Raw genomic sequence first — 47,453 nt, forward strand, 5'->3', positions numbered from 1 at the left:
AGCCTCCTCATGCGCGGCAACGCCCTTCTTCTTCTGCGACTTACACGCCCTTGGGCGTGACACTGGCTGCGCGCTAGTCGCGGCCACCCGCTCAAGGGTCCGATCGACACAGACGCAACCACCCGCAGAAGAAATTTAAAAACCATGACCATGCTCCGCGACCCATCGGTCAAGTACCGATCCTTTCCGCAGGTGCCGCTCGCGAACCGCGAATGGCCATCCCGCGTCACCACCAAGGCGCCGATCTGGCTCTCGACCGACATGCGCGACGGCAACCAGGCGCTCATCGACCCGATGGATGCCGAGAAAAAGGCGCGCTTCTTCGACCTGCTCTGCCGCATCGGCCTGAAAGAGATCGAGGTCGGCTTCCCCAGCGCCGGCGCGACCGAATTCGACTTCATCTCGGGATTAGTAAAGTCCGGCCGCATCCCCGACGACGTCACCCCGCAGGTGCTGACCCAGTCGCGCGCCGACCTGATCCGCACCAGCTTCGACAGCCTCGCGGGTGCGAAAACCGCGATCGTCCACGTCTACAACGCGGTCAGCCCGGCGTGGCGGCGCATCGTCTTCGGCATGGAAATGCCCGAGATCAAACAGATCGCGATCGACGGCGCGAAGCAGCTGCGCGACAATGCCTCGCGCCTGCCCGGCACCGACTGGCGCTTCGAATATAGCCCCGAAACCTTCTCGACCGCCGAAATCGATTTCTCGATCGAGGTTTGCGCCGCAGTGATGGACGTCCTCCAGCCGACGGCCGAAAACCCGATCATCCTCAACCTCCCCGCGACGGTCGAGGCGGCGACCCCGAACATCTACGCCGACCAGATCGAATATTTTGCGAAGAATCTGCCGAACCGCGAGGCGGCGATCATCAGCCTGCACACCCACAACGACCGCGGCACCGGGGTCGCGGCGGCCGAACTCGGCCTGCTCGCCGGCGCCGACCGCGTCGAGGGCTGCCTGTTCGGCAATGGCGAGCGCACCGGCAACACCTGCCTCGTCACCATCGCGCTCAACATGTACACGCAGGGCGTCGACCCCGAACTCGACTTCTCGAACATCGACGAGGTCATCCAGACGGTCGAATATTGCAACCAGCTCCCCGTCCACCCGCGCCACCCCTATGGCGGCGAACTCGTCTACACGGCGTTTTCGGGCAGCCATCAGGACGCGATCAAGAAGGGCTTCGCCGCGCGCGAACGCCAGAATGACGAGACATGGGAAGTCCCCTACCTCCCCATCGACCCCGCCGACCTCGGCCGCAGCTATGAAGCGGTGATCCGCGTCAACAGCCAGTCGGGCAAGGGCGGCGTCGCCTGGGTGCTCGAACAGGATAAGGGGCTGAAACTCCCCAAGAAAATGCAGGCGAGCTTCAGCCATGTCGTCCAGGCGCTCGCCGACGAAACCAGCCGCGAACTCGGCGCCGAGGACATCTGGGGCGCCTTCGAACGCACCTACCTCGCCACCGAGGGCAAGCGCTTCCAGCTCGTCGACTGGTCCGAAAGCCATTCGGGCACCGACCGCATCTTCGCCGGCAAGCTCACCATCGACGGCGCCACCCGCAGCGTCAGCGGTCGCGGCAACGGCCTGATGAGCAGCGTCATCGCCGCGCTTGCGGAGTCAGGAGGCCCGATCATGGACATCGTCGACTATAGCGAGCACGCGATCGGCCAGGGCAGCAATGTGCAGGCCGCCGCATACGTGGAGTGCCGCACCGCGGACGGGAAGAGCCTGTTCGGGTGCGGGCTGGACACCGACGTCGCGACGGCGAGCGTGCGGGCGATCCTGAGCGCCGCTAACGGCGCTTGAGCCGCATGTTCACCCATCGCCTTGCGCAGCCATCGGACCTCGCCGCGCTGCGCGAGGTGATGGCACTGGCGATCGCCGAGCTGCAAAAGGGCTTCCTCGACAACGCGCAGATCGCCGCGAGCCATATGGTGATGGGCCTCGATACCCAGCTGATCGCCGACGGCACCTATTTTATTGTCGAAAGCGACGGTGGCATCGCCGGCTGCGGCGGCTGGTCGCGGCGCGCGACGCTCTACGGCGGCGACCACAGCAAGGACCTGCGCGACCCCGCGCTGCTCGATCCCGCCACCGATGCCGCGCGTATCCGCGCGATGTACACCCACCCCGCCCACGCGCGCAAAGGCGTCGGGCGGATGGTCATGGCGCTTTGCGAAGCCGCTGCGCGCGATGCGGGCTTCGCGCGCGCCGAACTGATGGCGACGCTATCGGGCGAACCGCTCTACCGCGCATGCGGCTATGCCCCGATCGAGCGGATCGAGGCGCTGGGGCCGAACGAGGTGATCGTCCCGCTTATCCGCATGGGCAAACCGCTGGCCGAGCCGCAACCCTAGTCCACCACCCAATAGTCGCTCGCCCCGCCGGGTTCATGACCGCGGCGGCAAATCACTTCGCCGTCCTTCGACAGCTCGGCCCACGCACCGATCGGCTCGCGCTCCATCATCGCCAGCGCCGCGCCGACGTCCTCGGCCTCGAACGCGACCCGCTTTTCCATCCCGAACCAGGCATCCTGGTATCGCAATATATAGGTGGCCATCGGGCGCGCGCCGCCCGGCGGATCGGCGTCTATGGGACGCGGCAGGCAGTCGCATTCGCCGCTGTCCCGGCCGTTCGGATTTTCGTGGGGGAGTTTCACTTGGGGGATGCCTTCGTTGGGGGAAGCGAAGGGGCAGTGCCGATGGCCTGTTCAGCCGTGACCGCCGCCGGGGCGAAAGGGATTGGTCTGCGATGCGTCTCCTTGCCGCGCTCTGGCCCGCGCGGGCGTACGGACGGCGCCGCGAACGGCGGCGCGGAATGTCCGAAAATATATGTATATCATTGCCATACACCCCGCCTGTGCCGCCGTGCCGTTCGACCGGCGACCATTTCGAATCGACAAACGACTTGACGTTTGCATCGCGCAATGGGGGTGCCGAAGCGTGCGATCCGCCGCCGGGGAGCCCCTCCCCGGCACCGCCTTACAATATCCTCGCCGCATCCCCATATGACAGTCATCGCGGCACGCGTTTCAGTAGGCCGCCGCGGCTGAGAGACATGCGCGCTCCCGCTTACGAGAGAGGAGCCGCGTCCCCATGAATCCTGATCCTCATGCCGATCCCCATCCCGAACCCGCACCGCTCGCCCCCGCCAAGGCGCGATCCAACAGCTTCTTTCGCCAGCGGCGCACCCCGCTCGCGCATGACGACGCACGGCGTCAGGGCGACATCAGCCAGCTCGCTTTCCTGACGATGGGCGGGCGCGATCCCGCCATCGCGTTCCTCAACACCGAGAATCCCGCGCTCGGCGGCCGCCCGCTCGCCATCGCCACCGCAAGCGCCGAAGGCTTTGAACAGGTCGCCACCGCGATCCGCGCCTGGGCGCGCGACCCGGGCTTCGAATGAGCCGCGCGATGAACCTGACGCTGCCCGAAAGCGAGGTGAAGGACATCTGTCTTTCGCAAGGGGTCAGCATCAGCGCGATCGAGCCGCTTCAGTCGGGCGGCACCCGCCTCGTCTGCACGACCGGCGCCGGCGCCGAAGAAATGCGCCTCCGGTTTCGCGGTCACCTGATCGACGGCGCGGTCACGCGCCACCGCTTCTATCGCCCACCGGGATCGCAAGGCGGATATTAGCCGCCACAGGATCTGGGCGGCAGGAGCAAGGAAACGAGACCGCGGAAGATCGCCGCGGGCGGTATCCCCGCTGGCCTAGGCGACCTCGGCCAGCGCTTGCGAAGTTGAGAAACGCTGGCGATATTCGCCCGGCGACAGGCCGATGATGCGGTGGAACAGCTTGCGGAACGCCGCGGCATCCTCATACCCGACGCTCCACGCGATCTGGTCGACGGTGCGCTTGGTGAATTCGAGCAGTTCGCGCGCCTTGCCGACGCGCAGATGCTGGACATATTCGACAGGGGTCATGCCGGTCGCCGCCTTGAAACGGCGCTGGAAGGTGCGCTCCTCCATCCCCGCCTCGCCCGCCATCTCGGGCACCGCGACCGGCCCCGCGCCGCGCGCCTGCAGCCAGTGCTGGACCCGCAATATCGCCTCGTCGCCGTGCGTCAGCCTGGGCGCGAAGCTCGCATAATTCTTCTGCTCGCGCCCGCTCGGATCGATCAGCAGGAAGCGCGCGGTTTCCATCATCACCGTCGGCCCGAGCAACCGTTCGACGATGCGGAGGCCAAGGTCGGTCCATGCCATCAGTCCGCCGGCGGTAATGATGTCGCCGTCGTCGATCACCATCCGGTCGGCCTCGAGCCGCACGTCGGGGAAGCGGGTGCGGAACTCCTCGGCAAAATACCAGTGCGTCGTCGCCGGCCGTCCGGCGAGCAGGCCGGTGGCGGCGAGCGCGAACGCGCCGCCGCAGTTCGACGCCAGCACCGTGCCCTGCGCATGGCGATCGAGCAGCCAGCGTGCATAGGGCGCAACTTCTTCGGCTTCGAGCAGCTTGTGCAGGCTACCCGGCGCGATCAAGACCGCGGGCGAATTGTCGGCGGGCTCGCCCGGATGGCTATCGAAGCAACGCGCGAAACCGCCGCCAGCCTGCAACCGCCAGTGGCTCACCCGGATCGGCGCGCGGCCATGGTCGACCGCGAAGCGCCCGGCGATGTGGAACAGGTCAGTGATGCCGTGAACCATGCCGGTCTGGCAATCGGGATAAAGCATCATCCCGACCTCGACCAGCGCGGGCGGGGCGTCCGGCACCTTCAACTTGGGCATATCGCTTCCTTTGTCGGATTTGGCCCGCATAATGTCGCGTCCGCCAATCCCGCGCAAGGCCGGAACGGCCTATTTCCAATCCATCGGGACGGACACCCCGCCCTTCGAAAATGAAAGGAAGCACGACATGACCACGGTCACCACCAAGGACGGTACGAACATCTTCTTCAAGGACTGGGGTCCGAAGGATGGACAGCCGATCGTCTTCTCGCACGGCTGGCCGCTCAGCGCCGACGCCTGGGACGCCCAGATGGTCTTCTTCGCCAATCAGGGCTTCCGCACCATCGCCCACGACCGCCGCAGCCATGGGCGTTCGGACCAGGTCTGGGAAAACAACAATATGGACCAGTACGCCGACGATCTCGCCGAACTGATCGAACAGCTCGACCTGAAAGACGTCATCCTGGTCGGCCACTCGACCGGCGGCGGCGAAGTCACCCGCTATATCGGCCGCCACGGCACGGCCCGGGTCGCGAAGGTCGCACTGATCGGCGCGGTCCCCCCGCTGATGCTCAAGACCGAAGCCAATCCGGGCGGCCTGCCGATCGACGTCTTCGACGGCATCCGCAAGGGCACCTTCGACAACCGCCCGCAGTTCTTCAAGGACCTCACGCTGCCCTTCTACGGCTACAACCGCGACGGCGCGGTGGTGTCCGAAGCGGTGCGCGACGACTTCGTGCGGCAGGGGATGAACGGCGGCCTCAAGGGCCTGCTCGACAGCATCCGTGCCTTTTCGGAAAGCGACTTCAACGAAGACCTGAAGAAGTTCGACAAGCCCACCCTCGTCCTCCACGGCGACGACGACCAGATCGTGCCGATCGGCGCCGCGGCGCTCTCGACCGTGAAGATCGTCAAGCAGGCGGTGCTCAAGGTCTATGAAGGCGGCAGCCACGGCCTCACCGTTACCGAACAGGACCGGTTCAACGCCGATCTTCTCGATTTCATCAACAGCTGATAAGGAAGAGGCGCGGGCCCCAAGAATTCTTGGGACAGCCGCGCCTCCTCACCTAATAAGGAGACGTGCCATGATCCTCGGTTTGACCATCCCGCAATTCACCGTCCTCCATGTCGCGATCAGCTTCGTCGGCATCGGCGCCGGTCTCGTCGCGCTCCCCGCCTTCGCCCGCGGCCGCATCCTGCCCCGCACGAACGGCGTCTTCCTCTGGACGACCTTGCTCACCAGCCTGACGGGCTTCCTCTTCCCCATCGTGGCTTTCACCCCGGCGCTCGGCACGGGGATCGTCTCGACGCTGGTGCTCGCGGTCGCCTTCTGGGCCTGGTACGCCCGCAAGCTCGCCGGCCGCGCCGCACCGATCTATGCCGTGACCGCAACGATGGCGCTCTGGCTCAACCTGTTCGTGCTGGTGGTGCAGTCCTTTCTGAAAGTGCCCGCGCTCAACGCGCTCGCCCCAAATGGCACCGAGCCGCCCTTTGCGGCGGCGCAGGGCGCGCTGCTGATCGTCATGATCGGTCTCGGCTATCTCGCCTTCAAGGCCAGCCGCCGCCCGATCACGGCCTGACCCTCATCCCGAAACACGACTCCAAGGGCGGCCGACGGCCGCCCTTGCCGCGTCAGGCCCATAGCGCGTTGAGCGCAATCACGATCCCCACCTCGGTAAAATTGCCGACCCCGTGCGCGACGATCGGCGCCAGCAGGCTGCGCGACCGTTCCATCAGCCAGACATAGAGGAGCCCCCAGGCAAAGGCGTAAACCTGCTGCGCCATCGCCTGATAAAAGGGATCGACGGTGAAGGATTGCCAGTGCGCGAGCCCGAACAGCAGCGCGACAATATAGGCCGCAACCGGCAGGTCGAGCGACCCGATCCGCAAGCGCCCCGGTACAAGCACCACCAGCATGCCGACGAGCAGCCCGCGAAAGATTGTCTCCTCCGCCAGGCCCGTGGTGATCATGCCCAGAAGGTAACCCGCCGAATCGAGCGGCGACTGCGAATAGCTCATGTCGGGCGCCGTCTGCGCCGCCAGCGCGGGCCAATAATCGGCGAAAAGCATCACAAGCCCCATGCCGACCCCGAGCAACAGCGCGACGCCCGCATAGCTGCGCCCCGGCGGCCAGCGCAGATGCGCATCGGCGGCAGGGAGCAGCCGCCGCATGACCAACACCGCGATCAGGCCAAGCAGCGCCTGAAAGGCGATCGCAAGAAGCAAAAAGACCGAAACATGGTCGACCCACAGCGACTCTCCGGCGCGATAAAGCGCGCGCGCCGGAATCCGGCCGAGTTCGAGCAGCCCTTCCATCAACAACGCGGCAAGCACGATCGGCCACAGGCGGAAACGAAAGTCGGAAAGCGCCACAAAGGGGCGCGGCGAAGCGGGAGAGAGGCTTGTCATGCCCACCGCCTAACCCGGCGGCGCGCTGCACTTCTTGAAGAAATGTGATGCGCGGCGGAAGACGGCTAACGACCGGAAGCGGCCCTTCCTTTCATCGTCATCCCGGACTTGATCCGGGATCCACGACGACGGCGCAGCGATGGATCCCGGATCAAGTCCGGGATGACGAAGCGGAGTAGTTTGCCGTCTGCTTCCCACCCCAAAGCCGACATTCAATCAACCGGCCGCCACCCGCCACTGCCGCGGCGGCAGCCCGGTCAACCGTGTCACCGCGCGCGTCATATGCGCCTGATCGGCGTAACCCGCCTCCACCGCGATTCCGGCAAGACTGTCGCCGCTCGCAACGATCATCCGCCACGCCCGCTTGGCCTGGCAATCGGCGCGATAGGCCACTGGCGACACACCGTAAATCTTCTCGAAACAGCGCGAGACATGTTCGCGCGACCGCTCTCGTGCCGCCGCCCATTCGCCGATCTGCGGCGGCTCTGCTTCGCGCAGCGCCATCGCGAGCTGGTCGGCGGGCTCCCCCTCGCCTTCCTCGTCCCGCGGCTCCAATTCCTCGAGCAACGCCCGCACCGCATCGATCGGGTTGCGTTCGGCGAGCCGCACCAGGTGATCGGGGTCGGCGACCCGCCCGCGAGCCGCCCATTCGCGCCCATCGAACGGCAACGGCAGGTCGAGCACCACCGTCCGCGTCGCCGAAATGCGGTCGCGGTGCGCCGAAAAAGGTCCGTGGAGCAGCACTTCGCCTGCCCGCGCGGCGATCCGCCCCGAATCGCCCGCTTCCTCATAGGCGCCGGCCAGCACCACCGTCGCATAAGGTTCGCGATGATGGTGGCGCGCGATGTCGGCCGAGGCGGGCAACAGGCTGGGCTGAAGCAACTGCATGGCCCACCTTGTCTTGCCCGGCCGCGGATCGCAACCGCCGCCGGACCAACCCTCGTCACACGTCGATGGACAGCCTAGGGGCGCCCCGATTAGAAATGCGCCATGACCGCCGCGCGGGCCATCCGCGCAAAGATGTTGAGGAGCGACCGCCATGGAAACACCCCCATTTGCCCTCCGCGCGATCGATCATGTCGTGCTTCGCGTCGTCGATCTCGACCGCATGGTCGCCTTCTATCAAGACGTTCTCGGCTGCGCCGACGAGCGCGCGCAACCCGAAATCGGACTCTATCAATTGCGCGCGGGCCGCTCGCTGATCGATCTCGTCACCATCGACGGCAAGCTTGGCGCGATGGGCGGCGCGGCGCCGGGACCCGAGGGCCGCAATGTCGACCATTTCGCGATTGCGATCGACCCGTTCGATGACCCCGCCATCCGTACCCACCTGGCCCGTCACGGCGTCGCGATCGAGCAAGCCGGCCCGCGCTATGGCGCACAAGGCGAAGGACCGTCGATCTATATCAGCGACCCGGAAGGCAATGTCGTCGAACTCAAAGGCCCCGCGTTCGACTGAACATCTTGCACCGCCTTCCGTTTACGTTAAGGTCAGTTGCAAACAGCAACCGGAGAATGATTCATGGCCCTTCCCCCGATTTTCGACCGCCTGCGCCTGCCTGTGATCGGATCGCCACTGTTCATCGTTTCGGGTCCCGAACTGGTCATCGCGCAGTGCAAGGCGGGGGTGGTCGGCAGTTTCCCGGCGCTCAACGCGCGGCCGCAATCGCTGCTCGACGAATGGCTCCACCAGATCACCGAAGAACTGGCGGCGTGGGACCGCGCCAATCCCGACCGGCTGTCGGCGCCTTACGCCGTCAATCAGATCGTCCATAAGTCGAACGACCGGCTCGAGGCGGACATCGCGACCTGCGCCAAATGGAAGGTGCCGATTACGATCACGTCGCTCGGCGCGCGCGAGGAATTGAACCAGGCGGTGCACAGCTGGGGCGGCATCACGCTCCACGACATCATCGACGACCGCTTCGCGCGCAAGGCGATCGAAAAGGGCGCCGACGGCCTGATTCCCGTCGCGGCGGGTGCGGGCGGCCACGCCGGCCGCCAGTCGCCCTTTGCGCTGGTGCAGGAAATCCGCGAATGGTTCGACGGCCCCGTCGCGCTGTCGGGTGCCATCGGCCACGGCCGCTCGGTCCTCGCCGCGCAGGCATGCGGCGCCGACCTCGCCTATATCGGCAGCGCCTTCATCGCGACCGCCGAAGCCAATGCCGAGGACAGCTACAAGAACGGCATCGTCGAGGGCCGCGCGGGCGACATCGTCTATTCGAACCTCTTCACCGGGGTGCACGGCAACTACCTGCGCCAATCGATCGTCGCCGCGGGCATGGACCCTGAAAACCTGCCCGAAGGCGATCTCAAGACGATGAACTTCGGCTCGGGCGGCAACACCAAGGTCAAGGCGTGGAAGGATATCTGGGGATCGGGCCAGGGCATCGGCCCGGTCACCGCAGTGCGCCCCGTCGCCGAATATGTCGCCGAACTCGAAGCCCAATATCTGGCGGCGCGGCGAGAGCTTGAGGCAAAGGTCAGGCTGTAACGCCGACAATTATGGCGATTGCAAGCCGGGACGCCGATGTCGGCTTTGGGGTGGGAAGCAGACGCTGAGTTAGTCAGGCTGCGATGTAGTTCGCCGCTTCCAAAGCGCATATGCAACCGAAACGGGAAATGCGACGGCGACGTATAGGATCGGCAGAACGAGGCCAAACACCATGATGGCAAGAAAATCCATCCGCCCCGAGTCTCCATGTATGTTCTCGTCATAGTCGTAAGGTATCGGCGTCGGAGTGGCCATGACGTAGCACGCAAGGCTGAGAAAAATTAAGGGGGCGAGACCTAGACGGAGAAGCCACCAGCGCGTTGAAAAACGCGCCCTGAATGCTTTGCTTAGCAACAAGCTGGACAGGATGATTAGCACAGGTGGGATTGCGATGAGCAGGACCATGACAGCTTCATATGCTGCATTACTTCGGCGAACAATCAATGTCCGCAACCGGTCGCTTGCTGCCATTTCGTCCCGAATTGCGCCGAACGGCAAAACGGGGTGGCAAGCGGTCGCTGCTCCATCCGTGCGCCTAACCTCCGTTGCAGGCTCCTGTTGGCTGCCATTCATGTGCATGACCAAGGGACTGACCCGACGGATGAACGATAACAGCAAGCGCGCGCCTGCCGCCTACAGCCGCGTAGAGAACCATCGGCGTTTTCGCCGGGACTAACACCTGTTCCCCGCCCCGGGTTCGATTAATGCCATCAGGTGTCTCGACGCATTGCTGCCCGTCCAGAATTAGCAGGGCCTCGGGTCCGTCGTGCATGTGAACCCGGGTTTGCATTCCGGATACCAACCACGTCTGCAGAAAGGTCGCGGTGTGAGGAACGGGGGAAGCAAGCTGCATTGGTCCCAGACTTGCAACATGGCGTCCGCCCTTCGGCGCCCATTGCCCCGGCGTCACCGCCATCAAGTAAATCCGGCCATAAGCGGCAATCACTTCGGCGTTCTTCCCCTTGGCCTGCGCTGCCAATTCGGAGGATGCAAACTCGTATATGTGCCAATAGACCTGTCGGTCTCCTGGTGCCGTCACGGGCTGGCTTCCCAAGATCCAGCACCCAATCTGGTCCCTGTGTTTGTCCACGGGGAGACAACGGACATCCTTCGCCGCCATAGAGGTCTCGACGGCCCAGGCTGGTTCGGCGCAGCCGCCAGTAGCCAATGCTATCATGAAGGGGCTCAGAAGCAGTGTAGAGCTATTGCGTGCCATATCTTCTCCAGTGCCGATGGAAATGTGGCTCGCTGCGCTCCTTAGCATAGTCCGGGACAGGACGCACCGTTCGGGAATGATCGCAATGGGACGACTGCTGCCACGGTCATCTTCCGGTCGTTAGCTGTCATTCTATTCCCCAGCCCCATCAACCGTCGCGGCCAAACTCGACAAGCACCGTCGACCGTGCACTTCCGCCGGCCGTCCGGGGCGACAGGTCCATCCATTCGCCCGCCCCCAGCCCACGCATCGTGCGCGCGTGGCGGATCGGACCGTTGAGCATCATGTCGAGCGCGAGCCGCGACAGGCGCCGGACCATTTCGGCAACGGTCCAGCCGTTCGGGATCCGTGCTTCCAGTTCCTGCCCCGCGAGCAGCGCCAGCCCGCGCGTCCCCATGCGCGCGCCACCCTCGATTTCATGGCGCCGGAATGCGACCAGATGCAGCACCGGCGGCATGCCACTGACGAGCATTTCGGCGATCGAAGCACGAAATTGCGGCGCGTCCGACCATAGCCGCGCCGGCGACCAGAAAATATGGCTGGCATCGAACAGGTCGATCAGCAGCACCATCATCTTGAAAAATTCGCGCATTCGCGTTGGTTGTCCGGCCGACGTGCCGGGTGCATCGCCTCGCTCGGGAATGAAGACCCAGCATTGGCCGCTTTTGCGCCAGTCACGTGGCAGGCTGGCGGCAAGCAAGCTGGTCGACGGGTGATCGGGGTCCGCCATGTCGAGTGCGGCGCCGGCGGCGCGCCCCGCCAACACCGTCACCGCCCCGAATGTCAGGCGAAAGCGTGGGGTAGCGATCCGTGCCGCGATGTCGGGATCGACCTCGCCCACACGCTCGGGCCGCAACCCCATGTGCCGCAGCGACGTTTCCAGCGCCTCGTCTGAATCGCCGTGCATCGCGGCCCCGACGATCAGGGCAAAGGGCTCCGGTGGCACCGGCAGGATCAGAGCGTCGCTATTGCCGGCATCCATAGGGCTGGTCGACCTTTGAGGGTTCGCCCTTGCATTGCAAGACTTGCTACAATGTTCAAACGCTTATTCGAAGATGTCGGGAAGTTAACCTGTCCCTAGATCGCAACCTGGCTACCCAGTTCGACGACGCGATTGGTGGGCAGGCGGAAATATTCCATCGCGCTTTCCGAATTTCGCAGCATCCACGCAAACAGTTTTTCGCGCCAGATCGGCATGCCCGGCTTGCTCGCCGCGATCAGCGTCTGGCGCGACAGGAAAAAGCTGGTTTCCAGCATCTTGAACTCGCCGCCGCAGCTCGTCACGCGCTTCAGCGCGTCGGGCACGTCGATCGGCTGCATGAAGCCATAATTCAGGATCAGCCGGTGGAATCCCTGCCCCAGATCTTCGAGCGCGCAGTGATTTTCCTCGCGCACGAACGGCACGTCGGCGACCTTGATCGTCAGCAGGATGATGCGCTGGTGCAGCACCTTGTTGTGCTTGAGGTTATGCAGCAGCGCGTGCGGCACGCCGTCCGAACTCGACGTCATGAACACCGCGGTCCCCGGCACGCGCGTCGCGCTGTTCGCCGCCGATTTGACGAAGACCGGGATCGGCATCGCGCCGTCGGCCATTTCCTGCTGCATCAGCTTGCGCCCGCGCGACCAGGTGGTGAGCATCGTGAAGATGACCAGGCCGATCGCGAGCGGCACCCAGCCGCCGTCGGGCACCTTGATCAGATTGGCGCCGAAATAGGCGATGTCGACGATGAAGAAGACTGCAAGCACCGGCAGTGCCTTCCACGCCGGCCATTTCCACAGCGTGAAGAGCACGACCGAGAGCAGGCAGGTGTCGATGAACATCGCCCCCGTCACCGCGATGCCATAGGCCGCGGCAAGGTTGCTCGACGATCCGAAGAAAAGCACGAGGATGATGACCATGATCATCAGGAACCAGTTGACCACGGGGATATAGATCTGCCCCGCCGCCGACGCGCTGGTATGCTCGACGCGCAGGCGCGGGATGAAGCCCAGCTGGATCGCCTGCTGGGTCAGCGAGAAGGCGCCCGAAATCACCGCCTGGCTGGCGATGATCGTCGCGAGGATCGCGAGGATGACGACCGGGACTTGCCACGCGTCGGGCATCATCTGGAAAAAGGGATCGGCGATCAGGTCGGCACGCGGGCCCATTTCGGCCTCGAGGACCATCGCCCCCTGCCCCATATAGTTGAGCATCAGCGCGGGAAGCACGAAAGCGAGCCAGCTGATCCCGATCGGCCCGCGCCCGAAATGCCCCATATCGGCATAAAGTGCCTCGGCCCCCGTCACCGCGAGCACCACCGCGCCGAGCGCGATAAAGGCGGTGAAGCCGTCCACATAGAAAAAGCGCAGCGCGTTCACCGGATTCAGCGTCTCCACGATGATCCCCGGATGATCGACGATATGGATGAGACCCAGGATCGCGAGCATCACGAAATAGGCAAGCATGATCGGCCCGAACAGCGCCCCGACCTTCGCCGTGCCGTGCGCCTGGATCGCGAACAGCCCGATCAGGATCGCGAGCGCGATCGGCACGATATAGGGTTCGAACCCCTTGTTGACGTAGCTCAGCCCCTCGGTCGCCGAGAGCACCGACATCGCCGGGGTGATCATGCTGTCGCCATAGAAGAGCGCGGTCGCGAACACCCCGAGCAGGATGATCGGCCACGTCCAGCGCTTCTCGCCCGACGAACGGCTGATCAGCGCGAGCAAGGCAAGACTACCCCCCTCGCCCTTGTTGTCGGCCTTCATGATCGTCAGCACATATTTGAAGGTGACGACGAGCATCATCGACCAGAAGACGAGGCTCAGCACGCCATAGATGTGCAGCCCGTCGGCCTCGATTGGATGGTGGCCGGCAAAGGTTTCGCGAAACGCGTAAAGCGGGCTGGTGCCAATGTCGCCGAACACGACGCCAACGGCGCCGACGGCGAGCTTCAGCTTGCCATCGCTATGATGTCCGTGGCCGTAATGGGCCGTTTCGGCGGCAGCAGTCGCGACGCTTGCAGCGCCGCCTGCCGCCTGTTGCGACTCAGCAGTCATTGCGGGCCTTTAGACGAGCCGGCGCCGATCGAATAGCGTCCATATCAAGATCCCGCCGGCGTCTCGGGCGGCAATTGCGGCCCCAGCGCCTGGCGCAGTTGGGCCAGCCGCATTTCAAGATCGGGCCGCCAGGGCGCATCGGCGGGGCTGCGCGCGAGCAACTGGCTCCACACCGCCTCGGCGCCTTTGAGGTCGCCGCCCTGTGCCAAAGCGAGACCCGCGAAGAAGGGCGGCGCGGGGTGCGTCGGATCGCGCTTCGCCGCCTCGTCGAACGCGAGCGCGGCCGCGGGCGACATCATGCCGCCGCCATGCGCCGCCAACGCATTGCCAAGGCCGACCCACAGGTCGACATTGTCGGGATATTTCTCCAGCCCCTTTTCCAGCGTCTTGGCGGCGAGCTCGGTCTTGCCCGTGCGCGCGAAGCCGTCGGACATGCCGAGCCACTGCGCCGCGGGACCAAAGCGTTCGGACATGCCCTGCCGCTGGTCGGTGATCGCCTCGCCAAAACCCTCGGGCTCCTCGGGCGCCGCGACGGGCTTGCCCGGCAACGACGGATGGCCCTGCAGCGCATAACCCGTGAGGCCCAGCATGATCGCAGCGCCCGCGAGCGGCCGCGCCGCAACGGGCAGCTTGCCGAGCCAGAAGATGCCGCCGATCGTCAGCGCGGCGGCGAGCATCACCCACAGCCAGATCATGCTGCCCCCTCCTCTTCGTCGCTCTCACCGCGGCGGAAGCGCCCGAAAGCCAGCCATCCGCCCAGCGCGAGAAAGAGCAGCGGCCCCAGCCATAGCAGCGCCGTAGCCCCGTCGAACGGCGGGTCATAGCTCACCCAATTGCCATAGCGCGCGACGAGCCACGCCTTGATTTTCGCCGGGCTTTCCCCGGCCGCGATCTTGCTGCGCACTTCGTGCCGCATGTCGCCCGCGAGCGGGGCGTCGCTGTCGGCGATCGACTGCCCCTGACAGACGAGGCAGCGCAGCGTCTCCATCAGCGCCTTGGCCTTCGCCTCCTGCGCCGGGTCCTTGAGTTGCTGATAGGCGTAAGGTGCCGGCGGCAGGCGATCCTGCGCCGCAACCGGTGCCGCAAACACGGCCAGCAGGCACAGCAGGACGAGCCGCAGGCTCACTTCATCGCCTCGAGCTTCGCGATGATCCCGGGCACCTGATCGGCGAGGATCACACCCTGGATCTGCTCGCGAATGATGCCCTTGCCGTCGATCAGGAAGGTTTCGGGCACACCCGATGAGCCGAGCGCGATCTGGACGCTGCTCTGCATGTCCGACCCGATGCGGTCGAAGGGGTTGCCATATTCGCGCAGGAACATCGCGACATCGTCGGGCCGGTCGCGGATCGCGATGCCGTCGATCGGCACGCCCGCGGCTTTCAGCGCCTCGAGCTGCGGCGCCTCGGCGCGGCACGGTATGCACCAGCTTGCGAACACATTGACCAGCCGCGGCCGCCCATCGGCGAGCTGGCTGCTCTTCAGCCCCTGAACCCCGACGGTCGCCGGCGGCAGGTCGAACAGCGGCATCGGTTTATCGATCCACTGCGACTGGATCAGCGTCTCGGCCGGCGTCACCAGCCGATAGACGAAAGCGCCGAAGAGCAGCCCCATGATCGCCAGCGGCACAAACAGGACCCAGCGGTTCTTCATGGTGCAAATCGCTCCTGTGCCTTGCGCGCGCGGCGCGCCCGCCAGATCGCGAGCAACTGCGCGCGGCCGAGCATCGACAACGTCGCGCCGATCGCGATCAGCGCGCCGCCCAGCCATATCCACCACACCAGCGGTTTCCACCACAGGCGTATCTGATAACGATCGGCGGTGCCGTCATCGCTCGGCACGGGCTGCCCCAGCACCGCATAGAGCTGTCCACCGGGCCGTGTCAGCAGCGCCGCTTCGTTGGTTTCGGTCGGCGCGGTGCCCATCAGGCCGGGAAAGGTGCGCGCTTCGGGGCGCATGGCGAAGCTGCTGCCCGATGATGTCGTCGCGACCAGCAGGCCCTCGATCGCGGTATAATTCGGCCCGGCGATCGGCTTGACGCCGACGAATTTCACCGAAAAATCGCCGACCTTGACGACATCGCCGGGCGCCGCAGCGACGAGCCGCTCCTTGATGAAGGCGCTTTCGGCGCCCATGCCGGCAAGGCACACGGCAACGCCGAAATGCGCGACCACCATGCCCCATGTCGGCAGCGGCGTGCGGAGAAGGTTGCGGCCCCACAAGGGCGCTAGGCTCGCGACCGCGACGACGCCCGCCACGGTCATGCCGAGCAGCGGCAGGATTCCGACCTTGCCACCGAAAATCACGAGCAGGACAAGCACCAGCGCGCCCGCGAACGCCGCGAGCGGCAGGCGCGACCAGAGCTTGCGCCCGTCGTCCTTGCGCCAACTGAGCAGCGGCCCCGTCACCATCACGAGGCAAAGCGCGAGCGCGAGCGGCCCCGCCACCTTGTTATAATAGGGCGGCCCGACCGAAATCTTCTCGCCCATCGCCTCGGCGACGATCGGATAGAGGGTGCCGAGCAGGACGAGCGCGAGGATCGTCGTGAGCAGAAGATTGTTGATCACCAGCGAGCCTTCGCGGCTCAGCAACGCGAACTTCTTGCCTTCAGCGACGCTCCCCGCGCGCAGCGCGAACAAGGTCAGCGCCCCGCCGATATAGATCGCCATCAGCGCGAGCAGGAAGGTCCCGCGTTCGGGATCGACGGCGAAGCTGTGGACGCTGGTGAGCAGTCCCGAACGGACGATGAAGGTGCCGACCATCGACATCGAAAAGCCGATCACCGCGAGCATCACCGTCCAGGCGCGCAAGGCATTTCGGGTGGCCGTCACCGCGACCGAGTGGAGCAGCGCGGCGCCCGCGAGCCATGGGATCAGCGAGACATTCTCGACCGGGTCCCAGAACCACCAGCCGCCCCAGCCAAGCTCATAATAGGCCCAGTAGCTGCCCGCGGTGATGCCGAGCGTCAGGAAAATCCAGCTTCCGAGCACCCACGGCCGCATCGCGCGGGCAAAGGCGGGGCCGATCTCGCGCGTGATGAGCGCGCCGACGGCAAAGCTGAACGCGACCGACAGCCCGACATAGCCGACGTAGAGCGTCGGCGGATGGAAGGCGAGCCCGATGTCCTGGAGCAGCGGATTGAGCCCCTGTCCGTCGGGCGGCGCGACGGGCAAGCGGTTGAACGGGTTGGACGAAAACAACAGGAAGGCAAAGAAGCCGAGGCTCAGCGCCGCCTGAGCGGCCAGCGTCGCCACCAGCGTATCCTCGCGCAGGCGCCGCTCGAAAATCGCGATCAGCGCGCCCGAGAGTGACAGGATCATCAGCCAGAGCAGCATCGACCCTTCGTGATTGCCCCACGTGCCCGCGATCTTGAAAATCATCGGCTTCAGGCTGTTGCTGTTGCGCGCGACCAGCTCGACCGACATGTCGGATCGCACGAAGAGCGCGATCAACAGGCCGAACGCCGCCGCGGTGAGCACGCCTTGCGCCACGCTCGCCGGCCGGACGAGCGCCGCCAGATCCCTGGACCCGCCGCGCAGGAACAGTGTGCCCGCGACCAGCGACAGGCACGCAAGCGCCGCCGCCATCCAGAGGAGCGCGAGGCCGAGTTCGGCGATCATGCGATCACACCATCGATAGACGAAGCACCGTCATTGCGAGGAGCCGAAGGCGACGCGGCAATCCAGAGTCGCGTAAACCGCCCTGGATTGCTTCGCTCCGCTCGCAATGACGAAACTGGAAAACCCCTCATACCCCAGCCGGCGCTTTCATATTCTTCGGCATCTCGCCCATCTGCGGCGGCATATAGCGCTCGTCATGCTTGGCGAGAATCCGGTCGGCGACAAATGTCCCATCGGCGCGCATCCGGCCGTCGGCGACCATGCCCGATTCCTCGCCGAACAGGTCGGGAACGATGCCCTTATACTCGACCGGCACCGACGCCTTGCCGTCGGTCGCGACGAAGCGGATCGTCAGGCCGTCGCTCTGGCGCTTGATGCTGCCCGCGGCGACCATGCCGCCCAGCCGCATCGGCTCGCCAACTTGCGCCTTGCCGCCTTGAATCTCCACGGGTGTACGAAAATAGGCGGCCTCGTCGCGCAGTGCGCTTGCCGCCAGCACGCCCGCACCCGCAACGCCGCACAGCGCGAACAGCGCGAGGATCAACCGCTGATGCTTCGCCTTCACTTGCGATCCTTACGCAGGGCATCGCTGCGCCGCTCGGCCTTCGTCATCGCGCGCCAGCTAAACCACAGCACCGCACCCGTCAGCGCGATCGTCAGTCCATAGGCCGCGGCGACAAACGCCCATTGCCCACTCCCGCTAATCACCCCCGTCACGCTCAAACCCCCTCGTCGTCGGCCAGCCGCCGCAGCCGTGCCGCGACGCGGTTGTCGGCGATGATCCGCCGCATCCGCATCAGCACGATGGCGCCGAATAGCAGCGAAAAACCAAGCAAGGTCAAGCCCAAAGGCCAGAGCAGCGCGCCATCGATCGACGAGCCGCGCAGGGTGATGCTCGGTCCCTGATGCAGGCTGTTCCACCATACGACGCTGCGGTTGATGATCGGAATGTTGATCGCGCCGACGAGCGCATAGACGGCGGCCCCGCGCGACAGCGACCCGCCCTGCCGCTGGCCCTCATCGCCGCTCGTCAATGCAATGAAGCCCGCATAGAGGAACAGCAGAACGAGCATCGAGGTCATCCGGCCGTCCCACTCCCACCAGGTGCCCCACGTCGGCCGGCCCCAGATCGATCCGGTGGCGAGGCAGAGTGCGGTGAAGAGCATCCCCGGCACCGCAATCGCGCGCGCGGCGATCCCCGACAGCGGATGCCGCCAGACCAGCTGCACCAGCCCGGCCACCGCCAGCGCCGTCCAGCCGCCCATGCCGAGCCACGCCGACGGGACATGGACATAAAGGATACGCGCGGTTTCGCCCTGTTTGTAATCGCCCGGGACCTGCGTCAGCCCGGCCCAGATTCCGGTCACCAACAGCAGCAGCCCGACGCCGAGCAACCATGGCGTCAGCGGCTTGGCGATCGCCAGGAAACGGGTTGGATTCGCGTAGGCGTGCATCGCGCGCCGAGCCTTAAGCGAGCCGATGCCCCGGGTCCAGCCAATTGCGGCAACCACGGCGTTGTAATAATGGTATCGATACCGCAAGGCTTGTGCAACATAATGTCACACCCTTGCACCACGATGTGACCAAATTACCACATCGCTCCTCAAAACGTAACAAAAGCGCCATCATTCGGCGATTCGCGCTGGTGATCGGACCCGTGCCGCTCAATCCTGCTTCACGGATGCTGTTGTGTCCGGAAAAACAGGGAGAACAAATCATGAGGACCGCTCCGCGCGCTTCGATCATTGCCCTTGCCACCGCGCTGGTCGCCGGCGGCGGGACCATCCCCGCCTTCGCCCAGGACGCCGATGCGGTATCCGACAGCGACAGCAGCACAATCATCGTCACCGGCACCCGCCGCACCGACCGCACCGTCGCCGACAGCACCGTGCCGATCGACGTCATCGGGAGCGAAGCGCTGCAGAACAGCGGTTCGACGGAAACCAACCGGCTACTCAACCAACTCGTCCCCTCGTTCAATTTCCCGCAGCCGTCGCTGACCGACGGCACCGATTCGCTGCGCCCCGCAACGCTGCGCGGCCTCGCACCCGACCAGGTACTCGTGCTCGTCAACGGCAAGCGCCGCCACCTGTCGTCGCTGCTCAACCTCAACGGCTCGGTCGGCCGCGGCTCGGCGGGCGTCGACATGAACACCATCCCGCCGATCGCGATCGAGCGCATCGAAGTGCTGCGCGACGGCGCCTCGTCGCAATATGGCTCGGACGCGATCGCCGGCGTGATCAACATCCAGCTCAAAAAGCGCGAAGGCGGCCGCGCCCAGATCAGCTACGGCAAATATATCACGACAATGAAGGACGTTCCCAACGTCGCGAGCGTGTCGCCGACGACCGCCCCTACCGGGGACCCCGCGATCACCTACACCGGCGCGGACCGCAAGCGCCGCGACGGCGAGACCTATACCATGGCGACCAACATCGGCTTGCCGGTCGGCGAGAGCGGCTATCTGAACTTCACCGCCGAATATAAGGATCGCTCGCCGAGCAACCGTTCGGGCCCCGATCCGCGCCGCAACTATGCCGGCACCGGCGACCCGCGCGAGGTCACCATCGACCGATTCTGGCACCGCTTCGGCGATGGCGAATCGAAGGATCTGAACTTCTTCTACAACGCCGGCATGGATGTGGGGTCGAGCTTCGAACTCTACAGCTTCGGCAGCTATGGGGTGCGCGATGGCAACGGCGCGGGTTTCTATCGCCGCGCGAACGACGCGCGCAATGCCGACTTCGCCAACGGCGGCCGGCCCTTTTATCCCGACGGCTTCCTGCCGCTGATCCTCAGCAAAATCCACGACATCGCGATCGCCGGCGGCGTCCGCGGCGAAACCGCGGGCTGGAACCTCGACCTGTCGATAAACTATGGCTCGAACCGCCTGGATTATGGCGTCGAAAACACCTTCAACACCTCGCTTGGCGGCCTCAATAGCCCGCGCAAATTCGATGCCGGCGGGCTGCGTTCGGGCCAGACCTCGGTCAATTTCGACGCAGTGCGCGACATCGATTTCGGGATCGGCGACACCTCGCTCGCGGTCGGCGGCGAATGGCGCAACGAAAATTACAAGATCGTCGCGGGCGAACTCGCAAGCTATGTCGCGGGGCCGTTCGCCTTTACCAACGGTGCGGCGCCGGGTTCGCAGGTGTTTCCGGGCTTTTCGCCGACCACCGCGATCGACAAGTCGCGCGACAGCTTCGCCGGCTATGTCGAACTCGACGCCGACATCAGCGAAATCCTCAACGTCCAGGCTGCCGGCCGTTATGAGCATTTCTCGGACTTCGGTGACACCATCAATGGCAAGCTCGCCGCGCGGCTCGAACCCGTAGAGGGCCTCGCCTTGCGCGGATCGGTCTCGACCGGCTTTCGCGCGCCCGGGATGGCGCAGCAATTCTTCTCGACCACCTCGACCAACAATGTCGGCGGCACGCTGATCGAGATCGGGACCTTCCCGGTCGCGTCGCCGATCGCCGTCGCATTGGGCGCGCAGCCGCTCGAGCCCGAGAAATCGCTCAACTTCGGCGGCGGCGTCGCCTTCAACATGATCGACGGGCTCAGCCTGACCGTCGATTACTACCGCATCAAGATCAAGGACCGCATTACCCTGACCGAAAACCTCCAGGGGGCCGACGTGGTAGCCATCCTGCAGGCGGCGGGCGTCCAGGGCACCTCGGCGCGATTCTTCATCAACGGCATCGATACCCGCACCCAGGGACTCGACATTGTCGGCAGCTATCGTGTTCCCGATTTCGGCCTCGGGACGCTACGGATCAACGTCGGCTATAATATCAACGATACCAAGATCACCGACCGCCGCGCCTTCAGCGCCTTCACCGCGCAGCGCCTGTTCGCGCGTCAGGAAAGCTTCCGCCTGACCGACGGCCAGCCAAGCAACAAGTTCAACGCGGGGCTGAGCTGGGACATCGGCGCCTTCGGCCTGACGCTGAACGCCAACCGTTACGGCAGCGTCCTGCTGCCCGACAGCGTGACGACGGTGGCGGCGAACGGGCTGCCCGTGACCGCCACCAACCCCGCGATCCGCGACGACATCCGCGTTGCAAGCGGCGACGCACCGGGCGACATCACGCTGTCGCCGAAATGGGTCGTCGACCTTGAGGTGCGCTACAAATTGCTCGACCGTGTCGAGTTCGCGGTTGGCGCGAACAATCTGCTCGACGAATATCCAGATCGCCTGCCGTTCGGGGTCGTGAACGGCGTCAACTACGGTATCAATAACGCCTTCCTGCCCTATTCGTCGCAGTCGCCCTTCGGCTTCAGCGGCCGCTTCGTCTACGGGCGCGTCGCCGTCGATTTCTGAGCGGGGAGGGTGTCCGACCGATCGGCAAGGCCGGGAGCTATGCTTCCGGCCTTGTCCATATCCAGCTGCCGGTCACCGCGGCCGCGACGATCGGCGCCATCATCCACGGCCATGGGGCAAAGACCAGCGCGAGGACGATGCTGAACGCGAAAGCGAGCGTTGCCGCGATCTTGCCCTTGCGGCTGATCGCGCCCTTCTCGCGCCAGGCGACGATATGATGGCCGAAATGCGGGTGAGCGAGCAGCCAAGCCTCGAGCCGCGGCGACGAGCGCGCAAAGCAAAAGGCGGCGAGGATCACGAACGGCACGGTCGGAAGCAGCGGCAGAAAAGCGCCGATTGCCCCCAAAGCGAGCGACAACCAGCCCGCGACGAAATAGAAATGCCGCTTCATCGTGAGCGACTTAGAGCATGATCGCGGCCGAATGAAGCGCCTTGAAATCCATTTCATCATCCCGGCGAAAGCCGGGATGATGATTAAAATAGATCATGCTGGAACTTAACCTCGCCCGATCAGCTTCTGCGCCATGCGGTCGGCCACCGCCGACGCCGGCGTGCCGCTCGCCTTGCTCTCGGCCCAGATCTCGGCAAGCCGGCCGGGGATCAGGTGGATGCGGCTCTCGACTTCCTCGCGGCTGCCCTGCCCCAGATATTCGAGCGCGACGTTGATGATGCCGCCCGCGTTGATGACATAGTCGGGGGCATAGGTGATGCCGCGATCGTGGATGCGGCGCCCGTCGGCCGCGGTCGCGAGCTGGTTGTTCGCGCCACCGGCAACGATCGGGACGCGCAGCTTCTCGATGCTCGCCTCGGTCAGGATCGCGCCCAGCGCATTGGGGCTGAGCACATCGGCCTCGATCTCCATGATCGCCGCCGAATCGGCGAGTTCGGCGCCGAGCTCGTCGGCGAGTTCCTTCGCGCGCGCCAGGTTGACGTCGGCGAGCGTCAGCTTCGCGCCTTCGGCCGCGAGCCGCCGCGCGACGCCGCCGCCGACGCTGCCGACCCCCTGGATCGCGACGCGCACATCCTTGGCGCTGTCGGTGCCGAGGCCCTGCTTGATCGCCGCCTTGATGCCCAGATAGACGCCGAGCGCGGTCAGCGGGCCGGGATCGCCGCCCGCCGCACCGCTCGCCACCGGAAGGCCGCTGACATGCTTCGTATGTTTGGCAATCTGGACCATGTCGGCGTCGGTGATGCCGACGTCCTCGGCGGTGACATAAGCGCCGCCGAGCGACTCGACCGAACGGCCGAACGCCGCGAGCAGTTCGGGGGTCTTCGCCCCGCCCTCGTCGGCGAGGATCACGCCCTTGCCGCCGCCCATCGGCAGGCCCGCCATGGCGTTTTTATAGCTCATGCCGCGCGACAGGCGCAGCGCATCGGTGATCGCCGCCGCGCGCTGAGGATAGTGCCAATAGCGCACGCCGCCCGCGCCGGGGCCAAGGTGAGTCGAATGGACGGCGATGACCGCCGTCAGCCCGCTGGCGCGATCACGGAACATATGGATATGTTCATGATCGTCGAAATCGGCGAAATCCCAGACTGCGGACATGGCTCAACCCTCACGTTAAAAAATTACGTGGAGGCGTAATAATGCAACAGCCATGACGAGTCACGCCAAAAGCCGTATGTGCGCAACGATAGAAAAAATGGGGCGACCAACGGGGCTCGAACCCGCGACCTCCGGTACCACAAACCGGCGCTCTAACCAACTGAGCTATGGTCGCCACATAAGCGAAGAGGGCGCATAAAGCGGCCTCGACAGCGCGCGGCGAATAGGCGCGCATCCCCCTGCTCGTCAAGCATTGTTCGTACGCGCTTCCCTGCTAAAAAGCGCGCCATGGCTGCGAATGAACATGTCGACATGGCGACCTCGGGCGCCGACCGCACCGCGGAACGGCTCGCGGCCGTCCCCGGCATCCGCCGCGCGCCGACGCCAAAGCTGCAGCAGTTCATGCTGCCCGGCTTTCTCGACGCCGAAACCTGCGCCGCGCTGATGGCTCAGATCGACCGCGATGTGCGGCCTTCGACCATCGCCGATCCGAACGGCGACGAGGCTTTTCGCACCAGCACGACCTGCGACCTCGATCACCGCGATCCGTTCGTGATCGCAGTCAACAACAAGCTCCACGAGCTGACGGGTATCCCCCTCCCCTACGGCGAACCACTACAGGGCCAGCGCTATGACGTGGGGCAGGAGTTCAAGGCGCACACCGATTATTTCGACCCGCACGGTGCCGATTGGGAAACCTATTGCGCGATTCCCGGCCAGCGCAGCTGGACGCTGATGATCTATCTGAACGAACCGGGCGCCGGCGGTGCGACGCGCTTCCTCGCGACCGGAAAGATGCACCAGCCCGAAACGGGCAAGCTGCTCGCGTGGAACAATGTCCACCTCGACGGCACCGCCAACGCCGACACGCTCCATCACGGGATGAAAGTGCGCAAGGGGCGCAAATATATCATCACCAAATGGTTTCGCGAACGCCCCTGGCCATGGGCCGAGGGGGAACTGGCTTGGGGGCTGCCGGAATAAAGCGGCTTAAAGATCCGTTCGTCCTGAGGAGGGGCTGAGCTTGTCGAAGCCCCATCTCGAAGGCTGCTACGCCAGCGTCCTTCGAGACGCCATTTCGACAAGCTCAATGGCTCCTCAGGACAAATGGTTCATGTAATGCCGACCCGTCGGGCCCTTACCTCACCAACCGGTACTGGAAATTCAGCGTCAGCGTGTTGCCGACCTGCCCCGGCTCGACCGGGGTTGCCTTGGCGCCGGCGTCCATCGCCATACGAACCATCGGCATCGGCGGGTTCGGGCCAAAGCTGCCGCCTTCGCTGATCGACACCAGCTCGACGCCGCGGAAACCGGCGAGGCGCGCATAATCCTGCGCCTTGGCTTCGGCCGCCTTGATCGCGGTGCCGCGCGCGCCGACGAGCTGCGCGTCGGGATCCTTCATACCGAACGACGGACCGTCGATATTGGTGCCGCCCGCCGCGACAAGTGCGTCGAGGAGCGGGCCGATGTCATCGATCTTCGACGTTCTCGCACGCACCGTGTTGCTCACCTGATAGCCCAGGAAGCGCGGCGGCTGGCCATCGCCGCGGTTGTTATAGTCGTACTGCGGCGACAGGTTGATGCCGCTCGTCTGGATGTCCTCCGCCTTGATCCCGCGCGCCTTCGCGGCGGCGATCAACTTGTCCATCGCGGTCGCATTGGCGCGCATCGCCTCGACCGCGGTCGGGGCGGTCGTCGTCACGCCGGCGCCGACGGTCGCCTGGTCGGGACGCGAGCGCACTTCTTCGCTGACCGAAAAGGTCAGGATCGGGCCCTGGGTCGTTGCTGCGGTCACGGTCGAACCTCCTTGTTGCGCGATCGCGGGTGTCGCCGCCATCAGGGCCAGTCCGGATGCCATAGCGGCGAGCATTTGCTTCGTCATTTCATTCTCCTGTGAACCGGGCTTTCGGTCATCTCTGATGTCCGCCCCGTAACGCAGACGGAGCGAACCCGTTCCCGCCTTTGTGCGCAGCGCGCTTGCATGATGCTGAACGCGCCAGTAGCGAGCCGTTCATCATGGCAGCACCGATTTTATCATATGAAGGCCTCGGCCTTGTGCAGGGCAGCGGCTGGCTGTTCCAGGACCTCGACATCTATGTCGGCGAACGCGACCGGCTCGCGCTGATCGGCCGCAACGGCGCGGGCAAAACGACCTTGCTCAAGCTGCTCGCGGGACAGATCGACGCCGACAAGGGCAAGCGCGTGATCGTTCCGGGTACCCATGTCGTCATGCTCGAACAGGAACCCGATTTCCGGCCCTTCGCGACGCTGATGGATTTTGCGATCGCCGCGCCCGATGCACCCCAAGCCTATGAGGTCGCCGCGATCGCCGACCAGCTCGGTATCGACATGTCGCGCACCGCCGCCAGCGCCTCGGGCGGCGAACGCCGTCGCGCCGCGCTCGCCCGCGCGCTCGCGCAGAACCCCGACGTGCTGCTGCTCGACGAGCCGACCAACCATCTCGACCTCGCGGCGATCGACTGGCTCGAATCCTGGCTCGCGCGCTACACCGGCGCGTTCGTCGCGATCAGCCACGATCGGACCTTCCTGACGCGCCTGACGCGCCAGACCCTGTGGCTCGACCGCGGCAGCATCCGCCGCAAGGAAATCGGCTTCGGCGGCTTCGAGGAATGGAGCGACGCCGTCGCCGCCGAAGAAGCGCGCGCCGCGCAAAGGCTCGATTCCAAGCTCCGGCTCGAGGCGCACTGGCTCGAACGCGGCGTTACCGCGCGCCGCAAACGCAATCAGGGCCGTCTCGAAAAACTCAAGGAAATGCGCGCCACGCGTGCGGCGATGATTGGCGGCCCCGGCGTCGCCAAGCTCGGCCTCGCCAACGACGACGTCCGCTCGAAATCGGTGATCGTCGCCGAGGGCGTGTCGAAAAGCTTCGGCGACCGCACGATCATCAAGAATTTCGATTTCCGCGTCCAGCGCGGCGACCGCATCGGCATCGTCGGCGCGAACGGCGCGGGCAAGTCGACCCTGCTCAAGCTTCTGACCGGCGAAATCCAGCCCGACGCAGGCAACATCACCCTCGCCCCGACACTCGACGGCATCATCATCGACCAGCAGCGCAGCTTGATGTCGCCGGACAAAACCGTCCGCGACATCCTCGCCGACGGCGGCGACTGGGTCGAAGTGCGCGGGGTCAAAAAACATATCCAGGGCTATCTCAAGGAATTCCTGTTCGATCCCGGCGTCATGGAGGCCAGTGTCGGCGCGCTCTCGGGCGGCGAACGCTCGCGTCTCCTCCTCGCGCGCGAGTTCGCCCGCGAATCGAACCTGCTCGTGCTCGACGAGCCGACCAACGATCTCGACCTCGAAACGCTCGACCTGTTGCAGGAAGTGATCGCCGACTATGCCGGCACCGTGCTGCTCGTCAGCCACGACCGCGACTTTCTCGACCGCACCGTCACCGTCACGCTCGGCCTCGACGGATCGGGCAAGGTCGACATCGTCGCGGGCGGCTATGCCGACTGGGAAGCCAAGCGGACTAAGCCGAATAGCGTCAAGGCCAAGGCCTCCGCGGCTACGCCGCCCCCACCAACCGCGCGCAAAAAGCTGAGCTACAAGGACCAGCGCGACTATGACCTGCTGCCCGGCCGCATCGAGGAAATTGAGAAGGAAATGGCGGGCATCGAAACCGACCTTTCCGACGGCAGCCTGTTCGCGCGCGACAACGCCCGCTTCAATGCGCTCACTGCAAGGCTCGACAAGCTGCGCGACGAAAAGGCGGTGGCGGAGGATCGCTGGCTCGCGCTGGCCGAAGAGGTCGAGGCGCTCCAATAACGTCGCCCCCGCGAAGGCGGAGGCCCGCACATATTTTCGTCATCCCGGACTTGTTTTCGTCATCCCGGACTTGATCCGGGATCCATTCCAACGGCGCGTGAATGGACCCCGGATCAAGTCCGGGGTGACGATAGAGGCATGACAGCTTCGTCCAGCGCGCGAGATCACCCGGTCCCGTAAAACCGCGCCAGCCGGTCGAGCGCCAGTCCCAGCACCAGCTTGCCCGACCGCGCCGGCCATCCAAGCCCCTTCTCGGCCCCGCCAATCCCCTCGCCCGCGCAGATGACGCGCCAGCAGATGTCCGCAAGCCCCGGCCCTGCCGCGTCGAGCGCGCCGTGAAAGCGCCGGTGCGCGTCGATCCGCGCGAGCGACGCATCCGAGGCCCGCGCGCCGCCGCGGCTCTTTGCCGGCGCTGCGGCATCCCAGCGCATCGTCACCCGCGCCGACAGCCCCGCGCGCTCATAGTCGGCGCGCAGCCGTTCGCCCGCGCGCAATTGCGCTTCGGTCAGATGCCCGCGCGCCGCCAGCCAGGCGATCGGGCTTTCGGCCACATTGATAGTGACATGGCGCATCACCTGCGGCCCGGTCTTGCCGGGGTCGACCCGATCGTCGGGATGAAGGCGGGTTTCAAGGCGGCGTGCGGTCATGGCAATCTCCTGTGCGGCCGAAGACAGGCCTTGACACTGGATTATTTTGTAGGAAAGAAGAAACCGATTTGGTTATTTGAAGGTTTTGCGATGATCAACAGCATCCGCTCGGTCCGCCGCGCCAAGGGCCTGACGCTCGAAGAAGTCGGCCAACGCTGCGATCCGCCGACCACCGCGCAGACGATCGGCCGCCTCGAGACCGGGACGCGCACGCTCTCGCTCGGCTGGATGAACCGCATCGCCGCCGCGCTCGGCGTCGACGCGGCCGAACTCGTCCAGCTGCCGCAGGATACCCAGCTCACGATCACCGCGCTGCTCGGTGCCGACGGCGCACAGGCGCCGACCCGCATCGAGCAGGCACTGACTGCGCGCCCGGGCGAGGATATGGTTGCGGTGCGTGTCACCTCGTCGATCGGCGACTATCGCGCCGGCGACGAAATCTGGTGCCGCCGGATCGAGGGCGACTGGACGAGCGCGCTCAACCGCGACCTGCTCGTCCCGCGCCCCGCCGGCCGCTTCTTCTTTGCGCGCCTGCTCAACGTCGATGGCGAGAAGCTGCATCTGCTCCCGCTCGGCACCGGCCAGCGGCAACAGGTGGTCAGTAACCCGCCATGGGCGGCCGTCGCCGTTCGACTCATCCGCACGCTCTGAATTATCTCCGTTCGCCCTGAGCTTGTCGAAGGGCCGTCCTTTTCTTTTCCCAAGAGGAAGAACAGTGCTTCGACAAGCTCAGCACGAACGGATCGAGGGAAGCGAATGACTTCTCCCCTGCGTGTCCTGTCGATCGCAACTCTGTTCCCCGACGCCGCGCGTCCGAACTTCGGCCTGTTCGTCGAAAAGAGCCTGCGCGCACTCGCCGCGCAGCCGGAGGTTGAACTGACCATCGTCGCCCCGGTCGGTTTGCCCCCCTGGCCCCTTTCGCTCCACCCCCGCTACCGCGCGCTTCGCGCACTCCCTCTTCGGGAAGATTGGCTCGGCCTGACGATCCACCGTCCGCGCTTTCGCCTGATCCCGCGCATTGGCGCGCGTTTCAACCCGGCGGCGATTGCGCGCGCGGTGCTGTCCGTGACTCGCGGACAAATTTTCGACATCGTCGACGCGCAATTCTTCTATCCCGACGGTCCCGCCGCGATGCGCGTCGCAGCCGCCCTCGGACTCCCCTTCTCGGCCAAGGCGCGCGGCGCCGACATCAGCCATTTCGGCCATGATTCCGCCGCCACACCGCAACTCCTCGCCGCTGCCGACCGCGCCGCGGGCCTGCTCGCCGTATCCGAAGCGATGCGCCGCGACATGGCCGCAATCGGCATCGATCCCGCCAAGGTCGCGGTCCATTATACCGGCATCGACGCCGCGCGCTTCTCGCCCGGCAACCGCGCCGCCGCCCGCGCCGCCCTGAACCTGGGCGAAGATCCCGCAATCCTCACCGTCGGCGCACTTATCGCGCGCAAAGGGCAGGCGCTGGTGATCGAGGCGCTGGCCGCCCTGCCCGGCGTTCATTACTGGCTTGCCGGAGCGGGTGAGGAGGAAGGCCGCTACCACGCGCAGGCACAGCGTCTGGGCGTCGAAACCCGCGTCCATTTCATGGGGCCGATCGCCAACGCCGACCTGCCGCAGCTTTATCGCGCCGCCGATGTCGTCGTCATGCCATCGGCCAGCGAAGGTCTCGCCAACGCATGGGTCGAGGCGCTCGCCTGCGGCACGCCGATCGTCATCAGCGACGCCGGCGGTGCCGCCGAGCTGGTGACGTCGCCCGTTGCCGGGCGCATCATCGAGCGTACGCCCGAAGCGATTGCCGAGGCCGTGCGCGCGATCCTCGCCGCCCCGCCGTCCTCCGCCGATGTATCAAAAAGCCTCGGCGGCCGTTTCGATTGGGATCGAAACGGCCGCGAGTTGGCGGACCATCTCCGCCGCTGCGCCGGTCGTTAAACGACTGCGCCGTCATCCTTGCGCTCGACACGCTCGCCGCCGTCCATGCCCGCGGTGGTGCGCGGCACGAAGCTGTGCGGACCGACCTTCAGCCACACCAGGATCGGCGTCGACATCAGGATCGACGAATAGGTGCCGACAAAAACGCCGAGCAGGATCGCCGCGGTGAAGCTGAAGATCACGTCGGGACCAAAGATCAGCAACATGCTGAGGGCGAGCAGCACCGCAACGCTGGTCATGACCGTGCGCGACAGCGTCTCGTTGATGCTGAGGTTGAGCAGCGGCACGATTTCCATCTTGCGGTATTTTTTCAGATTCTCGCGGATGCGGTCGTAAACGACGATCGTATCGTTGAGCGAATAGCCGACGATGGTCAGCAAGGCCGCAACGCTGTTGAGGTCGAACTGCAGCTGCGTCACCGCAAAGAAGCCGAACGTCAGCGCGACTTCGTGAAAAAGGCGGCCGAGCGCGCCGACGCCGAACTGCCATTCGAAGCGGATCCAGATATAAAGCGAGATGCCCGCCATCGCGAGCGCGAGGCTTATCGCCCCGGTGCGCAGCAATTCTTCGGACACCTTGCCCGATACCGTCTCCACCGACCCCGTCTTCGCGGTCGGGAAGGCTTTTTTGATACCGGCCACCAGTTGCTGGCCGGCGCGTTCCGCCGCGGCCTTCTCGCCATCGGGCAGCGCGGTGCGGATCGACACCGCCTTGTCTGATCCGAATTGCTGGATCGTCGCTTCGCCGAGGCCGATTTCGCCGACCTTCTCGCGAATTTCGTCGATCGGCGGCATGGCCTGGGTAAATTCGACCCGGACCGACTGGCCGCCGACGAAATCGACCCCCAGGTTGAGCCCGCGCACCGCCACCAGCGCGATCGATATGACCACCAGAATGATGCTCATGGCCGAAGCCAGCTTACGCCACCTCAGAAAGTCTATATTCGTGTCGTCGGGGACGAGTTTCAGCAAGCGCATGATTTCGCTCCCTTAAATGTTGATCGTCGTCGGGCGCTTGGTGCGCAGCCAATGGGCGACGAACATGCGGGTGACGGTGACGGCGGTGAAGACGCTGGTGACGATGCCGATGGTGAGCACCACGGCGAACCCCTTGATCGGGCCCGAACCGAACCAGAACATCAGCGACGCGGCGATGACGTTGGTGACGTTGGCGTCGAAAATCGCGCGGCTCGCTTCCGAATAGCCGAGCTCGATGGCCTGAAAAACCTTTCGCCCGCGTTTCAACTCCTCGCGTATTCGCTCGTTGATCAGCACATTGGCGTCGACCGCCGCGCCGATGGTAAGCACGAAACCCGCGATCCCCGGCAGCGTCAGCGTCGCATTGAACGCCGCCATCGTCGCGATGATCAGGAAGACGTTAAAGGCGAGCGCGATACAGGCATAAACGCCGAACCGGCCATAAGCCACGAGCATCAGCGTCAGCACCGAGACCGTGGCGATGATCCCCGCGATCGCGCCCTTGCGGATCGAATCGGCCCCCAGTTCGGGAGTTACCGTGCGTTCCTCGACCACCGCCATCTTCACCGGCAGCGCGCCGGAGCGCAGCGAAATCGCCAGCGCATTGGCGCTCGCGACGCTGAAACTGCCCGAAATCTGGGCACTGCCGCCGAGGATCGGTTCGTTGATCGACGGCGCCGACAGCACCTTGCCGTCGAGCACCATCGCGAAGCGCTTGCCCACGCTCTGCGCGGTCACCTTGGCAAAGGTGCTCGACCCGCCCGAGTCGAAGCGGATCGAAACGACCGGCTGGTTGTTTTGCGGATCATAGCTTTGCTGGGCGTTGATCAGCTGTTCGCCGCTGATCATGACCTGGCGGCGGAGCACTTCGAAGCTCGCGCCATTGCCCTCGCCCTCGGCATAGGGGACGATTTCGCTGCCCACGGGGACACGGCCGGCGGCGGCTTCGGCCGGGTCGGCATTGGTGTCGACCATGCGGAATTCGAGCCGTGCGGTCTTGCCGATCAGCTCCTTCAGCGCGGTCGGGTCCTGCAAACCCGGGACCTGCACGACGACGCGGTCGTTGCCCTGGCGGATGATCGTCGGTTCGCGCGTACCGAGCGCGTTGACGCGCTTGTCGATGATGTCGCGCGCGGTATCCATCGCGTTGGCGACGGCCTGCGCCTGGCCGGCGCTGGTCGGCGTCATCACGATGCGCGTGGTGTCGACGACATCGATGCTCCAGTCGCGCTGGCCGGTCATCTGCGCGCCGCGCGTCTCGCTGAACAGCCGCTCGCGCGCTGCGTCGAGCTGCGTCTGGTCGCGGACGAGAAAACTGATCTTGCCACCCGCGGTCGACAGTTCGCCGATCGCGATGTCGTCGTCGGGACCACGCTCGCCGCGCAGCGCGGTGCGCACGGTCTTTTCCATGTTGGTCAGCTGGGTCTTGCGAAGGTCGGCGATGTCGGCCTCGAGCAAGAGGTGGCTACCACCGGCAAGGTCGAGGCCCAGGTTGACCTTTGCCTGCAGGAAGGACGGCAGGCTCTCCACCGTCTTTTCAGGCAGGAAGCTGGGGATGGAGAAGAGGATACCGAACAGCAGGATGATGCTGATGCCGATGGTCTTCCAGCGCGGGAAATCGAGCATGGTCTAAAGATCCGATAGCAAGAGCGGGGCCGCGGCGGGCGCGGGCCCCACCGCGTCAGTCGTTGGCGGGCTTGCCGCCGGGCTGCAGGACGTCGGCCAGGGTCGCCTTGACGACCTTGATCTTCACACCCTGCGCGATCTCGACGTCGGCATAATCATCGTCGACGCGCGTCACCTTGCCGACGATCCCGCCACCGGTCACGACCTGGTCGCGCGGCTTCACCGCCGCGATCTTGGCGCGATGTTCCTTCGCGCGCACCTGCTGCGGGCGGATCAGGAAGAACCAGAAAACAACGAAGATGAGCAGATAGGGGACCAGCATCAGGAAACCGGCGGTGCCGCCGCCCGATCCGGCCGCCTGGGTCAGAAGCAATTGCATCGACATGGGTGAAAAGACTTTCTGTTTGCAGCATTGCCCGTTCCCCACGGAACCGGCACGCAAATATGGCGCGGCGCCTATCACGCAGGGGCCTTGCGCGCAACCGGTCGCTGCGCCCCTCCCCCTTGGCAAGCGCCGCCGAAATGGGGTGGATGGCGCCGAGGTCAAGGGCGCTGCGTCGATCGGCGCGTCTAAAGCGCAATGGTTGGGCCATCCCCGCCCTTCGACTTTGCTCAGGAGAGCCTTGCATCGCTCGCCAACCCGCGCTAGGGGCCTCGCCTGCCCTTACGGGGGCCGGTCGGGACGTAGCGCAGCCTGGTAGCGCATCACACTGGGGGTGTGGGGGTCGGAGGTTCGAATCCTCTCGTCCCGACCAAAATTACCAGATTTTACAAGCACTTAACGGGCAGCAAAAGCTGCCCGTTTCTGTAAGCGCTCCACACATAAGCAGACCATAAGCTGCCACGCTGAATCGCCGCACTCATAGCAGCACCCCACGCCCGAAGGCGCAGGGTGCTGGCAGCGTCAAGCGGGAGAAGAACCCGTCCCCGCTGCTGGCCCCGATGTTTATGGCGGGGGTCGGTGGCCTTGACCCCGGCGCGGCGAGCAAGATGAACCCCCGCGCTAACTGAACCTGTCCTCGTCCTCTCTGCATCCTTGTCCGCCATCGCACAGTCGCAGGCGAAGCACGTCCTCTGAGAAAAATGGGCGACGGCACTTCAAGCACCGCTGCCAGCCTACTTTCCTGACCACACGCGGCGGGTTGGCATCAGCGTCGAGCACCGGCTCCCGGCGCACGCATCCGTCATACTCCCATCGCTTCGGGACAATCATGCCCTGCCAATCAACGCCCGACTTTGCCGGAAAGCTGAAAGTATCACGCGGAGCGTATGTTACCGGCGGGCGCTCAGGCTTGGCCGCTTGCGGCTGATGGTCGCGCTCGCGCCATGCTACCAGCCACGCGGGTTCACCGTCAGCGTGCATATGCGCCGCTCCATGTCCCGTCGCGCTCCCATGCTCGCAGGGCAGCAACGACCGCCACCATGTCCCGCTGATCCAGCGCCCCGCTTTGAATGCCGGGGAGCACCTCGTGCTCAACCCATGCGTCAAACGACCCGAACAGAAGCACGAACGGGGACGGTCTCGGCTTCTCCGCTTCCTCTATCCGCTTGATGCGGCGTTGAAGGGCGCGGATGCCTGCCATTGTGGTTATCGCAGTCCGAGATGGTAGCGAAGGTCAAAGGGCATGTCCGGCGCACCGGGACGAACCGCTACCGGCTCCGGCGCGACGGGTTCAGGTGCAGGCATGACCACAGGTGCAGGCACGGGAACCGCCGTGCGCCCCATCGCGGCATAGATTGCAGGCGCGGCTTCAATGAGGGCTTCGCGCTCCAACCGCGCCAATGCCGCGTCGATTGCCATTTGCTCCTGCATGGCAGCGAAGTGACGCGGTGCCAGCATGGCACGAATCTCCGCCCACTGCTCCCGTTCAATACGGCGGCGCTCCGCCAGCGAAATGTCAGCTTTCATATGTCACCTTCAATTGGCGCAGAATGTCGTAGGCGTCGGCGCGAACCCGCCAGTCATCGCAATCGCGCATCACCTCGCACATGCTCTGCACGATGCCCCGCCGCATCTCGCCGCGCTCCTGATCGGTCATGCGGGCGACCGCTTCACAGATGGGCAGGAAGCGGCTTGGCTCGCGCATGTCATCGCCGTTGAGCGGAACGACATGGATGGGATGCGCCATAACGTCCGCCATGCTGACAGCCCAATCCACCGCTGCCTGATATTCGGTGATGGGTTCGTAGCGCAGATGGCGCACCACCCGCACGCCCGCTTCGTCATACCCCAAGAGCGAGATGCGCACGAACACATCGTCGTCACCAATGGCATGGGCGTGGACGCGGTTCCGTTCGGTGTTGATGATCGTCATGCCGGTGCCCCTAGGAGTGGATTTTCAGTGCTGCCGGTCGCATCCGGCCCGTTCGCAAAAAATGTGCAAATAATTCCATTTTACGCTCGGGCATCGCGGGCCTCCTCAAGGGCGGCGATCCTCGCCTCAAGCTCCTCGGTCGCCCGAACGTCCGCCAGCGACTTGATGCTGTCGATGATGAGCCGCGCCACATCTGGCGCAAGCTGCCCCTGTGCTACACCGTCAAGGACGGCGCTCACCTGTTCGCTAATCGGCGCGCTGGTATCGAGGTCGAACTGCACCTTTTCAGCCTGCGCCTTCACCGAGGGCAGCACCTTCTGCATCACAATCGCACAAGCGTTCGTATCGCCTTCAAGCGCCTTGCCCACCAGCACCGCGACGATGTTCCGCATCTCATCGAGCATCTGCTGTGTGGCCAGCAAACGCCGATCCGGTCGCCCTGGCGGTCGTCCGCGAGGGTTGCCGCTCACCCCGTTGCCATCAGCATCCCGCCATGCGGGGTTGCCCGGTCCTCGCGGTTCGGACGAGATAGGTGGCGGGGTGGGCTTCCAGTCCGTTCCCCAAGGCGGTGCAATCTGTTCGGTCATCGGATGCCTCGGATTGTTTAGAACAAGGATCAGACGACGAACGACTTTTCAGCCGCCGCCTTTGCTGCGCGAAGTTTCTGCACTTTTGCTTGCTTCGCCCCGACCGCCTTCTCCATCTCGCCAAAGACGAGGCCGCCGCGCTCACCGAGCAGTTCAAGACCCGCCTTCGCCGCTCGCAATTGCTTGGCAGCGCGAGGGTTCGCCTTCTCGTGATGCACGCGGAGAAGCGCCGTTTGCATTTCCGGGGTCAGACCGGACAGGTAGGCAGGACCGCCAAGGCACGCGCCCACCGTTCGGTTGTCGCCAGCCTCAATCGCCTTTCGGATGAACCCCATGCGCTCGCCATCGCTCATGCCGCGCACGAACGCCCGAATCTCACCAGCCATCGCGCCAACGCCCTGCCCCTCGATGGGCTGGGACAATTCGCTCTCAAGCCCCTCAATCACGCGGGTCAGACCAGCGGTGGCGATGTCGAACCGCTTGGCTAGCTGTAGGGTCAGCTTGTCAGCAAAATCCGCCGTGTGAATGAGCGCCGCCGCTTCGTTCCATGCCGGGTTCGTTTTGCCCGCCTCACGGGCGTCATGGACCCGCCCGACTGCGATATACGCCTCGGTGAACGCGGAAACGGTCCCGGCAAGAATACTTGAAGTGTCGTCATCGTATTCCGCTATTGCCTGCACCGTCTCAGGATGAAAAGACGGGGTGACGCGGGTGTCAATTTCATCGGCCATATCGAACTACACTTTCGGCTGATAAGTTACGGTAGGCTTATGCGTAACGAAGCCGCTTTAATTCCTGCAAGCGATTATTTTGTTATTTCAATAACTTAGGTCCGTTCAGATGCCCGCGAACTGAACATAGGGTATGTGCGCGCCGACGATTTGGGCTGAACCTTCGCCATTTCGGAACAAATAAAGAACCCTTGATCGCACGCAAAATTCGAGCAAATATGTAGTTTAAGCAAAGGGGGTATGATGACAAACCGAGTTCACATCGATGCGCCTGCTGGCGTGGTCGAAATTGAAGGTGAGAAGGATTTCGTTGAGGGGCTGCTTGGCAAGCTTTTTCCTCTAATTGAGGAAGCCGGGTTTGGGAGCCGCCCCCAAGGCGGAGCCAGCATTGACACGAGCGCTGAGCCAGCGAGCGAAGCTCCCAATGAATCTGCATCCGATGTGTCAGAGGCAGCTCCAAAGAAGCGCGCCCGAAAGGCGGTTAAGCAGCCACCCGCGGGCCAATCATGCCCTTCTCGAATTCAAGTGTTAAAGGACGAAGGGTTCTTCAAAGAACATCGGTCTCCGGCCGACATCGTGTCGGCACTCAAGACCAAAGGTTGGACGCACAATCTTAATCAAGTTGGCGCCGCTACAAGCGCCATGTTCAACAAGGGAACTCTCCAGCGGACAAAAGATGGCAAGGGACCTTGGCAGTATTTCTGGGATCGTGGGTAAGCTTTGAGCCTTCCAAGTCTCAGCGCCGCGCTCAATGCAATCCCGTCTGGATTGCGAGATCCCCTCATTGAAGAGTTTGAGCAAGCCCTCGACGAATACCGCGCTGCAGATTGGGAGAAGGTTGGCCTCAAAGCGGGCAAGTTCTGCGAGATAGCATATTGCGTATGCGCGGGTCACGCGACGGGAACTTATGAGTCGTCGCCATCTAAGCCCAGCAATTTCCCACAAGCGTGCCAGAAGCTCGAACAGCACAATGGCACGAAAGGCCGTTCGCTGTGTATGCAGGTGCCTAAGCTGCTGGCGGCGCTATATGAACTTCGCAATAATAGGGCAATTGGGCATGTCTCTGCCGATGTTAGTCCTAACCACATGGACGCGGAGCTTTTCCTACGCGGTATGAAGTGGGTGATGGGCGAGCTCGTCCGCAACTATTCACAGCTCCCCCTCGCAGACTCGCACGCCATTGTTGAAGCGGTTACCGCTCGGACCTTTCATATGGTGTGGTCCAGCGGCGATATCCGCCGAGTGCTTGAACCGGCCAAAACGTCTGGTCAGAAGGTGCTCATTCTTCTTTACGCCGAGGCGAAGCCGGTCACTGTAGCTCAGCTACAAGCTTGGGTCGAATATAAGAACGGAACTGATTTCAAACGCAAAGTGCTCAAGGACCTCCATAAAAAGGCGCTCGTCCACTTTGACGAAAAAGCGGCCATCGTTCAAATTCTGCCAACTGGGCAGGCGCATGTAGAGAAATCTGGCCTGCTCGTAACGAAATAACCACACCGACAGGCAGCGCACCAAAACCAATTTTGCACTGACCACAAACCGAACAGAATTACCCCTTTGGTGGTGCGCTGCCCCTAAGGGGTATAGCTTGCAGCGCAGCTAACGCGCTGCTGCGCACCCCTGCCCCCTTGGTGCGCACCGCGCATCAAAGCGCACCAACAGCGCACCAAAACACCAAACTAGTTCGGTCGGTCGATGGGACGCAGGAACGTCCGTGCGCCACCCCTGCCTGTGGTCACCGCCTCACTGACGAGCCGCCCGTCCGTCATCAGCCGTTCGACGGCATCGCGCATCGACTGACGCGGCATCATTTTCAGTGCCTGCAACGTTCTGCCGGTATGCTTGTTACCCTTCACGAACTCGTCCCTCAAGAACTGGTCAACCTTGTCGGCATTCTGGCGCGTGATCGCGCCCGCGCCTTCTGTGGGGTCAACGGCGGCGATACGCTCGAACCCGTAGCCCCTGCGCTTGATGAAGATATCCGGCTGTGGCTGGCACCATGTCATCTTCGGTCGCGCAAGAACGAAACCACTGTCATCGGGGCCAAGCGTATCCCCCGTCGCTGATGTCCACTCGGCAGGGTCGAGGCGCTGCAACACATGCACCATGCGGGCACCGTCAGCGAGCGCGCTCCCGCCGCGTCCGCTATACTGGTCGGTCGTCTTGTCACGGGCATTGGCCTTGCCGGTGTGGTGAACATAGAGGACGGCGCATTGCACGGTGTTCACAATCCGCCGCGCCGCATCAATCATGGCCTGCTCGGCGTCGTTAATACGGCTTTCGCCCACCCCGAATGACACCATCGGGTCAACGATGAGCAGCGACGGGCAGAGCAACCCTACCTCAACGATCAGCCTGTCCAGCACCTTGCTAGGCATCACCACGTCCTTCTCAACCGTGGTCAGCTTGATTCCCTTGCCCGAGACGTCTGTGATGATGACGCTCTCGCGCACCTCCTGCACCTGCTCGTCGGTCAATCCAAGCTGGTGGCACATGTAGCGCAGGCGGGCGACCAGCGTTTCGCGGCTGTCCTCTGCTGTCAGGATGACGACTGGACCGGCGTTGCGAACTTCGTAACCGAAAAGGTCCAACCCCAGCACAATGCAGATGGCTTGAAACAAGAGCAGCGTGGTCTTGCCTGTGCCGCCGGGAGCGATGAAGACGCCCACATCGACATAAAACCACTGGTCAACGATTGGGCGCTTCCTACCCTTGGCGCTGTGCCATTCGTCACGCGAAATAGGACCGTCCAGCTTAAGCGGGTTCACCTTTTCAGAGCGGCGCTCCATCTCCTCAAAGAATGCAGTAGCCACCTTGACGATAGCTCCCTCTTGGGTGCGCTCGGTGTGGTCCGCGTGATCCGATGGCATGTCAGGCCAAAAGAACCCATGCTTGGCGAGATCAGGATCGGCCATGACGCGCCTCCCGCCGGTGGGGGTAATGGGGGATTTCGGACGCGCCCCAATCCATCGGGCCTTTTTTGGACCGAGGTGCATTTTTACCGGAAATGCGCCGGGGTTGCGGACCTACGGCGAGGCCCTGTAAATTGCGGCTGTTCACGTTGATACCTTTCGGCGGCAGGGGTAGCGCCCTGCCGCTATTCGTGACGGTCATGCTGTCCGGGCTGCGGCGGTGTAGGCGCTGGTGCTGGCGAACGTGCGCTGCTCAAGCCATGCCATGACGCGGGACCGCTGATAGCGGATGGGCGAAGAGGGATGCTCGCCCAGCTTCAGGAACGCAGGTCCCTTGCCTTTGCAGCGCCAGATTTCGAGGGTGTTCGGCTTCACGCCGAGAATTGCGGCAGTCTGCTCGTTGCTGAGCAGGTCGTCCAAATCCACTGATGCCATAGCGGCGACTCCAACAGCGCCTGCGCGCTCCGTGAGCGTCGGCAGGAAATTAAGCTGTGGTCACCAGCGCCAAAGGAACTCCCTCTGGCAGAGTGTCCGGGGGACTAAGAAAGGCGTCTCGACCTTCCCCGCATACCGGCTGCGTTTACTGGCTTCTTCCTCGTGGGCGCGCCCCATGTGGCACGGACCCCACATAGCGGGGACAAGGGGTGTTTTACGCGGCTCGCTTTAGGTCATGCAAGCGGCATTTTGCGGTGCGCTGTCCCGAACCGGGATAGGCAAATCCAGCCGAATTTTTGATCTTCAAAACCGAGGGAGGGGGTGGCGCAGATGGTCGGCCCTCTCGACCGATTTTGCCCGAACGGTGGGATTTTGGCTGGCGGGGCCGACCTTCGCTACGGGGCCTGCACAGGGGCGATCGCCGTGCTGCCGCCACTTACCCGGCGGCGCGCTGGTGCCGCCCCTGCTACCCCGGCGCAGCCGCGAAACACAGCGCATCACGCGCGCTGGGGCAGCGCTACCACGTTGCCACCGGTCGCCTTCGCCCGTGCCAGCAATGCCTCGCGCTCGATATAGTCGCCAATACGCTGTGTTGCAGGATGATGCCGCCGGAGGTCGGAGGTTTCGAGGTAGTGGCGGGCCGTGACGCCCTCGGGAACGTGGTTCGTCAGCAGCTCCAACTTGAACATTTCGATGTCGCAAGCGGAAAAGCCCACTGTGACGTATGTGCGCCTCATGTCGTGCGCGGACAGACCATCCATGCCGAGCGCCTTTTGCAGCCGCTCAAACGGTGCGCGGGTGTCAGAGACGTGCCCTGCCTTTGCGCGTGACGGAAACACGAACTTGCTGACGGGCTTGCCTAACTTCTTCGCCTCATCGGCTAGCCTCCGGCGTTGCTTGAGCAGCGCCACCGCTTGCGATGACAGGGGGAGCTGCACCTCATTGCCAGTCTTGTTGTCCTCGGCACGCAGATGCCACCAGCATTTGGAAACATCTTCATACAGGTGAACGCGATCCCACGTCAGGGCAGCGGCTTCGGTGCGGCGGGCACCCGTCAGCATGAGGAAGCGCACGAGGTCGATAGCGGCAAGGGCATCGGTGTTCTTCGGTGCCAGCCGCATTTCATCCAGCGCATACCACGCCTGTCCGACATGGTTCAGGTCGATGTGTCGCGTGCGCGGCTCAAAGGTTTTCCAATCGTCCTGCGCCATCGCTTTGACCGGGTTCACTGGGATGAGCGGCGATCCGTCTGCACGGGGGTAGCGGCGGTTGGCAAAATTAATGAGCGTTCTCAATGTGACTAGCGAGATTTGCGCCTGCCCAGGTGCTGGGCGACCGTCGATACCGCTTTCGCACATTTCCCGGTGGCGCTGGCGGCAATCCTCAATCGTAATGGACGCGATGGGCTTGTCTGCCCACTTTGCGAACACCTTGTCGATGTGCCGGTTCATTTCCGCCTTGGTGCTCTCGCGCAGTGGCTGACCGGGACGGTCAAAGTAAGCATCCGCCACTTCGCGGAGCGTAATTTTCATCGCCTCGTCCTGTTTCTTGATGGCGCGGGGGTCGCCACCCATGCGCATGGTGCGCAGGTGTTCGCGCGCCACGTCCCGCGCTTGGTCCACGGTAAAGACCCCGTAGGCACCAATGGTGATGCGCGCCTCCTTGGCGCTACCCTCGACGCGCCCCTGCACGACGAAAGTGATCTTACCCTTCGGCGTGATACGAAGCCCGAACCCTTTCACATCGGTATCCCAGTGAAAGTCATCTTTGGCAGCGGGACGCACCTTGTCCACGTATCCCTTTGTGAACTTGGCGCGCTTCGGAGTTGTGGTCATAAGAAGCCTCGTAAGCATGTCATAAGCAATGCGCGTAAAGTTACGGCAATCACCATACAGCCTGCAAGGACATTCAAAGTATTGTTTTTGCACAATTATAAAGAGGTACCAAGCGACGCAAAGCCACGTAAAGTAAGGCTCCTGAACACTGGGGGTGTGGGGGTCGGAGGTTCGAATCCTCTCGTCCCGACCAATTTTACAGAAAATCTGACAGCCCACGTCGCCGGCGCTAGCCAGCCAGCCGAATCGCGCTTACGGGCGCGGGCATGGAATTTACCGCCGAAGTCTTCGCCTTCCTGATCGCCGTCGCTTTTCTTGCTGGAACGATCGATGCCATGGCCGGCGGCGGCGGGCTCCTGACGATCCCGGCGCTGATGGCCGCAGGCGTGCCGCCGGTATCGGCGCTTGCGACCAACAAGCTGCAAAGCTCGATCGGAACCGCATCGGCGTTCCTGGCCTTCTGGCGGGGCGGCCATGTAGACCTCCGCCGCTTCGCGCTGCCGGCAGCCGGCGCCTTTGGCGGATCGGTGTTGGGCGCAACCGCGGTACAATATGTCCGCTCGGATTTCCTCGCCGCCTTCGTCCCGATGCTGCTGATCGCGATGGGGCTCTATTTCCTGCTCGCGCCGCCGATGAGCAGCGTCGATCGCCACGCGCGAGTCGGTCCGCTCGGCCTGACGCTGATCGTTTCGGCGCTCGGTTTCTACGATGGCTTCTTCGGCCCCGGCGCCGGGTCCTTCCTCACGCTGACGCTCGTCGCACTCGGCGGGCTCGGGCTCGTCCGGGCGATCGGCAACACAAAGTTCCTGAACCTCGCGACCAATATCGCCGGCCTTCTTGCCATGATGGTCGGCGGCCATGTCCTGTGGCTTCTCGGCCTGTCGATGGCGGTCGCCAACGTCGCGGGCAATCAGCTCGGCGCACAGCTTGCGATCCGCTTCGGCGGGCGCGGCGTGCGGCCGCTGCTCGTCATCATGTCCTTTGCACTGACCGCAAAACTGCTCGCCGATCCCGCCAATCCGCTGTGGGACCTGTTCTAGGGCCGCAGCACGACCTTCCCGACCACCTCGCGCCGTTCGAGCATCGCAAAACCTTGGCGCCAGTCGGCGAGGTCCAGCGTCGCATGGACATGTGGACGGATCTTTCCTTCCGCCACCAGCGTGTCGACCGCTGCGACATTCTCCACGCCGCGCGCCGGAAAGCGCCGGCCATATTCGCCCGCGCGCACGCCGACGACCGAGAAACCCTTGATCAGTGGCATGTTGGCCGAAATCTCAGGAATGCGCCCCGACGCAAAGCCCACCACCAGCAGGCGGCCGCCGAAGGCAATGCAACGCGTCGATTCGTCGAATAGATCGCCGCCGACCGGATCGAAGATCACGTCGGCGCCCGCGCCGCGCGTCAATTCCTTCACCGCCTCCCGAAACCCCGGCGCACCGTCGATCACCGCGTCGGGCGCATAAAGCCGCGCGATCGCATCGCGTTTGCCGGCGCTGCTCGCAACCGCGATCACCCGCGCGCCGAGCGCCTTGGCGAGATCGATCGCCGCCAGCCCGACCCCACCAGCCGCGCCATGCACCAGCACCCATTCGCCCGGCTCGATCCGCGCGCAGCGCACCAGCGCGACATAGGCGGTGAGATAGGCGACGGGATAGGCGGCCGCCTCTTCCCAGCTCAGCCGCTCGGGCTTCGCGCGCAACGACGTTGCCGGAACGGCGCAATATTCGGCCATCGCGCCGAAGCGGTTGCCGCCGGCCACCGCATCGCCAACCTGCCAGCCCGTAACTCCCTCGCCCAGTGCATCGACCTCACCTGCAAATTCCAGCCCCGATACGAACGGCAGCTCGGGCTTCAACTGATAATCGCCGCGCGTCATCAACAGATCGGGGAAGTTTACCGAAGCCGCGCGCACGCGCACCCGAACCTCGCCCGGTCCCGGTTCGGGGACCGGCAGATCGGCTAGCGCCGCACCGCGATGATCGGGCAGCAATTCGCGCACCTGCAACGCCCGCATGGCGAAAACCCTTTCCTACAATATTCCAATATGGTTCGTTTTACCCGTTCAACAAACCACAGGAGCGAATCATGCCACGACCCGACCCATCGGCCTGCGATGCCGACGCGCTGATCGATGCCGTCATCGACCGCGAAGGCCGATATGTAAACCACCCCGCCGACCGCGGCGGCCCGACCTGCTGGGGGATCACCGAAGCGGTCGCGCGCGCGCAGGGCTATGACGGGGCGATGCGCGAGCTGCCACGGAGCGAAGCCGCATCGATCTATCGCCGCCTCTATTGGCTGCGCCCCGGTTTCGACAAGGTCGCGCTGCGTGCCCCGAAGATCGCCGGCGAACTCTTCGATACCGGCGTCAACATGGGCACCGGAACCGCGGCGGGCTTCCTCCAGCGCGCGCTCAACGCGCTCAACCGCGCCGCGCGCGATTATCCTGATATCGGGGTCGACCGCGAGATCGGGGCGCGCACCCTGTCGGCGCTCGACGGTTTCCTGAAAGCTCGCGGCAGCGGCGGCGAGACCGTCCTCCTGCGCGCAATGGAGGCGCTGCAGGGCGAACGCTACATCGCGCTCGCCGAACGCCGCCCGAGCCAGGAGGCCTTCCTTTACGGCTGGCTCGCGGGCCGCATCGGCGACGGCTGATGCCTCACCGCGCGCCATTGGGCTGAACTTCCCTGAACTTTGAACCTTTAGGAGCATTGCCATGAGCATCATCGAAGGCCTGATCGGCCCCATCGCCAAGCTGATCGACAAGATCATCCCCGACCCCGAAGCGCGCGACCGCGCCAAGCTCGAACTCCTCAAAATGGAGGGCAGCCAGGAAATGGAAGCGATCCGCACCCGAATGACCGCAATCGTCGCCGAGGCGAGCAGCACCGACCCGTGGACCAGCCGCGCACGGCCGAGCTTTCTCTACGTCATGTATGCGCTCTTGCTCTGGGCGATCCCGATGGGCCTCATCGCCGCGGCGCGGCCCGAGATGGCCAAAGGCATTGCCGAAGGCATGAATGCCTATCTCGCGGGCATTCCGGAGTCGCTCTACGCGCTCTTCGGGACGGGTTATCTGGGGTACACCGCCGCACGGGCATGGGGGAAAGCAAAGGGCGTGGAGGGCTAGCAAAAAAACGTCGTCCCCGCGAAGGCGGGGACCGCTGGAGATGTGGCGCAAGGCCGACAGCGGTCCCCGCCTTCGCAGGGACGACGACTATTCCTCCACCACTCGCGCCAAATTCGCGAGCGAACTATTCAACCCCTCGACATGATCCTTCGCCGAAATCCCCGGCGGCACATGATGCGCGTCGATCGCGACCAGCGTGCCGCCGCTCTGCCGCGACAGATACCAGTGCATCTCCATCGTCCCCGAAAAGCGCGGGTCATCGGATACAAATTCGACCTGCCACACCACCAGCCGCCCGTCGTCGAGCGTCGGAATATAGACTTCCACGACATCGCTATCGTCATCGCTCTTGGTCTCGACATCGGCGTCGTCGAAGGTCAGCCGCATCAAAAAGCCGCCGCCCGCGCGCAGGTCGACATGCTCGAACGTCCCCGTCGCGCCCTCGGGCGGCAACCATCGCGCAAGCTTCGCCGCGCTCGAGAAGGCCGCGAAGACATCGACGAGCGGCGCGGCGATCAGCCGTTCGGCGTGATCGATGCGCCGTGTCTTCTTGGTCGGTTTCAAGCGAGCGCGGCTTTAACCGCGGCGACCGCGGCATCGGCCGCGCCGCCATCGGGACCGCCGCCCTGCGCCATGTCGGGCCGCCCACCGCCGCCCTGACCGCCGAGCGCCGCGACCGCCGCCTTGACCAGGTCGACCGCGCTGAGGCTGCCGGTCTTGTCGTCGGTCACCCCGACCGCGACCGAAGCGCGTCCGTCGTTGACCGCAACGAGCATGGCAACGCCGCTGCCGACCTGCTTCTTCAGCCCGTCGACCGTGCCGCGCAGATCCTTGGGGTCGAGCCCATCGACCACCTGCGCAAGGAACGCGGTATCGCCGACCTGTTCGACCGCCGGCCCAGCCGCCGCGCCGCCACCACCGCCCATCGCGAGTGCCTTCTTCGCATCGGCCAGCTCGCGCTCGGCCTTCTTCAGCGCTTCGGCCAGCTGCGCGACGCGCGCCGGCACATCGTCGGGCGAGGTCTTGAGCGCCGCCGCCGCCGCCTTCAGCGCCTCGTCGCGGCTATTCAGCCACAGGCGCGCGGCATCGCCGGTCAGCGCTTCGATACGCCGCACGCCCGAGGACACGGCGCTCTCGCTGATGATCTTGAACAGGGCGATGTCACCCAGCGCCCGCACATGCGTTCCGCCGCAAAGCTCCACCGAATAGCTATGATCGTCCGCCGCACCCATGCTGAGCACGCGCACCTCGTCGCCATATTTCTCGCCGAACAGCGCGAGTGCGCCCGCCGCGACGGCATCGTCGGGGGTCATCAGCCGCGTCGTCACCGCTTCATTGCCACGGATCTGCGCGTTCACTTGCGATTCGACGTCGGCGATTTCCTCGGCGCTCAACGCCTTGGGGTGCGAGAAGTCGAAGCGGAAACGGTCCTCGGCGACCAGGCTGCCCTTCTGCGTCACATGCCCGCCCAGCCGATTGCGCAGCGCCGCGTGCACAAGGTGCGTCGCGCTGTGATTGGCGCGAATGCGATCGCGCCGCGCGGCGTCGACCGTCAACTGGACCGTATCGCCGACCTTCAACGTGCCGGTCTCCAGCTTCGCCTGATGCGCATGCAGCCGCCCGAGCGGCTTGCTCGTGTCGCTGACCGACGCCTTTGCGCCTTCCAGCGTCGCGAGCGTGCCCGCGTCGCCCATCTGGCCGCCGCTCTCGCCGTAAAAAGGCGTCTGGTTGGTCAGCACGACCAGCTCGTCGCCGGCCTTCGCCTCGTCGACCGGCACGCCGTCCTTGACCAGCGCGATGATGGTGCCCTCGCCCGCGGTCGCGCCATAGCCGGTGAATTCGGTGCTGCCATTGGCTTCGGCCAGGTCGAACCAGATTTCCTCCGACGCCTTCTGCCCGCTGCCCTTCCACGCCGCGCGCGCCGCCGCTTTCTGCTGCGCCATCGCCGCGTCGAAACCGGCGCGGTCGACCGCGATGTCCTGCGTACGCAGCGCATCCTCGGTCAGGTCGTAGGGAAAGCCGAAAGTGTCGTAGAGCTTGAACGCGACATCGCCGGGCAGCGTCGCGCCCGCGCTCATCCCGACCGTCGCCTCGTCGAGCAGCCGCAGCCCCTTGTCGAGCGTCTGGCGGAACTTCGTCTCCTCGCGCTCGAGCGTCTCGGCGATCAGCGGCTGCGCGCGGATCAGCTCGGGATAGGCGGCACCCATCTCGGCGGTCAGCGACGACAGCAGCCGGTACATCAGCGGATCCTTTGCGCCGAGCAGATGCGCATGGCGCATCGCGCGGCGCATGATCCGGCGCAGCACATAACCGCGGCCTTCGTTCGACGGCAGCACGCCATCGGCGACAAGGAAGCTCGATGCGCGAAGGTGATCGGCGATCACCCGGTGGCTTGCCTGCGTCGCGCCCTCGGCCGGAACCCCAGTCAGGTCGACCGATGCGGCGATCAGCGCCTTGAAGGTATCGGTGTCGTAATTGTCGTGAACGCCCTGCAGCACCGCCGCGACACGCTCCAGCCCCATGCCGGTGTCGATGCTCGGCCGCGGTAGGTCGACGCGGTCGCCGGGGCCGCGCTGGTCGTACTGCATGAACACCAGGTTCCATATTTCGACGAAGCGGTCGCCGTCTTCCTCGGGAGATCCCGGCGGCCCGCCCCAGATATGGTCGCCATGGTCATAGAAGATTTCGCTGCACGGACCGCACGGCCCGGTGTCGCCCATCGACCAGAAATTGTCGCTCGTCGCGATGCGGATGATCCGCTCTTCGGGCAGGCCGGCGATCTTCTTCCACAGGCCGAACGCCTCGTCGTCGGTGTGATAGACGGTGACCGTCAGCTTCTCGGGCGCGAGGCCCCAAGTCTTGGTGACCAGCGTCCACGCATGGTGGATCGCCTGTTCCTTGAAATAATCGCCGAAAGAGAAATTCCCCAGCATTTCAAAGAAGGTATGGTGGCGCGCGGTGAAGCCAACATTGTCGAGGTCGTTATGCTTGCCGCCCGCGCGGACGCATTTCTGCGACGAGGCCGCGGTGCTGTACGGGCGCTTCTCCAGCCCGGTGAAGACATTCTTGAACGGCACCATGCCGGCGTTGACGAACATCAACGTCGGATCGTTGTACGGCACCAGCGGCGCCGACGGTTCGATATGGTGGCCGGTCCCCGCGAAATAGTCGAGGAACGAGCGGCGAATGTCATTGGTCGATGTCATGCGCGCGAATTAGGGATTTTGCG

General features: G+C 64.5%; 49 protein-coding genes and 2 tRNA genes. 19 read left to right on the forward strand and 32 right to left on the reverse strand.

All coding sequences use genetic code 11. The features are described from left to right. The first annotated feature begins 144 nt into the window (after nt 1-144). Together leuA and V6M50_RS13110 are read left to right on the forward strand one after the other, a co-directional pair. Entirely contained in the window at nt 145-1,809 is a 1,665-nt protein-coding gene (gene leuA, locus V6M50_RS13105; protein WP_332819011.1) for a 2-isopropylmalate synthase, read from the forward strand. Between the two features lie 5 nt (nt 1,810-1,814). Next, nucleotides 1,815-2,360 (forward strand): GNAT family N-acetyltransferase, encoded by a 546-nt coding sequence (locus tag V6M50_RS13110; RefSeq protein ID WP_332819012.1) that lies wholly within the window; start codon nt 1,815-1,817, stop codon nt 2,358-2,360. On the opposite strand, the gene V6M50_RS13115 is transcribed toward V6M50_RS13110, so the two are convergent. Further along, complete coding sequence (locus V6M50_RS13115; protein WP_332819013.1) at nt 2,357-2,662, reverse strand: hypothetical protein; 306 nt, start codon at nt 2,660-2,662, stop codon at nt 2,357-2,359. The two genes, V6M50_RS13110 and V6M50_RS13115, sit on opposite strands and share 4 nt — an antisense overlap. A gap of 436 nt (nt 2,663-3,098) precedes the next feature. Here V6M50_RS13115 and V6M50_RS13120 point away from each other — a divergent pair, with 436 nt between their 5' ends. Both V6M50_RS13120 and V6M50_RS13125 read left to right on the forward strand, forming a co-directional pair. Continuing rightward, nucleotides 3,099-3,407, forward strand: a complete 309-nt coding sequence (locus V6M50_RS13120) for an antitoxin Xre/MbcA/ParS toxin-binding domain-containing protein (RefSeq protein ID WP_332819014.1) — start codon at nt 3,099-3,101, stop codon at nt 3,405-3,407. An 8-nt stretch (nt 3,408-3,415) separates the two neighbouring features. After that, nucleotides 3,416-3,637, forward strand: coding sequence for a hypothetical protein (locus tag V6M50_RS13125; protein ID WP_332819015.1), 222 nt, complete (start codon nt 3,416-3,418; stop codon nt 3,635-3,637). A gap of 75 nt (nt 3,638-3,712) precedes the next feature. Here V6M50_RS13125 and V6M50_RS13130 read toward each other — a convergent pair whose 3' ends face one another. Further along, entirely contained in the window at nt 3,713-4,723 is a 1,011-nt protein-coding gene (locus tag V6M50_RS13130) for a GlxA family transcriptional regulator (RefSeq protein WP_332819016.1), read from the reverse strand. Between the two features lie 127 nt (nt 4,724-4,850). Between V6M50_RS13130 and V6M50_RS13135 the strand changes: the two genes are divergently transcribed. Both V6M50_RS13135 and V6M50_RS13140 read left to right on the forward strand, forming a co-directional pair. Next, nucleotides 4,851-5,678 carry an alpha/beta fold hydrolase gene (locus tag V6M50_RS13135; RefSeq protein WP_332819017.1) on the forward strand — a complete coding sequence of 276 codons (828 nt, stop codon included), beginning with the start codon at nt 4,851-4,853 and terminating at the stop codon, nt 5,676-5,678. A gap of 70 nt (nt 5,679-5,748) precedes the next feature. Next, nucleotides 5,749-6,243, forward strand: a complete 495-nt coding sequence (locus tag V6M50_RS13140; RefSeq protein WP_332819018.1) for a hypothetical protein — start codon at nt 5,749-5,751, stop codon at nt 6,241-6,243. A gap of 52 nt (nt 6,244-6,295) precedes the next feature. On the opposite strand, the gene V6M50_RS13145 is transcribed toward V6M50_RS13140, so the two are convergent. Both V6M50_RS13145 and V6M50_RS13150 read right to left on the reverse strand, forming a co-directional pair. Beyond that, nucleotides 6,296-7,072 (reverse strand): CPBP family intramembrane glutamic endopeptidase, encoded by a 777-nt coding sequence (locus tag V6M50_RS13145; RefSeq protein WP_332819019.1) that lies wholly within the window; start codon nt 7,070-7,072, stop codon nt 6,296-6,298. Between the two features lie 216 nt (nt 7,073-7,288). After that, nucleotides 7,289-7,960 (reverse strand): helix-turn-helix domain-containing protein, encoded by a 672-nt coding sequence (locus V6M50_RS13150; RefSeq protein ID WP_332819020.1) that lies wholly within the window; start codon nt 7,958-7,960, stop codon nt 7,289-7,291. Between the two features lie 151 nt (nt 7,961-8,111). On the opposite strand from V6M50_RS13150, the gene V6M50_RS13155 reads away from it, so the two are divergent. Both V6M50_RS13155 and V6M50_RS13160 read left to right on the forward strand, forming a co-directional pair. Next, nucleotides 8,112-8,531, forward strand: a complete 420-nt coding sequence (locus V6M50_RS13155) for a VOC family protein (RefSeq protein ID WP_332819021.1) — start codon at nt 8,112-8,114, stop codon at nt 8,529-8,531. 63 nt (nt 8,532-8,594) lie between these two features. Continuing rightward, entirely contained in the window at nt 8,595-9,566 is a 972-nt protein-coding gene (locus V6M50_RS13160) for an NAD(P)H-dependent flavin oxidoreductase (protein WP_332819022.1), read from the forward strand. A gap of 1,364 nt (nt 9,567-10,930) precedes the next feature. Here the strand turns inward: V6M50_RS13160 and V6M50_RS13165 are convergent. The 9 genes from V6M50_RS13165 to ccmC all read right to left on the reverse strand — a co-directional run bounded on the left by V6M50_RS13165 (nt 10,931) and on the right by ccmC (nt 18,895). After that, nucleotides 10,931-11,764 carry a hypothetical protein gene (locus tag V6M50_RS13165; protein WP_332819023.1) on the reverse strand — a complete coding sequence of 278 codons (834 nt, stop codon included), beginning with the start codon at nt 11,762-11,764 and terminating at the stop codon, nt 10,931-10,933. Between the two features lie 95 nt (nt 11,765-11,859). Then, nucleotides 11,860-13,821 carry a potassium transporter Kup gene (locus V6M50_RS13170; RefSeq protein ID WP_332819024.1) on the reverse strand — a complete coding sequence of 654 codons (1,962 nt, stop codon included), beginning with the start codon at nt 13,819-13,821 and terminating at the stop codon, nt 11,860-11,862. A 44-nt stretch (nt 13,822-13,865) separates the two neighbouring features. After that, nucleotides 13,866-14,516, reverse strand: a complete 651-nt coding sequence (locus tag V6M50_RS13175) for a tetratricopeptide repeat protein (protein WP_332819025.1) — start codon at nt 14,514-14,516, stop codon at nt 13,866-13,868. Beyond that, complete coding sequence (locus V6M50_RS13180) at nt 14,513-14,941, reverse strand: cytochrome c-type biogenesis protein (RefSeq protein ID WP_443030513.1); 429 nt, start codon at nt 14,939-14,941, stop codon at nt 14,513-14,515. The genes V6M50_RS13175 and V6M50_RS13180 overlap by 4 nt, the downstream gene beginning before the upstream one ends. A 2-nt stretch (nt 14,942-14,943) precedes the next feature. After that, nucleotides 14,944-15,474 (reverse strand): DsbE family thiol:disulfide interchange protein, encoded by a 531-nt coding sequence (locus tag V6M50_RS13185; protein ID WP_332819027.1) that lies wholly within the window; start codon nt 15,472-15,474, stop codon nt 14,944-14,946. Then, nucleotides 15,471-17,441 (reverse strand): heme lyase CcmF/NrfE family subunit, encoded by a 1,971-nt coding sequence (locus tag V6M50_RS13190; protein WP_332819028.1) that lies wholly within the window; start codon nt 17,439-17,441, stop codon nt 15,471-15,473. The genes V6M50_RS13185 and V6M50_RS13190 overlap by 4 nt, the downstream gene beginning before the upstream one ends. 127 nt (nt 17,442-17,568) lie before the next feature. Beyond that, nucleotides 17,569-18,006, reverse strand: a complete 438-nt coding sequence (gene ccmE, locus V6M50_RS13195; RefSeq protein ID WP_332819029.1) for a cytochrome c maturation protein CcmE — start codon at nt 18,004-18,006, stop codon at nt 17,569-17,571. Then, a complete protein-coding gene (locus V6M50_RS13200) occupies nt 18,003-18,158 on the reverse strand; it encodes a hypothetical protein (RefSeq protein WP_332819030.1) in 156 nt (51 codons plus the stop codon). Before V6M50_RS13200 ends, ccmE begins: the two co-directional genes overlap by 4 nt. 2 nt (nt 18,159-18,160) lie before the next feature. Continuing rightward, nucleotides 18,161-18,895 (reverse strand): heme ABC transporter permease CcmC, encoded by a 735-nt coding sequence (ccmC, locus tag V6M50_RS13205; RefSeq protein ID WP_332819031.1) that lies wholly within the window; start codon nt 18,893-18,895, stop codon nt 18,161-18,163. A gap of 263 nt (nt 18,896-19,158) precedes the next feature. On the opposite strand from ccmC, the gene V6M50_RS13210 reads away from it, so the two are divergent. After that, nucleotides 19,159-21,768 (forward strand): TonB-dependent receptor plug domain-containing protein, encoded by a 2,610-nt coding sequence (locus V6M50_RS13210; RefSeq protein WP_332819032.1) that lies wholly within the window; start codon nt 19,159-19,161, stop codon nt 21,766-21,768. 37 nt (nt 21,769-21,805) lie between these two features. Here the strand turns inward: V6M50_RS13210 and V6M50_RS13215 are convergent, their stop codons facing one another. The 3 genes from V6M50_RS13215 to V6M50_RS13225 form a co-directional block, all read right to left on the reverse strand. Next, entirely contained in the window at nt 21,806-22,159 is a 354-nt protein-coding gene (locus tag V6M50_RS13215; protein ID WP_332819033.1) for a YbaN family protein, read from the reverse strand. A gap of 105 nt (nt 22,160-22,264) precedes the next feature. Next, on the reverse strand, nt 22,265-23,314 hold the full coding sequence (locus V6M50_RS13220; RefSeq protein WP_332819034.1) for a Glu/Leu/Phe/Val family dehydrogenase: 1,050 nt from the start codon (nt 23,312-23,314) through the stop codon (nt 22,265-22,267). Between the two features lie 98 nt (nt 23,315-23,412). Then, nucleotides 23,413-23,489, reverse strand: a tRNA-His gene (locus tag V6M50_RS13225). 113 nt (nt 23,490-23,602) lie between these two features. On the opposite strand from V6M50_RS13225, the gene V6M50_RS13230 reads away from it, so the two are divergent. Next, the gene (locus V6M50_RS13230; RefSeq protein WP_332819035.1) at nt 23,603-24,298 is read left to right on the forward strand and encodes a prolyl hydroxylase family protein; all 696 of its coding nucleotides are present in this window, start codon (nt 23,603-23,605) and stop codon (nt 24,296-24,298) included. A gap of 154 nt (nt 24,299-24,452) precedes the next feature. Here V6M50_RS13230 and V6M50_RS13235 read toward each other — a convergent pair whose 3' ends face one another. Next, nucleotides 24,453-25,196, reverse strand: a complete 744-nt coding sequence (locus V6M50_RS13235; protein WP_332819036.1) for an SIMPL domain-containing protein — start codon at nt 25,194-25,196, stop codon at nt 24,453-24,455. 134 nt (nt 25,197-25,330) lie between these two features. Here V6M50_RS13235 and V6M50_RS13240 point away from each other — a divergent pair, with 134 nt between their 5' ends. Next, on the forward strand, nt 25,331-27,103 hold the full coding sequence (locus V6M50_RS13240) for an ABC-F family ATP-binding cassette domain-containing protein (RefSeq protein WP_332819037.1): 1,773 nt from the start codon (nt 25,331-25,333) through the stop codon (nt 27,101-27,103). Nucleotides 27,104-27,267: 164 nt separating this feature from the next. Here the strand turns inward: V6M50_RS13240 and V6M50_RS13245 are convergent, their stop codons facing one another. Then, nucleotides 27,268-27,750, reverse strand: coding sequence for a DUF6456 domain-containing protein (locus V6M50_RS13245; RefSeq protein WP_443030511.1), 483 nt, complete (start codon nt 27,748-27,750; stop codon nt 27,268-27,270). Nucleotides 27,751-27,840: 90 nt separating this feature from the next. On the opposite strand from V6M50_RS13245, the gene V6M50_RS13250 reads away from it, so the two are divergent. Beyond that, nucleotides 27,841-28,401: a helix-turn-helix domain-containing protein gene (locus tag V6M50_RS13250; RefSeq protein ID WP_332819038.1), complete on the forward strand. Its 561-nt coding sequence runs from the start codon at nt 27,841-27,843 to the stop codon at nt 28,399-28,401. A 105-nt stretch (nt 28,402-28,506) separates the two neighbouring features. Further along, nucleotides 28,507-29,676, forward strand: a complete 1,170-nt coding sequence (locus V6M50_RS13255; RefSeq protein ID WP_332819039.1) for a glycosyltransferase — start codon at nt 28,507-28,509, stop codon at nt 29,674-29,676. Here V6M50_RS13255 and secF read toward each other — a convergent pair. From secF to yajC, 3 genes are read right to left on the reverse strand one after another with little or no spacing between them, the layout of a single operon-like run. Further along, nucleotides 29,673-30,653, reverse strand: coding sequence for a protein translocase subunit SecF (gene secF, locus V6M50_RS13260; RefSeq protein WP_332819040.1), 981 nt, complete (start codon nt 30,651-30,653; stop codon nt 29,673-29,675). The two genes, V6M50_RS13255 and secF, sit on opposite strands and share 4 nt — an antisense overlap. A 12-nt stretch (nt 30,654-30,665) precedes the next feature. Next, nucleotides 30,666-32,279: a protein translocase subunit SecD gene (gene secD, locus V6M50_RS13265; RefSeq protein ID WP_332819041.1), complete on the reverse strand. Its 1,614-nt coding sequence runs from the start codon at nt 32,277-32,279 to the stop codon at nt 30,666-30,668. 55 nt (nt 32,280-32,334) lie between these two features. Then, complete coding sequence (gene yajC, locus V6M50_RS13270) at nt 32,335-32,601, reverse strand: preprotein translocase subunit YajC (RefSeq protein ID WP_443030514.1); 267 nt, start codon at nt 32,599-32,601, stop codon at nt 32,335-32,337. A gap of 356 nt (nt 32,602-32,957) precedes the next feature. On the opposite strand from yajC, the gene V6M50_RS13275 reads away from it, so the two are divergent. After that, nucleotides 32,958-33,034: transfer RNA gene (locus V6M50_RS13275), tRNA-Pro, on the forward strand. 597 nt (nt 33,035-33,631) lie between these two features. Here V6M50_RS13275 and V6M50_RS13280 read toward each other — a convergent pair. The 5 genes from V6M50_RS13280 to V6M50_RS13300 form a co-directional block, all read right to left on the reverse strand. After that, nucleotides 33,632-33,862 (reverse strand): hypothetical protein, encoded by a 231-nt coding sequence (locus V6M50_RS13280; RefSeq protein ID WP_332819043.1) that lies wholly within the window; start codon nt 33,860-33,862, stop codon nt 33,632-33,634. Between the two features lie 5 nt (nt 33,863-33,867). Beyond that, nucleotides 33,868-34,188, reverse strand: coding sequence for a hypothetical protein (locus V6M50_RS13285; protein WP_332819044.1), 321 nt, complete (start codon nt 34,186-34,188; stop codon nt 33,868-33,870). Then, nucleotides 34,178-34,594, reverse strand: a complete 417-nt coding sequence (locus V6M50_RS13290) for a hypothetical protein (protein WP_332819045.1) — start codon at nt 34,592-34,594, stop codon at nt 34,178-34,180. Before V6M50_RS13290 ends, V6M50_RS13285 begins: the two co-directional genes overlap by 11 nt. Nucleotides 34,595-34,674: 80 nt before the next feature. Next, nucleotides 34,675-35,181 carry a DUF5681 domain-containing protein gene (locus V6M50_RS13295; RefSeq protein ID WP_332819046.1) on the reverse strand — a complete coding sequence of 169 codons (507 nt, stop codon included), beginning with the start codon at nt 35,179-35,181 and terminating at the stop codon, nt 34,675-34,677. A gap of 29 nt (nt 35,182-35,210) precedes the next feature. Next, on the reverse strand, nt 35,211-35,912 hold the full coding sequence (locus tag V6M50_RS13300; RefSeq protein WP_332819047.1) for a hypothetical protein: 702 nt from the start codon (nt 35,910-35,912) through the stop codon (nt 35,211-35,213). A gap of 240 nt (nt 35,913-36,152) precedes the next feature. Between V6M50_RS13300 and V6M50_RS13305 the strand changes: the two genes are divergently transcribed. Then, nucleotides 36,153-36,629: a hypothetical protein gene (locus V6M50_RS13305; protein ID WP_332819048.1), complete on the forward strand. Its 477-nt coding sequence runs from the start codon at nt 36,153-36,155 to the stop codon at nt 36,627-36,629. A gap of 51 nt (nt 36,630-36,680) precedes the next feature. Continuing rightward, nucleotides 36,681-37,403, forward strand: a complete 723-nt coding sequence (locus V6M50_RS13310; protein WP_332819049.1) for a hypothetical protein — start codon at nt 36,681-36,683, stop codon at nt 37,401-37,403. A gap of 188 nt (nt 37,404-37,591) precedes the next feature. Here V6M50_RS13310 and V6M50_RS13315 read toward each other — a convergent pair whose 3' ends face one another. The 3 genes from V6M50_RS13315 to V6M50_RS13325 form a co-directional block, all read right to left on the reverse strand. After that, a complete protein-coding gene (locus V6M50_RS13315; protein WP_332819050.1) occupies nt 37,592-38,827 on the reverse strand; it encodes an AAA family ATPase in 1,236 nt (411 codons plus the stop codon). Nucleotides 38,828-39,022: 195 nt separating this feature from the next. After that, on the reverse strand, nt 39,023-39,244 hold the full coding sequence (locus tag V6M50_RS13320; RefSeq protein ID WP_332819051.1) for a helix-turn-helix domain-containing protein: 222 nt from the start codon (nt 39,242-39,244) through the stop codon (nt 39,023-39,025). Between the two features lie 512 nt (nt 39,245-39,756). Further along, nucleotides 39,757-41,094 (reverse strand): tyrosine-type recombinase/integrase, encoded by a 1,338-nt coding sequence (locus tag V6M50_RS13325; RefSeq protein ID WP_332819052.1) that lies wholly within the window; start codon nt 41,092-41,094, stop codon nt 39,757-39,759. 266 nt (nt 41,095-41,360) lie between these two features. Here V6M50_RS13325 and V6M50_RS13330 point away from each other — a divergent pair, with 266 nt between their 5' ends. Beyond that, nucleotides 41,361-42,134 (forward strand): TSUP family transporter, encoded by a 774-nt coding sequence (locus tag V6M50_RS13330; RefSeq protein WP_332819053.1) that lies wholly within the window; start codon nt 41,361-41,363, stop codon nt 42,132-42,134. On the opposite strand, the gene V6M50_RS13335 is transcribed toward V6M50_RS13330, so the two are convergent. Beyond that, nucleotides 42,131-43,108 carry an NADPH:quinone oxidoreductase family protein gene (locus V6M50_RS13335; protein WP_332819054.1) on the reverse strand — a complete coding sequence of 326 codons (978 nt, stop codon included), beginning with the start codon at nt 43,106-43,108 and terminating at the stop codon, nt 42,131-42,133. The genes V6M50_RS13330 and V6M50_RS13335 overlap by 4 nt on opposite strands. Nucleotides 43,109-43,179: 71 nt before the next feature. Between V6M50_RS13335 and V6M50_RS13340 the strand changes: the two genes are divergently transcribed. Together V6M50_RS13340 and V6M50_RS13345 are read left to right on the forward strand one after the other, a co-directional pair. Next, nucleotides 43,180-43,749, forward strand: a complete 570-nt coding sequence (locus tag V6M50_RS13340) for a glycoside hydrolase family 108 protein (protein WP_332819055.1) — start codon at nt 43,180-43,182, stop codon at nt 43,747-43,749. Nucleotides 43,750-43,810: 61 nt separating this feature from the next. Further along, nucleotides 43,811-44,224 carry a holin family protein gene (locus V6M50_RS13345; protein ID WP_332819056.1) on the forward strand — a complete coding sequence of 138 codons (414 nt, stop codon included), beginning with the start codon at nt 43,811-43,813 and terminating at the stop codon, nt 44,222-44,224. Nucleotides 44,225-44,311: 87 nt separating this feature from the next. Here the strand turns inward: V6M50_RS13345 and V6M50_RS13350 are convergent, their stop codons facing one another. Together V6M50_RS13350 and alaS are read right to left on the reverse strand one after the other, a co-directional pair. Beyond that, nucleotides 44,312-44,788 carry an SRPBCC family protein gene (locus tag V6M50_RS13350; protein WP_332819057.1) on the reverse strand — a complete coding sequence of 159 codons (477 nt, stop codon included), beginning with the start codon at nt 44,786-44,788 and terminating at the stop codon, nt 44,312-44,314. Further along, nucleotides 44,785-47,430, reverse strand: a complete 2,646-nt coding sequence (gene alaS, locus V6M50_RS13355; RefSeq protein WP_332819058.1) for an alanine--tRNA ligase — start codon at nt 47,428-47,430, stop codon at nt 44,785-44,787. The genes V6M50_RS13350 and alaS overlap by 4 nt, the downstream gene beginning before the upstream one ends. Nucleotides 47,431-47,453: the final 23 nt, after the last annotated feature.

The sequence above is a fragment of the Sphingopyxis sp. genome (assembly GCF_036675685.1).
Lineage (GTDB): Bacteria > Pseudomonadota > Alphaproteobacteria > Sphingomonadales > Sphingomonadaceae > Sphingopyxis.

What these genes read in the sequence shown, in the direction of transcription:
- leuA (WP_332819011.1), top strand. Translation starts at nt 145, where the DNA reads ATGACCATGCTCCGCGACCCATCGGTCAAGTACCGATCCTTTCCGCAG.
- V6M50_RS13110 (WP_332819012.1), top strand. Translation starts at nt 1,815, where the DNA reads ATGTTCACCCATCGCCTTGCGCAGCCATCGGACCTCGCCGCGCTGCGC.
- V6M50_RS13120 (WP_332819014.1), top strand. Translation starts at nt 3,099, where the DNA reads ATGAATCCTGATCCTCATGCCGATCCCCATCCCGAACCCGCACCGCTC.
- V6M50_RS13125 (WP_332819015.1), top strand. Translation starts at nt 3,416, where the DNA reads ATGAACCTGACGCTGCCCGAAAGCGAGGTGAAGGACATCTGTCTTTCG.
- V6M50_RS13130 (WP_332819016.1), bottom strand. Translation starts at nt 4,723, where the DNA reads ATGCCCAAGTTGAAGGTGCCGGACGCCCCGCCCGCGCTGGTCGAGGTC.
- V6M50_RS13135 (WP_332819017.1), top strand. Translation starts at nt 4,851, where the DNA reads ATGACCACGGTCACCACCAAGGACGGTACGAACATCTTCTTCAAGGAC.
- V6M50_RS13140 (WP_332819018.1), top strand. Translation starts at nt 5,749, where the DNA reads ATGATCCTCGGTTTGACCATCCCGCAATTCACCGTCCTCCATGTCGCG.
- V6M50_RS13145 (WP_332819019.1), bottom strand. Translation starts at nt 7,072, where the DNA reads ATGACAAGCCTCTCTCCCGCTTCGCCGCGCCCCTTTGTGGCGCTTTCC.
- V6M50_RS13150 (WP_332819020.1), bottom strand. Translation starts at nt 7,960, where the DNA reads ATGCAGTTGCTTCAGCCCAGCCTGTTGCCCGCCTCGGCCGACATCGCG.
- V6M50_RS13155 (WP_332819021.1), top strand. Translation starts at nt 8,112, where the DNA reads ATGGAAACACCCCCATTTGCCCTCCGCGCGATCGATCATGTCGTGCTT.
- V6M50_RS13160 (WP_332819022.1), top strand. Translation starts at nt 8,595, where the DNA reads ATGGCCCTTCCCCCGATTTTCGACCGCCTGCGCCTGCCTGTGATCGGA.
- V6M50_RS13165 (WP_332819023.1), bottom strand. Translation starts at nt 11,764, where the DNA reads ATGGATGCCGGCAATAGCGACGCTCTGATCCTGCCGGTGCCACCGGAG.
- V6M50_RS13170 (WP_332819024.1), bottom strand. Translation starts at nt 13,821, where the DNA reads ATGACTGCTGAGTCGCAACAGGCGGCAGGCGGCGCTGCAAGCGTCGCG.
- V6M50_RS13175 (WP_332819025.1), bottom strand. Translation starts at nt 14,516, where the DNA reads ATGATCTGGCTGTGGGTGATGCTCGCCGCCGCGCTGACGATCGGCGGC.
- V6M50_RS13185 (WP_332819027.1), bottom strand. Translation starts at nt 15,474, where the DNA reads ATGAAGAACCGCTGGGTCCTGTTTGTGCCGCTGGCGATCATGGGGCTG.
- V6M50_RS13190 (WP_332819028.1), bottom strand. Translation starts at nt 17,441, where the DNA reads ATGATCGCCGAACTCGGCCTCGCGCTCCTCTGGATGGCGGCGGCGCTT.
- ccmC (WP_332819031.1), bottom strand. Translation starts at nt 18,895, where the DNA reads ATGCACGCCTACGCGAATCCAACCCGTTTCCTGGCGATCGCCAAGCCG.
- V6M50_RS13210 (WP_332819032.1), top strand. Translation starts at nt 19,159, where the DNA reads ATGAGGACCGCTCCGCGCGCTTCGATCATTGCCCTTGCCACCGCGCTG.
- V6M50_RS13215 (WP_332819033.1), bottom strand. Translation starts at nt 22,159, where the DNA reads ATGAAGCGGCATTTCTATTTCGTCGCGGGCTGGTTGTCGCTCGCTTTG.
- V6M50_RS13220 (WP_332819034.1), bottom strand. Translation starts at nt 23,314, where the DNA reads ATGTCCGCAGTCTGGGATTTCGCCGATTTCGACGATCATGAACATATC.
- V6M50_RS13230 (WP_332819035.1), top strand. Translation starts at nt 23,603, where the DNA reads ATGGCTGCGAATGAACATGTCGACATGGCGACCTCGGGCGCCGACCGC.
- V6M50_RS13235 (WP_332819036.1), bottom strand. Translation starts at nt 25,196, where the DNA reads ATGACGAAGCAAATGCTCGCCGCTATGGCATCCGGACTGGCCCTGATG.
- V6M50_RS13240 (WP_332819037.1), top strand. Translation starts at nt 25,331, where the DNA reads ATGGCAGCACCGATTTTATCATATGAAGGCCTCGGCCTTGTGCAGGGC.
- V6M50_RS13245 (WP_443030511.1), bottom strand. Translation starts at nt 27,750, where the DNA reads ATGACCGCACGCCGCCTTGAAACCCGCCTTCATCCCGACGATCGGGTC.
- V6M50_RS13250 (WP_332819038.1), top strand. Translation starts at nt 27,841, where the DNA reads ATGATCAACAGCATCCGCTCGGTCCGCCGCGCCAAGGGCCTGACGCTC.
- V6M50_RS13255 (WP_332819039.1), top strand. Translation starts at nt 28,507, where the DNA reads ATGACTTCTCCCCTGCGTGTCCTGTCGATCGCAACTCTGTTCCCCGAC.
- secF (WP_332819040.1), bottom strand. Translation starts at nt 30,653, where the DNA reads ATGCGCTTGCTGAAACTCGTCCCCGACGACACGAATATAGACTTTCTG.
- secD (WP_332819041.1), bottom strand. Translation starts at nt 32,279, where the DNA reads ATGCTCGATTTCCCGCGCTGGAAGACCATCGGCATCAGCATCATCCTG.
- yajC (WP_443030514.1), bottom strand. Translation starts at nt 32,601, where the DNA reads ATGCTGGTCCCCTATCTGCTCATCTTCGTTGTTTTCTGGTTCTTCCTG.
- V6M50_RS13280 (WP_332819043.1), bottom strand. Translation starts at nt 33,862, where the DNA reads ATGGCAGGCATCCGCGCCCTTCAACGCCGCATCAAGCGGATAGAGGAA.
- V6M50_RS13285 (WP_332819044.1), bottom strand. Translation starts at nt 34,188, where the DNA reads ATGAAAGCTGACATTTCGCTGGCGGAGCGCCGCCGTATTGAACGGGAG.
- V6M50_RS13290 (WP_332819045.1), bottom strand. Translation starts at nt 34,594, where the DNA reads ATGACGATCATCAACACCGAACGGAACCGCGTCCACGCCCATGCCATT.
- V6M50_RS13295 (WP_332819046.1), bottom strand. Translation starts at nt 35,181, where the DNA reads ATGACCGAACAGATTGCACCGCCTTGGGGAACGGACTGGAAGCCCACC.
- V6M50_RS13300 (WP_332819047.1), bottom strand. Translation starts at nt 35,912, where the DNA reads ATGGCCGATGAAATTGACACCCGCGTCACCCCGTCTTTTCATCCTGAG.
- V6M50_RS13305 (WP_332819048.1), top strand. Translation starts at nt 36,153, where the DNA reads ATGATGACAAACCGAGTTCACATCGATGCGCCTGCTGGCGTGGTCGAA.
- V6M50_RS13315 (WP_332819050.1), bottom strand. Translation starts at nt 38,827, where the DNA reads ATGGCCGATCCTGATCTCGCCAAGCATGGGTTCTTTTGGCCTGACATG.
- V6M50_RS13325 (WP_332819052.1), bottom strand. Translation starts at nt 41,094, where the DNA reads ATGACCACAACTCCGAAGCGCGCCAAGTTCACAAAGGGATACGTGGAC.
- V6M50_RS13330 (WP_332819053.1), top strand. Translation starts at nt 41,361, where the DNA reads ATGGAATTTACCGCCGAAGTCTTCGCCTTCCTGATCGCCGTCGCTTTT.
- V6M50_RS13335 (WP_332819054.1), bottom strand. Translation starts at nt 43,108, where the DNA reads ATGCGGGCGTTGCAGGTGCGCGAATTGCTGCCCGATCATCGCGGTGCG.
- V6M50_RS13340 (WP_332819055.1), top strand. Translation starts at nt 43,180, where the DNA reads ATGCCACGACCCGACCCATCGGCCTGCGATGCCGACGCGCTGATCGAT.
- V6M50_RS13345 (WP_332819056.1), top strand. Translation starts at nt 43,811, where the DNA reads ATGAGCATCATCGAAGGCCTGATCGGCCCCATCGCCAAGCTGATCGAC.
- alaS (WP_332819058.1), bottom strand. Translation starts at nt 47,430, where the DNA reads ATGACATCGACCAATGACATTCGCCGCTCGTTCCTCGACTATTTCGCG.